The following is a 57,671-nucleotide window of genomic DNA, read 5'->3' on the forward strand; positions in this document are numbered from 1 at the left end:
TTTTCTGAACTACCAAACTTTTTCGAGAAAAAAAATGCAGATTGCATGAAACTTTTTTGCAGAGATTGATTTCTGTCAAGCCGCAAAACGGGAACTCCTTATTTATTATATATAAAGGACGTGTGGATGCGCACAAATCTTTTTCTTCATTTCCGATGGCTGAAAAAGCACCCGAAACGCACCAATGCCGCTATTCCTGAATTCCGTTTTTAGAGGGAAGCTTTGCGGAAATGTGCAATGAACGGGGCGGGGCTTTGCGGAAATCGCTACGCGATGGAAGTTGTGTTTTTGGGGAAAATTATTGGTATTGCGGTGAAAAAAGCGTATCTTTGCGTGCTGAACAGATAACTTATCACAAAACTATGAATCAAACTATTCTGAAAAGATACATTGCCATTTTCCTTTTCATCGCAACGGCTGCGGTGAACGGATGGGCAGCGACGCTAACAAACCGCTCTTTTACATCGCCAAACGGTTGCATCATCTGGAACACCATCACAACAGGCGATTCAATCACAGCCTTCGACATCAGTTACCGACAGGATAAAAACAGTAAGACACATCACGTGACAACCATCACAGAGTTTGGAGTAGAGACGAAAGACGGAGCTGGACACCACTTGAGACTGGTGGATACGAGTGATCCACACCCTGTGTTTGAAACCTACGCGATGATCGTGGGAAAGAAATCTATCTGCACCAATCACGGACGCGAAGTGGTCTATACGTTTGAGGATGATGTCAAACGCCAACAACGACTGGTAGTCAGACTCTATAACGACGGTGTGGCCCTGCGCTATGAGATGGATAACCTGTTGCACACACGTGTCACAACAGAACATACGACCTTCCGGATTGATGAGGGCACCAAGCGCTGGATGCAGAAATGGAACGAACCCTATGAGGATTTCTATCCACTCGCCACTACTGGCAACGACAACAACCACCGATGGGCTTTCCCTGCCTTGGTGGAAGCCGCTCCAAAGACATGGATGTTGCTGACGGAGGCAGGAATAGACGGTGGGCATAGTGCTGCATCGTTGTACAACGACAAACAAGCAACCGACTATCGTGTGGTGGCTGACGAACAACGACAGAACACCTCAGGAAGATGGGTTTCTCCTTGGCGTCTTGCCCTGATTGGCGGACTGGAAGATCTCGTAGCCTCAACACTCGTAACGGATGTCAGTGCGCCCTGCCGACTGAAAGACACGGCATGGATTCAACCGGGTGGTGTGTCGTGGATCTACTGGGCCCACAACCACGGCAGTCGTGACTTCAAAATTGTGTGTCAATATATCGACATGGCGGTTGCCCTTGGCCTGCCCTACGTGCTGATAGATGCAGAATGGGACGAGATGGGCAACGGCGGAACGATAGAAGACGCACTGGATTATGCGCAAAAGCAAGGTGTAAAAGTGCTGATCTGGTATAATTCCTCTACTGCATGGTTGGGGAAAGACGGAGCGCCAGGTCCCCACTTCCGCCTCAATGCGCCAGAGCGCAGAGAGCGCGAATTTGCATGGTTAGAACAACAAGGAGTGGCTGGCGTGAAGATAGATTTCTTTGCCGGCGACAAACAAGAGACTATGCAATACTGCATCGACCTGTTGGAGGCAGCAGCCCGCCACCATCTGATGGTAAATTTCCATGGTGCAACACTGCCACGCGGTTGGCAACGCACCTACCCCAACCTGCTATCGACGGAAGCTGTCTATGGTGCTGAATGGTACAACAACAGCCCTGTGCTGACGGACAAAGCAGCAGCACACAACGCCACACTACCCTTCACACGCGGTATTGTGGGATCGATGGACTATACACCCTGTACCTTCTCCGACTCGCAACACCCTCATATCACCACCCATGCGCACGAGCTCGCCCTTGCCGTACTCTTCGAATCGGGACTGCTCCACTGGGCAGACCGTCCTGAGAGTTATCTGACGCAACCGAAACAGGTGAAGCAGTTGATCGGTTCGCTACCCACCACCTGGGATGAGACACGCCTGTTGGCAGGTTACCCCGGAGAACAAGTAGTGATGGCACGGAGGAAAGGACGCGACTGGTATGTGGCAGGAATCAACGGAACCAACGAGCGGGTGACGCTGGAATTTAACATCGACTTTATCGGTAGTAAGAAAACCACGACAACCGTCTTTACCGATTCAGGGAATGCTTCGTCACCGTGGCACATCAACAGCAAAAGAAAAGGCCGTATAGTCTGTGAGCCACGTGGCGGTTTTGTTATGGTAATCAAGAGTAAATAGACCCTATCAACAAACAATACTACAAAAAACAACTACAAAACGATGAACATCAAAACGACAATGAAACGAATGATGATGATCGCCCTAATGGCGGTTGTCACACTGATGGCTGGAGCAGAAAACTATCCGTACCGCAGCGACTACCTATGGGTAACCGTGCCCGACCATGCCGACTGGTTGTACAAGACCGGCGAGAAGGCAAACATAGAAATACAATTCTATAAATACGGAATACCCCGAAACGGCGAGGTGACCTATACCGTGGGCAACGACCTGTTGGGAACAGATACAAAAGGCACCGTCACGCTGAAGAACGGACGTGCCAAAATCAATATCGGAACGAAGAAAACGCCAGGATTCCGTGATGTCGTGCTGACCATGAAACTGGATGGACAAAGCTACACCCACCATGTGAAGGTAGGATTCTCACCTGAGAAGATACAACCCTTCACACAAGAGCCCAAAGACTTCAACACCTTCTGGCAAGGCAACCTCGACGAACTGGCAAAGATTCCGCTCAGCTACACCAAGGAGATTGCCAAGGAATACTGCACCGATAAGGTGGATTGCTATTTGGTGAAAATTCCCGTGAGCCGTCGCAAACAATGCGTCTATGGCTACCTCTTCTACCCCAAAAACGCGCAGCCAGGCAAGCATCCCGTAGTGCTCTGTCCTCCGGGAGCCGGCATCAAGACCATCAAAGAGCCATTGCGACATAAATACTACGCAGAGAACGGTTTCATCCGACTGGAGATAGAAATTCACGGACTGGATCCCCGACTGCCCAAGGAGACTTTCGATGACATCAGCCGCGCCTTCAACAGCGACGCGACAGGATATTTGGAAAACGGTATAGACAACCGCGACCGATACTATATGAAGCACGTCTATCTCGCCTTGGTGCGCTGCATTGACCTGCTCACCTCACTACCCGAATGGGATGGACGGAATGTTGCGGTACAAGGCGGCAGTCAGGGCGGAGCCCTCGCCCTCGTGGCAGCAGGTCTCGACAAACGCGTGAACCTCTGTGTGGTGAACCATCCAGCACTCAGCGATATGGCAGGCTATACGGAGAAGGGACGCACCGGCGGTTATCCCCACTTCAATCGCATGACAGGACTCTACACCCCTTCCAATATCTCTACCATGGCGTATTACGATGTGGTGAACTTTGCCCGTAAGGTGAAAGCCACCACCTATATGACATGGGGATATAATGATAATACATGTCCGCCAACCACCAGTTATGCAGTATGGAATACGCTGAACTGCGAGAAAGAGTCGCTCATCACCCCCATCAACGAACATTGGACGAGCGATGCTACGGAATACGGACAGATGGTCTGGATAAAGAAACACCTACAATAATGAAACAAGAATCACACCTCCTGTCGTGGAAGCCACGACACACCGTAGTAGCCGTTGCCTGTTGCCTGGGAGCCCTACTCTCCGGATGCACCAACGATGCTTACGACAAGGGCGATGGCCCTTATTCCGATATGCAAGCCGAACTGGTTGATGTAAGTATCGGAGAAGAAAAGAAAGCCCTCGACTTCGTGACCGACAAGGGTCAGCACTATATGTTTGAAACTCCTGTCCTCGCTACATGGGCTTCAAAAACTGATTCCACATACCGTGCCATCGTATATTTCGATGATTTGGGCAACGGAGTTGCCAAATGCAGGGCATTGGGAGGTGTACCCACCCTCCGTGCGAAAGAGCATAGGAAACTGCAGAATATGGCAGATGACCCTGTGGGTTACGAGAGTGTGTGGGTGTCAGACAACCACCGCTATGTGAACATGGCATTGCTGCTGAAGTCGGGAGTCTCTGATTCTAATTCAGCACTCCATAAGATTGCCCTTGCACAAGATACGCTGATCTGTCATTCAAACGGACGCAACACCGTGCACTACAGACTGTTGCACGATCAGAACAATATTCCACAATACTATACAGACCGGAGCTACGTGAGCATCCTGTTGCCCGAAACAACACCTCTCGACACCGTAGTGCTGCAGATGAACACTACAGATGGCGTGGTAAGCAAGGTCTTGACGATAAGATAAGGGCTTTGCTGAAATACGCAAAAAACGGAGGCTATAGAGAACGATATTAGCAATACGAGGCGGATTCATGATGGATCCGCCTCGCTGCATTAATTATAATAAGGTGTTAGAATCACATGCTTTCTAACATACGTTTAATCACAACCGAACATGAAATTTCTCTGTTGGCAGCTTCAGGAATAACGATGCTATCCGAACTCTCAATAACATTGTCAGTAACGATAAGACCACGGCGCACAGGTAGGCAGTGCATGAACTTAGCATGGTCGGTCCATGCCATGTGTTGTTCATCGACCGTCCAACTCATATCCTTCGATGTAATCTTACCATAGTCAGCAGGATTGGTCACGCCCGGATTACTCCAGTTTTTAGCATAGATAAAGTCCGCACCTTCGAACGCTTTACGCTGGTCGTACTCCACGCGAGCATTACCTACAAACTTCGGATCGAGTTCATAGCCCTCAGGATGAGTCACCACGAAATCCACATCGGCAGCATTCATCCACTCCGCAAATGAATTAGGCACAGCCTGCGGCAAAGCACGGCAGTGAGGTGCCCATGTGAGAACCACCTTAGGCCGTTGCTTCTTCTTATACTCCTCAATAGTGATGAGGTCTGCGAAAGCCTGTAGGGGATGCACGGTAGCCGTTTCCATGGCGAAGACCGGTTTTCCGCTATACTTGATAAACTGGTTGAGAACCGTCTCAGCATAGTCGTAGTCGCGATCAGACAATCCAGCAAATGAGCGCACACCGATAAGGTCGCAATAGCACCCCATCACCGGAATAGCCTCCAACAAGTGTTCACTCTTATCGCCATCCATGATGACTCCACGCTCTGTTTCAAGTTTCCATGCACCCGCATTGACATCGAGCACGATGACATTCATGCCCAGGTTCATAGCAGCTTTCTGTGTAGAAAGACGCGTGCGCAGTGAATTATTGAAGAAAATCATCAGCAGTGTCTTGTTCTTGCCCAGATGCTGATATTTGAAACGATCGTTCTTAATCTCTTTAGCCTCGGCCAGTGCTTTCTCCAGCGGACCGATATCTTGTACGTTGATAAAACTTTTCATACAGGTTATGATAATTGATGATAAAAAGAAATGTCTTAGTTTCGAGTCTGTCCCTCACCCTCTATAATCCATTTATAGGTGCAAATCTCATCGAGTCCCATAGGTCCACGCGGTCCGAGTTTCTGCGTAGAGATTCCTATCTCAGCACCCAATCCGAACTGTGCCCCATCGGTAAACGAGGTTGGTGCGTTCCAATAGACGCAAGCTGCATCCACCTTTTGTTGAAAGAGCCGTGCGGCAGCCTCATCCTCGGTAATGATAGACTCGCTGTGTCCAGAGCCATACAGGTCGATATGAGCAAGTGCCTCATCAATAGATGCTACGGTGCGAATAGCGAGTTTATAGTCCATAAACTCCGTACCAAAGGAATCGTCAGTGGCAGGCATCAGGAGCGTATCGGGATAATGCCCTTTGATTTGGTTGTAAGCCATACTATCTGCAATGAGAGTCACTTGTTTCTCCGCCATCGGAGCCACCAGTTGTGGGAGGTCAGCAAGTCGTTTCTGATGGATGATCAGGCAGTCGAGCGCATTGCAAACCGATACCCGTCGCGTCTTAGCATTAAGGATGATAGCCTGTCCTTTCTGCAAGTCACCACCTTTATCGAAATAGGTATTGACCACGCCAGCCCCCGTCTCAATGACAGGAATACGAGCATTATCGCGCACGAAATCGATGAGTTTTCTTCCGCCTCGTGGAATGCAGAGGTCAATATATCCCACGGCATTAAGCATTTCGGCAGTAGCCTCATGAGTGGCAGGCAGCAGCGATACGGTATTTTCATCGATATTGTGACGCTTCAACACCTCATGGATGAGTGCAACGGCAGCACGGTTGGAGTCGTCAGCATCGCGTCCACCCTTGAGAACGCAGGCATTGCCACTCTTGAAACAAAGGGCAAAGACATCAAACGTCACATTGGGCCGCGCCTCATAGATGATACCAATCACTCCGAAAGGCACAGTCACGCGATGAAGTCTCAACCCATTGGGGAGCGTTCGCTGATGACTGTTATGCCCCAGAGGCGACGGCAGTTTCGTCACATTGCGCATATCAGCCGCAATACCTTCCAGTCGTTGTGGCGTCAGTTGGAGTCGGTCGTAGAGCGGATTCTTCACATCCATGCGCTCCAAGTCCTTAGCATTAGCCGCCAACAGCGTATTCTGCTGCGCCACGATAGCCTCCGCCACATCCAATAGGATGGAGTTGCGTTGCTCATCAGTCAGAGCCGATAGTGTTTTGCTGGCCCTCTTTACATCTTGAAACAGTTTTTCCATAGTTTTCTTCAAACAACAGATTGTTATGCTTTCACCAGTGGTACGAACTCCGTGTGTGGCACTTCCTCCTTGTTGTTGACCAAGTCAACGAGGATATTATCGCGCTCACCATTGGCAATAATCACCCTGATACCCGCTTGCGACACTTTCGTTGCCGTGGTGTATTTCGAGTGCATTCCTCCACGACCGAATGCACTCTTTTCAGGTTGAATATATTCAGAGAGGTCCCGTCCCGGCGCCACTTCACGTATGAGTTGGGCGGCAGGGTCGTCGGGATGAGTAGTGAAGATACCATCGATATTAGAGAGCAGGATCAGCGTCTCCGCATTCATCATCTGCGCGATGAGTCCCGACAGTTCATCGTTATCGGTAAACATCAGTTCGGTGACACTCACCGTGTCGTTCTCATTGACGATAGGCAACACATCGTTTTCGAGCATCACCTTCATGCATGCCTGCTGGTTTTGGTATTGCTCTCCCGGTTCAAAGTTTTCCTTCATGGTCAGCACCTGTCCGATATGGATATCAAACTCCCGAAAGAGGTCGTAATAGAGTCCGACGAGTTTGACCTGTCCCACAGCAGAAAACAGTTGTCGCTGTTCTACAGAGTCGAGCAGATGATCCACCTTGATTTCTCCGCGTCCACTCGCCATAGCACCCGACGACACGAGAATAACCTCATGGTCGTGTTGTCGTAGCCATGCAATCTGATCGACTAATGCCGACATACGCGTGACATCGAGTTTACCATCCTTACGGGTCAGCACGTTGCTACCCACCTTCACTACAATTCTTTTCATTTCTATAAGGTGTTCAACGGATTTATCCCTTTTGTTCCGAGTCTTTCTTACGTATTTCCACGCGGCGAATCTTTCCGCTGATGGTCTTAGGCAACTCATCAACGAACTCAACGATACGCGGATACTTATACGGAGCAGTTTCCTTCTTCACATGCTGTTGCAGTTCTTTGACGAGCTCATCGCCCGCTTTGTCCTTCCATTCCTTTCCTAATACGACTGTAGCCTTAACCACCATACCACGGATATCGTCAGGAACACCCGTAATGGCACATTCCACAACAGCAGGGTGAGTCATCAGTGCCGACTCCACCTCAAACGGACCGATGCGGTAACCACTCGACTTGATCACGTCGTCAATACGTCCTTCAAACCAATAGTAGCCATCTTCATCGCGCCACGCCATGTCGCCCGTGTGATAAACACCATCGTGCCATGCTTCGCGAGTCAGTTCCGGGTCGCGGTAGTATTCTTTGAAAAGACCGATAGGTTTGCGGTCTCCCACACGTACGACAATCTCTCCCTTCTCACCATCCTCACACGGTGTACCGTCAGGTTTAATCAGATCGATGTCATACTGTGCGTTAGGCATTCCCATAGAACCCGGTTTCGGAGTCATCCAAGGCATAGTTCCCAGTGTCATAGTCGTTTCAGTCTGTCCGAATCCCTCCATCATCTGAATACCAGTTTTTTCTTTAAACTTATCGAATACTGCCGGATTAAGCGCTTCACCAGCCGTGGTGCAGTACTCCAGCGATGAGAGATCGTATTTAGAGAGGTCTTCACGAATCATGAAGCGATAGATGGTAGGAGGCGCACAGAACGAAGTGACGTGGTATTTCTCTATTTGTCTGAGCAGCGTATCAGCATTGAATTTCTCATGATCGAACACAAACACGGTAGCTCCGGCAAACCACTGTCCGTAGAATTTGCCCCATACCGCCTTACCCCATCCCGTATCAGCAACAGTCAGATGGAGTGAGTTTTCGTGCAGATTATGCCAGAACACACCCGTTGTAAGATGTCCCATTGCATAGAGATAGTCGTGTGCCACCATCTTCGGTTCACCACTTGTACCACTGGTGAAATACATCAGCATCGTGTCCTCGTTGGTATTGACGAAAGCAGGACGCACGAAGTGTGGTGCCTTTTTCCATTCCGACTGCCAGTCGCGGAAACCTTCAGGAATGGGTTTACCATGGTCAGTAACGGTGATGAGTAGCTTAACGGTAGGACTCTCCGGCATTGCCAATTTAATCTGTTCGGTCACATAGGCATCATCCACACAGATAATCGCCTTGACACTTGCACGCGTATTGCGATAAACGATATCGTGCTTGGTCAGCATGTGAGTAGCCGGAATAACGATGGCTCCAATCTTATGCAAAGCAAGCATGATGACCCACCATTCATAGCGTCTCTTCAGTATCAGCATGACAGGATCATTCTTCCCGATGCCCAATGTCAATAGGTATGAAGCCGCCTGGTCAGTCTGCTCTTTGAGTTCTCCGTATGTTGTACGAATCTCGTCTCCTTGGTCGTTAGTCCAGAGGATGGCGAGTTTTTCAGGAGCCTCTTCCGCCCACACATCCATCACATCGTAGGCGAAGTTGAAGTTTTCGGGAATGATAAATTCCAGATATTTGTTATAGTCTTCCACAGACTCGAAGTGTGTCTGCTTTAAAAATCTTTCAATCATGTTTGTTGTGTTTTTACTGCGTAAAGGGAAACTCCAAGCACTTCGTGTGTTGTAAGTCCCCAGTGTGTTGTTTGTAGCCTCCTTATTTCTCAACCACGAAGGCGAGGAATTTTACTGCTTTGTTGCCTACAGCGAGCATGCCGTGAGGTTTTCCTGAATCGAAATAAATGCTGTCTCCCTCTTCCAGGCGTATGGTTTTATCGCCGATGAAGAGATCCATTGACCCTTCGAGTACGAGGTTAAACTCCTGTCCGAGGTGAGTATTCTTATAGATTTTGTGTGCTTCAGGCTTGGGTTCTACGGTCACGATAAACACCTCCGCATCGTGGTTAACAAATCCACTGACCAGACTTTGGTATTTATAGGCCTTTGTGCGCTCCACGCTCATGCCCTGTCCTTTTCTCACTACGAAATATGATTTCATGCGTGGTGCCTCAGCAAACATCAGTTCTTCCGCCGACACACCATATTTTCGTGCAATCTTCATGAGTTTAGAGATGGTAATATCCACCTCACCGCGTTCTATCTTTTCATATACATCCACATCGATGCCGCAGGTTTCAGCCACTTCCTCAGCCGTAAGATCGAGCACGTCGCGCAATCCTCTGAGTCGTTCACCGATTTGTTTTAATTGTTCGTCCATTGTTTTTGTGTATAATCGTGTTATTATTTACTTTTAGCGTATTTCAATCTTGTCAGACGGTTTCACTATTTCAGTCCGGCTTTCAGTCCGCGGATGACAGCAGAGGTAAAGCCAGCATGTTCCATCTCGTTGAGTCCCTTGATGGTCACTCCACCCGGTGTAGTCACCAAGTCGATGGCCTGTTCGGGATGCATTCCGCTTGCTTGCAGCAGTTTGACAGCACCCAAAACAGTCTGCATCACGATGTCTTTAGCAACATCCGCTTTAAAACCAAGTTCCACGCCGCCTTCAGAAGCAGCGCGGATGTAACGCATGGCATAAGCAATGCCACAAGAGGCAAGCGTAGTTCCAGCTGCCAGATGTTGAAAGTCAGTGATGAGTGTACTACCCATCTCATCGAATATTCCTTTGACGGTTGCGGTCTGTGCATCGTCAGCCCCTACGGGCACCATGAAGGTCATTGATGCCAATTGGGCAATGGCGATATTGGGGATTACGAGGAAGAATGGCGGTGTTTCGGGCAGTGCCTCACGCACCCGTTCCGGCGTTACTCCTGCTGCAATAACCACCAGGAGTTGGTCTTTTGGACGTATGCTTGCTCTGATACCAGCCAATACAGTATCAACGAGCCAAGGTTTCACACACACGCAAACGATATCAGCCGTTTTGGCTGCGTCAGCATTGTTTGTCGTGGTATTGACTCCCATTGCCTTGAATTTCTCCAATACTTCAGCCGTTGGGTCGGCCACTGTAATCTCTTCCTGCTTGAAGGATTTAGCCTTAAGCAATCCTTCTACGGTGGCGCCCCCCATGGCTCCAGCACCTATCATGGTAATTTTCATAATGCTGCGAAAACTTTATTGAGTTTATCGATAAACAGGTCTGCTTCTGCTTTGGTGAGGCAGAGTGGTGGCAAGAGACGCAGTACGTTGGTTCCTGCACAACCTGTGAAGCAGTGTTCTTGATAGATGAGCGGTTGTCTGACATCCTTATGTGGCACATCGAGATCTACGCCAATCATCATTCCTCTACCGCGCACATCGAGGATATGTGGGTTGTTGATTGCTCGAAGACGACCGATGAGATACTCTCCCACCTCGTTGGCATTCTCGACAAGATGCTCCTCTTCAAACACATCAAGTACGGCGAGTGCTGCTGCGCAAGCCAGATGGTTACCTCCGAAAGTCGTTCCGAGTTGTCCATATACGGGTTTAAACTCTGGCGAAATCAGTACGCCACCCATCGGGAATCCGTTGGCAATACCCTTTGCCACGGTGATGATGTCGGGTCTGATGCCCAACCACTGGTGTGCAAAGAACTTACCGCTTCTTCCGTATCCACATTGTATTTCATCGCAGATGAGTATGGCGCCGTGCGCTTTACAGAGTTTCTGCAGTCCTTGCGCAAATTCGGCAGTGGCGAGTTTGATGCCTCCCACACCTTGTATGCACTCAAGAATGACAGCGCAGACATCTCCCTTAGCGAGTTCGTGTTCCCATGCTGCGAGGTCGTTGAGTGGCAGATAGGTCACGTGACCGTTATTGTTGATGGGCGCAATAATCTTCGGATTGTTGGTAACCTCTACTGCGAGCGATGTACGTCCATGGAATGCTTTCTCAGCCGAAAGCACTCTTGTGCGTCCATTGGTGAATGATGCGAGTTTCAAGGCATTTTCGTTAGCCTCAGCACCCGAATTGATCAGGAACAACTGATAGTCGTCGTAGCCCGAAATGCGACCGATTCTTTCCGCCAATTCCACTTGCAGTTTATTGATTACCGAATTGGAATAGAATCCCAGTTTGTTCAGTTGTTCGTTTACCTTATTGATATAGTGTGGATGTGAATGGCCGATAGAGATGACCGCATGGCCTCCGTAGAGGTCAAGATACTCTTGTCCTTTATCGTCCCAAACGTGGCATCCTTTACCTTTGACGATATTTACATCGAACAATGGATAGACATCAAAGAGCTTCATATATGTTTTATTTATTTTATTGTTAGAAGGCAGAGGGTTTAAGTCTCAAGCCTGCGTGTTCATCGATACCAAACATGATGTTCATATTCTGCACCGCTTGTCCCACAGCACCCTTCAGAAGATTGTCGATGGCAGAGGTGATGAGGAGTTTGTTGCCATATTTCTCCACATGAACCAGTGCCTTGTTGGTATTGACCACCTGTTTGAGGTCGATGGGATTGTCGCTGACATGCGTGAAAGCCGCATGGCGGTAGAAGTCTTTATACGCTTCTTTCACATCCTCCAGCGGAGCTGGTGTACGCACCACAGCGGTGCAGAAGATGCCTCTGGCAAAGTTTCCGCGGTAGGGGATAAAGTCTATATCGGCATCAAGATAGCCCTGCACCTGTTTCAGCGACTGTCTGATTTCGGCAATATGCTGATGTTGGAAAGGTTTGTAGATGCTGAGGTTGTCGGCACGCCATGAGAAATGGGTGGTGGCTCCGGGTTTCTGTCCGGCTCCAGTACTGCCCGTGATGGCATTGACGCTCACATCTTCTTTCAGCAGATTGAGATAGGCAGCAGGCAGAAGTGCCAGTTGAATAGCTGTGGCAAAGCATCCCGGATTAGCCAAATGTTGTGCGGTGGCAATCTCGTCGTGGTTGATTTCGGGCAATCCATATACGTAGTCGTGACTGCCTTTGATGCGGAAATCCTGTGCCAGGTCGATGATTTTCACGTTGGCGGGTATGGTATGTTCCTTGAGGAACGCCTCGCTCTTTCCGTGACCGAAGCAGAAGAACACCACGTCAACCTCGTCGAACGGCATCTGGTCGGTAAACTTCAGTTCGGTATCGCCTATGAGTCCTTCATGAACATCACTTACAAGGTTGCCTGCATTGCTTTCTGAATTGGCGAACACGATGTTTGCCTCAGGGTGATTGAGCAGCACACGGATGAGTTCTCCACCCGTGTAACCTGCTGCGCCAAGTATTCCTATCTTAATCATAATTGTCTGTCTGGTATAACGATCCAGCAGATGATATAGAATATCACCCCACTAAAACAAGTGAAGACAGTAGCCGCCAGCCATGCCAATCTTACGAGTGTTGGGTCGAAATCGAAGTATTCGGCAATTCCTGCACATACGCCCGCAATCTTTTTGTCGGGCGACAAAGTGAGTTTTCGTTCCATATCCTTGCTGTTAGAATCTATTGTATTGTTATGCTGTGATTATTTGCGCTCATCGGGATGAGTACCGTAATAGACGCGAAGTGGTGTAGAGAGCACCTTGATAAAGCCCTTGGCTTCGTCGGCAGTCCATCCGTTTTGTGTCTCTCCATATTCGCCGAGTTTCGACTTGGTGAGGTCGTTGTCAGAATCTACGCCGATAGTCTCAAAACCGTAAGGACGCAGTTTCAGAATAGCTGTTCCGGTCACATTGCGCTGACTTGAAGTAAGCATGGCTTCCATATCAGGCATGACGGGTTCGAGATACTGACTCTCGTGGAGGAACATGCCATACCAGTTGGCAACTTGGTCTTTCCAGTATTGCTGCCATTTAGAGAGTGTTGATTTCTCCAGCAGTCTGTGTGCTTCGATGATGAGTTTAGGTGCAGCAGCCTCAAAACCTACTCTTCCCTTGATACCGATGATGGTGTCTCCCACGTTGGCGTCGCGTCCGATGGCGTAGCTTGCACCTATTTCTTCAATTTTCTGAATGGCTTTCACTTTGTCGTCAAACTTCTCGTCGTTGACAGCAACGATTTCACCCTTGTCGAAAGTGATTTTCAGCGTAGCCTCAGCATCCTTTGCTGTGACGTGTTTGAGATATGCTTCTTCGGGCAATCCCTGTGTTGGATCGAGGAGTTCGCCACCGCAAATACTGGTACCCCATATTCCTACGTTATAAGAGTACTTCAGTTTGGTGAAGTCTGCAAAGAATCCATGTTCGTTGAGGAAGTCAACTTCCTCCTTACGGGTCAGTTTCTTATCGCGTGTCAGGGTGATGATTTCCACTCCGGGAGCCATCACGAGGAAAGTCATGTCAAATCTGATCTGGTCGTTTCCAGCACCTGTAGAACCGTGGGCAATGGCGTCAGCACCTATCTCCTTGGCATAGCGTGCAATGGCAATGGCTTGGAAGATGCGCTCAGAACTAACCGAAATGGGGTAGCAGTTGTTGCGGAGCACGTTTCCGAATATCATATACTTGAGCGATTTCTCATAGTATTCATGTGTCACATCGAGTGTTGCGTAGGCTTTAGCACCCAGTTTGAAGGCGTTTTCTTCGTTGGTTTTCAACTGTTCTGGGCTGAAACCGCCAGTATTGGCACATGCGGCATAGACGTCCCAACCGTCCTGTGCCAGTTTCATCACGGTGTAAGAGGTGTCAAGACCTCCTGAAAAAGCTACTACTACTTTCTTGTTTGCCATATCTTTCTTCGTTTTTTTGTTTTTATTTCCATGTTTCTCCCCTGCCTTTCCTTAGGGTTTGTGGCGCTTGGCGTTGTCGGTAGGAAGGGCTGAGGGCGTTGTTTCCTATTTTACTCCGTCCATTGCTTTAATACGTTCGAGCACTGCCTCAGGGATTTTCACGGGCAGGTGTTCTTCGGGATCGTATAGCATGGCGGTGCAGATGCAGTATTTTCGTCCGGTGCGGTGAAGCACATCTACATTGACACAACCCTCGCAACCGCGCCAAAACGATTCATCGTCGGTGAGGTCGGCAAAGGTCACGGGCTGGTAGCCCAAGTGTGTGTTCATCGCCATAACGGCAGCTCCGCTGGTGAGCGAGAATATCTTAGCATGTGGCCAGCGCACTCTTGCGAGCGAGAAGGTGAGGTCTTTGATGCGTTTTGCCACTCCGAGGCCTCTGAAATCGGGGTGTACGATGAGTCCTGAGGTTGTCACATAAGTTTTGTTTCCCCATGTCTCAATGTAGCTGAATCCTGCAAAACGTCCGTTTGACAAGGCTATTACAGCCTTTGCCTCTTTCATCTTCGTGGCAAGATATTCGTGTGTACGCTTTGCAATACCGGTGCCGCGCACCTTTGCAGCATCGGCGATGGTCTGCAGGATGGTATCTACATAGACCTCATGCTCCGGACTTGCCACAATCACTTCTATTTCCTTATTGTCTGTCTGTTCCATTTATTTCGTTCAACTGACTATTTCGGTCTGTATTAATCTTTCGTCATTTCATGTTAGGCACTACTTCGCTCAGCGCGTCAATCACCTGCTGTGTATGCACGCCCTGCTTGATAACAATCAGAATGGTATCGTCGCCGGCTATCGTTCCGAGGATGTCGTCAATATTGCTGTTATCGATATTATAGGCTATACTGCTGGCGTAGCCCGGACGGGTTTTGATCACACCAATGTTACCTGAGAAGTTGATGCTCAAAAAACCAGGCACCTGCAACATCTCGCGCACGCTGTGCGGAGTGCTGACGCGCTTGTACATGGTGTCGTTGGGCAACACATAGACATAGTTGCCGCGCATGGAAGCGGCTTTTGCCACCTTCAGTTGTTTCAAGTCTCTACTCAGAGTTGCCTGTGTCAGCGTGAAGCCTTCTTGCTTTAAGGCGGTCAGCAATTCTTCCTGACTACCGAGTTCCTGACTGGAAATTATCATGCGGAGGGCCTCTAAACGGTCGTTTTTGACTTTCATAGTGCTAAGTATATTTATACGAATGTGGTGCAAAATTATACAATTCCATGCATATAACCAAACATTCTACTATCTTTTTTCAAAAAAAAAGTGGATTACATGATTCAGACACTGTTCACTTAAGAATGAAGACAACCGTCCACGTATTTTGTTGGGTATCATAGAAGAAGTGAAATGCAACATGCTACGCACGCGCACGCACGTCCATTATTATTATTATATTGATGCTCTACAGACTAAAAGCATCGTTTTCAGCAATCTTTTCAAACTTACATAATTTACTGGTAAACAATACTTTGCGGCATCACAGAAGCCACTTTTCTCAGCAAATTCATTGAAATTGGTCAGCAAATTCATTGAAATTGCTGAGGAAATTCATTGAGTTTGCTGAGGAAATTCATTGAATTTGCTTTGCTATGAACATCACATGCACATAGAGGGAACGTCACGAACACAACGAGAAAACGTCAGTTGCAAGGTGGAAGCGATATTGTTTCAGACTGCAACTGACGTCTTTGACTGTTTGATAAAGGGAAATGTTGTCTTATGGTTACCGTATGCGGAAGCGCAAACGGTGGGTTGTCGATTTGTCGATGGCGTAGCGTTTCAGCACACCGGGACCACACGAACTATTGCCAAGTCCTAACACGGCACAATCAATAGACAGGTAGGTATGACCGTCGGGACGCAGTTCGTAGTGGTGGTTTTTTGTGGCCAACTCGCGCGCGGAATAGGGTAAGGCACTAAACGCAAAGGGTTCGCCTATGGCTTCAACGCGTATTGTCTTGCCAGCACCGTTGCGCAACACCACATAGGCACATGATCCGTGACTACCAGAATCCTGCGGACGCGCATAAGGGGTGTATTGTTCTGCCACGGTGGAAGTCCACTTGCCTATGGTGCAGGCAGCCTGTCGGTCGGGATAGTTGTCCCATGGTCCGAGTCCGTACCATTCCACTCGGTTGTAATCATCGGGCAGAGCCATGACAATGCCCAGTCGGGGCAGTTCGGGCAGCGTTCCCTGACAGGTGAAGGTCAGTTCGTATTCATCGTCTTGCTGTTCGGCTGTCATCGTGATGGTGCCTTCGGGCAGTCGTATCTCCTGTCGTCTGCCTCCGTCAGTCACTACCACTTGTGCGGTATCAAGGCCCTGTCGCTTCCAATCCTTTGCCAACCAGTTGCCAAAACTCTTATCGTTGTCGGTCGGTGCACGGAATGCTTGCAGGCGTATGTCTGCCAGCGAGACGATGGGCGACTGACGCTTATTTGCGGAGGATGCCATTGCCAAGAGATGATCGGCAAGTGGGAACTGTTCGTGGGTCACTTCCATACCGTTGCGATGGGCGGCGACAGTGAGTCGGATGTCGTGATCGGCATGGCGATTGATCAGTCGGGCGAAGCCATCGAGCGAGAGCGTTTCGGCGAATGTGCCCTGTGCAGCGAGTCGTCCATTGTCAGTTACAGTATATGTAAAGCGGTATTCTGAGAGTGGAATCTCGCTGTATCGCACAGCAGCCCGAATGGTGTTACCCTCGCGACGGAAGCATACTGGCGCATAAACTTTCTTCACTTCATAGTATTTCGGAGTGAGTTCGCGCTGACTGCGTACCACACCATTGAGGCAGAAAGCGTGCAGATTGGGTTTATCACCAAAGTCGCCACCATAGCAAACACTATCGCCACGGAGTATTCCCTGATCTACCCAGTCCCAGATAAAACCGCCTAACAGTTGACGATGACTGTAGATTTCGTCCCAATAGTCTTGAAAATTGCCCATCGCATTGCCCATCGCATGAGCGTATTCGCTGGTCAATATGGGGCGGGTATCGCCTGCATCGGCAATATCGAGCAGTCGCTCCCACCGTGCATTCTCAGCACGTTCGCGGTCGGAGCCCTCAGGTATGCCGGGATTGAGATATTCCTGGCGCACCCGTGGATAGAAGCGACTGATGACATCAACGGTCTTAGGGTCGTAAAGGTCGGGGTAATGGCCCTGCGCTCCTTCGTAGTGAACGGGGCGTGTGGGGTCGAACTCATGGAGCCAAGCTGCCATGGCAGCATGGTTGGGACCATAGCCACTCTCGTTGCCCAAGCTCCAAAAGATAATCGAAGGACGGTTTTTATCGCGCTCCGCCATGCGGATGCAACGGTCGAGAAAGGCGGGTGCCCAGTCGGGAGTACTTGCCAGGGTGCCTCGCAATCCGTGACTCTCACAGTCAGCCTCGTCCATCACAAACATGCCGATAGAGTCGCACAACTCATACCAACGCGGACAATTGGGATAATGCGACAGGCGCACGGCATTGATGTTGGCTTGCTTCATCAGCAAGAGGTCTTTGACCATCAGCTCTTCACTCATCACACGAGCTGTATGGGGGTCGTGTTCGTGGCGATTCACACCACGCAGTTTTACCACATGACCGTTGATAAACATCTCGCAGCCCTTGATTTCTATCTTTCGGAAACCCACACGCTCCTTCACTTGCTCTGCCACACTTCCGTCGGGGCGCAACAATACCAGGTGAAGGTCATAGAGATGGGGATAGTCGGCACTCCACAATCGTGGACGGGAAACCGTCATCGTCATGCGTCCCAACTTGCGATGCCCACGCTGTGGATACCATTCGTTCATGCGGACTGCCTTGTGTGAGAGGTCGAGCACCGTTGCCACATCTGCAGTATCGCTACCTACAGTCTGTCCGCCATCGGTCAATACGGCTGCCAAACGGTAGCCTTCGCCATCCTCGCCACGATAGACCGAGAACTGCGGGTCTATCTGCAACGTCCATTGGGCATCGGAAAGATTGTTGCAACAAGTTCGAATGGCAACATCGCGAAGTCGCACATCGGGAGTGTGGTAGAGCAATACATCGCGATGGATACCGCCAAAGCGCCAGAAGTCCTGATCTTCGAGATAGGAACCGTCGCTGTATCTATACACCTCGACAGCCACTTGGTTCTCACCGCAATGAAGATAAGGGGTCACGTTGAACTCCGAGGGTTCCATCGATCCCTGCGAATAGCCCACGCGCTCGCCGTTGACCCATACGTAGAACGCACTCATCACGCCTTCAAAGCGCAGGAAGGTCTGACCCTGCTGCCACTTTTCAGGCAACTGGAAGGTGCGCTTATACTGGCCTGTGGGGTTACGTTCCTCATAAGTGGTCCAGTCTTTTTTCGGCTCATCAGTAACGTAAGGGGGATTGATACGGAAGGGAAAACCTGCCGACACATAGATGGGGGTGCCGTATCCATTAACCTCCCAGTTGGCAGGCACGTTCAACCGTTGCCATGACGATGCATCGAAGTCGGTGCGATAGAAGTCGGCTATGCGCTCCTGAGGGGTCCTGGTCCATCGGAAGTGCCATGCACCGTTGAGCGACAAACGGCTGTCGCCGGGCTTTTCGGCAAAGGGTATGAAATAGGCACGAGGTGCTTCGCGGTTGATCTGCAACACATGGTGGTCTTCCCAATCGTGGTGTTCACGTGTGGGTAAGGATGATACGGATTGTGCCACTATCGGTGTGGCAGTCTGCAGCGCCATGCCACAACAGAACGTGGCGGTCAGCACGAGGCGCAGGATAGGATTCTTCATCGTTGACATGAGTATAGTGTATGGGAAACGAATCATCGTTTATTGTATTTCAAGTTCGCGAAACGATACGTCTGCCGACTCTACCGTGACGGTATAGGTGCCGGCATTGATCTGTGTTCCGGTGGTGGTGGAGAGCATCTTAAACTTGTTGGGCGTGGCAGGGAAGGTGATCTTGCGATCCACCAGCGTAATCTGCTTGGCATCAACAATGGTCAGGCGTGCCACAACAGGTGCGCCCGTCGTGTTCTTATAGCGGAAACGCAGCGCATATTCCTGTCCGAGACCCGGTTGAATGACAAACTGCGTGGCGGCAACCTGACCTTCGGCAGGGGTTGTCAACGGTTTGTAAGCCACGGCAGGACGAGTCTCTGTGTCCTTGGGCAAGAGGTCTTGGGGCAGTCGAGCTATGGTGTCGGTATCGAGCGCTTGCCATGTTGGACGACAATCGTGGGGAGTTTCAACCACTGGCTGCAGTGAAGCGATGGCAATGCCGCTGATAACAGCCTGTCCGGCTTTAACCTCTGGGAACGAAATGCGCAGATGACCGCCTTCCACATGAACATTCGCCACACGTTTGGTGGCGGCACAATAGCCTGCCTCTGCCCACAGGTCGAGATCGTCGATAACAACCGAATCGTTGACTGCCACATCAAAGATGCGCAATCCCTCATAGTCATCGTGTTCTCCCCCATCCTTTCCGTGCCATGGTTCTGCGAAGTATAGCTCTACTCGATAATCGCCATCGGCAACAGGGAAATCGTACCAAAGACGGTGACGACCGAAGCGGAAATACTGGAAGAGGCTTGCTGACTGTGTTCCGCGTATGCTATCAGTGATGTGGCGTTGGCTGGCTTGACGCGGATCGATGTTCTTGAAGTCCTGTGCCCACGAGTGCCAGTAGCGCTGATCATCGGCGTGCCACTGCTGTCCATATTCATCTGTCATACAATCGCCACCGCAGTTGATACGATAGAGATAGTGGTAGCCCTCGGCAGCACGCAGGCAATCGGTCTGATGGTCGGCGGCTGTGAGTCGGAGCGACGGGGTGTTGCTCTTTCCTCTTTGGGCTATGGTGGTATAGGCGAGCGATGGTTCTTCCCAGATGGTGAGCAGGCCTTTGTAGTTGATGGGGCCCACACGGTCGATACGGCGGTAGGCACCATCGGGTTGCACGCGTCCGGGATTGTCGTGAGAAACGAAGATCCACTGGAAATGACCGCAGACGCTGTCGGCAACCTGCTCGGCTAAGCGCATCTTGGTAGTAAGCAGTTGGGTGCTCTTTTCCTCACTGTATTTTGCTTCGCCATGCAGATCAAGGGTGCGCCAAGCACCGTATTCACCATTGAGCAACTGGTCGGGACGACACAACTCCTGATGATAGTTGTCGGCAGAACCGCCATAGGTGCCGCTCCAGTTCTGTACCACATTCCAATCGGTACCTTCACCGCCATTGCAAGTGGTAATGGCACGCTGGTCATGACAGGTGGGGTCGAGTGAACGGATAATGGCAGAACACTCTTCGGCAAAGTCTTTGGGCAACACACTTTCGTTTTGCAGTCCCCAAAGGATTACGCTCGGCGAGTTGCGACGCTCTTTTATCCATCTCACCAATAAGCGTTTGAAGTTCTGTCGGAATGCCGGTGTGTCGTACCAGATATGGGCTGAGAACTGACTCCAGAAGAGCATTCCCTGTTCGTCGGCAAGTTGCTGATAAAGCGAATTATGGGGCTGATGGGCTTCGCGCAAGGCATTGTATCCGGCGTGGTGTATCATTTTCATGCGTGAACGTATCTGTTCGTTGGAAAACGCATGGCTCTGACCTAAAAGATGTTCGTACTCACAGGTGCCATTGATAAAGGTTGGCTGACCGTTGAGATAGAATCGGGGATCGTTATCATGGCGCAGTACGGGCCAAGATATGCTTCTTATGCCGAAAGGCGTGCGTACCTCATCGGTAGTCTTGCCTTGCCGCTTGATCATAGATACCAAGGTGTAGAGATAAGGATCTGTCAAACTCCATCGATGTGCATCTGCCACAGCCTCAGCACAGGCTATCATGCGGGTCTCGCCGGGCTGCAAAGTCAAGGTATCGCTCTGTCGGAAAAGTTGCTTGCCACTGGCTAACGTGAACTTATTGACGAGTTCGAAGGTGGCTGGCAAACTGCCGTAGTTCTTCACCTCGGTTTCGATATATACCGAATCACAGGTGTTGTTGTTCCAAATGTGTACACCAAACGGTTCGATACGCACCTCGTCGGTCTCGATGAGCGATACGGGGCGGAAGATGCCCAATGGTTGACTGCCCTCAGAGAAGCCCCATTCCGACGAGCAACCACCACACACCCAGGGTGACTCGGTCTGCATAGATGGGTGCTCCACATGGATGGACAATTGGTTGGTGCCCGTTTTCAAACGATCGGTCACATCGAGCGTATAGACCGTACGGCCTACCAGTTCTCGCGGATATGCATGACCATTGATGCTGACTGTGGCATAGGTGCCCACGCCTTCCAACTGAAGGAAGTAGCGGCGACCTGCTTGTTTCTTACATTCGATGTTTTTGGTATAGTCGGCATTGCCGTGCAGATTGCCATGGCGCAACTGTCGGTAGCCGTAATAGTCATCGAAATTGTGGGGCAGATTGACTTTTATAGCCTCCTTCTTGCCCTTACCCGACAGGCGTGCCTGCCATCCTTCGTTGAGGTTGGTCACTTGGCGGCAACCTTTCCTCTCGGCTTTTGGAAAGTGGACAGAAGACCGTCCCATCGGCCGACTGGTAGCCACAGCAATGCCACGTTGCTGGTCGTTGTTGACAGCACAGTAGAAATGATAGACTACACCATCATGTTTCACCACATAACTCTTATGCGCAAACAGATTGTCGTAGGGCTTTGAGGGGATAATCAAGTCTTCACCATCCCAGTCGGTCCAATGGATAAGGTCGCGACTGACGGCAAAGGTATTGTAGGCACTATAGCGACGAGACGGATTGTAAGCAGAGAAATAGAACATGACAAAAAGATTGCCCATCTTCACAATCTGTGCATCGCCCGTGATAATGCCGGGTGCTTCATGGCTATAAACGGGATTGCCCTTGTAGCGCTGCCAGTGTTTCATGTCGTTGCTAAGGGCTATACCGATGCGCTCAGCTTTCAGTTGGTTGGATGGATTGATGCCGCCGGCATTGTAGAACATCACAAAACGCTTGCCCAGCGTGCGCTTGGGGTCGTCATATACCGTACTTTTATATTGTACCAACTTCTCCCACCATTGCGCATCCTTATCGTTGATGGACATCACCGGGCGCGACAGCGACTCCCATTCGTGGGCTTTGCTGACATCGCCTGCAGTCCATGCCAATCCAATATGTAAAGGTTCGCGTACTGCTTCATAACCAGTGCCGTGCCCGCCAATATAGGTCATCCAGTGATGGCCCTTATAGGTGTTTATGCGGTAACTGCCATTCCATGTCCAGTCTATAAGTGCAGGGAATCCACCACGCTGATTCATGTCCCATCCGGCATCGCGATAACTCAGCAATCGACCTTCCACTTGCCAGTGTAAGAGGTCGTCGCTCGATGCCAGCCATGTCTCATAGCCACGTCCATCAAGTCCGCCTTTACCATTATACACCACATAGGTCATCAGCCAACGATTGCCTTCGCGGAACACCGTAGGACAGTCAATCTTATGACCATTATCGGCGGGAGCCACCACCATACCATATTTATAAGGTGTGCGTACTTCGTCATAGACGCGCTTCATGTCCTCGCGAGTGACAGCCACCTTTTGCTTATGGCGTGCAGCAAAGGATATTTGACTCAACAGCAACAAGGCTGACAGCAACAGAAACATCCGGTGGGTAAATGTAGTAGTATGCATCATTGTCGTATCTGATTCGTTTTATTTCTGAAACAGCCAATCAACCTCGTTGCCGGCACCGTTGAGTCCTGCATCGCGGGGCTGAATTTCACTGGATGTAAAACCAGCCACCATGATGATGCCCTTTGGCAAACGCAACAAATGATTACCAGCAGGAAGACAATACTGATGGATATTGACCTTCGGCATTTGTAGCATACTGATGGCATTGGTCAATACGGGCTCTGCCTGACCATATTCATTGCCCGTGGCATCAATCTCCAATTTTGGAGGATTCGCCCATTTATGGTCATCATCCTGAAAGAATCCAACCAGCACTTTAACAGGCTTGGGCGATGAAAAACTAATGGTGGTACCCTTGATGCGAGTAGTATCGCGATTGAGGACAAGGGCTTGAAGACCTTCCAGTTCGGGGGCTACGGCATCAACCTTAGTATCGGGACGACCTTCGAAAAGTATGGCATCCTTGGTTAGTGTCACGGTCTGCTGTCCGTCGGACAGTTTCACTGGGGCTGGAGTGACTGCCGCAATATGGGCTGTGGCTGTGGAATCAGCAGGATGACGCAATCGGTAGATGTTCTGTCGAAGTGCTTCCAACTCTTCTTCATAGATGGGCAGCATCTCTGTCCAAGTCTTATACTTGCCATTGTCGCCACCTACAGGGATGCGACGCTGTGCGGTCTGCATGGAATTGGCATAGAGATAGGTGTCGGCGGTGAGTTGGCAGAGCTTGCGCCATTCCTCAATAGACTGCTCCAACAACGGAACGGCAGCATCAAGGTGGCTGATATCCTTGCTCCATTTGTAGTTGAGAGCCTGCTGGGCAGCCAACACTTTCAGACGGAAAGCCTTGGCAAAATGGTAATAGCAACGCATATCGTTCTGCAAACGAAGGAACTCGTCTCTGTGGTTGCCCAGCGTTTCGGATTGAATGGAAGTGATGGCGGCAAGAGCTGCAGCACCATGATCCACACATTGGTCTATGATATCAAGAGGCAACTCGCCTTCATGCGACTGATGGTTCCATTCCTTTTCCACGTATTCTATGAGTTTTTCACCCTTGGGACCACAACTTTCATAGAATCCAGGATAGATGGTATATTTGTAAGGATTGACCAGTTGTCCCATTTTCATGCCCAACAGGAGTGTTTGGCGATTGCCCTCGGTAATTCCGAAACGGCGCAACAACTTGGGCGCAATCTCTCCAGACTCATCATAGGCATTGAGTATGCGACCTGCCGTAAGTGTATCTGTCTGGTAATAATCTGCCAAAATCTGCTTCCAATAGTCATTATCGTTGTTGCGATGACAGTCCCAAGCATAACGGCCCCATGCCTTATACCACATCCAATCGCGGTCCAACTGTTTCAATCTACGTCCATCTGGCAATTTATCTGCTGCATAGGGCCAGTCCCAATAACTGGCTTGGGGATAGAGATGCAATCCTTTTGAATGGTGTACACGGTGCATAGCCTCTACCGTCTTACTGATAAACGCCGGTGACGACCATCGCCAAGGTTCCAGATTGGCAAGGATATGCACATTGTCGATATGGACAGGGGCGGCGGCAGCCAGTTGTCTATGGGTTTCACCCCACGGTCCACCCGGCTCGTAAGTAGTAAGCGACTCACCTGTATATTTCGACATCGTATAGATATTGGGATATAGTGGTAATGACTCACGGAGTACCAATGGACCATCGGTATCGTGGGAACGCAACACAACAGGAGGTATGTCGGTACGGCCAGATGCTTTCAGTCCGTCTTTGATACCGGGTATGATGGTCTCCTTCATCCATTTCACATCATCGTCAATAGATGCCATGGCCTCACCCAAACATACCAGCAATCCCACGTTGGGATATTTCTCGATAAAAGCCGCAACAGACTTACGGGTATAATCGCTTATGAGTGGTGTGATGGGGCGATGACGGTCCTGGGTCTTCAGTCCATAGTGGTCTGCAAAGGGCTTGCTAAGAATAATGTTATAAAACATCTGTATAACGAAGATGCCGCGACGGTCGGCTTCATGCGTAAGAAAGGAGAATATCTCTTCATTCTTACGGAACGTAGCCTCGTCAACCTCTAAGGCAAAGGGATAGTCTTTCAGTTTTACTAAGGAGGCAAAAGGATGTCCATTCCATAAATAGAGCGAGTTCATACGGTTCTCAACCATCATATCGAGATATTTCACCCACTCTGCTTTATCGTAGAACCAAGGGAAGTTTTCGGGAGTATAAGGATACTCATAGACTCCATGCCCCGGTAGATAGACGGTTTTCTGCAGACCGATACAAGTGCCACGCATCACCATTTCGGGGTGTTGCATGGTAGGCGAAACCATCAACATGTGGTTTTTCTTCACCTGTTCCACCAGTTCGTTGCATCCATAGATGACTCCCGTGGCATCGCCACCTTCTATCGTGATGGTGCGTTTGCGCTGTGAAAGACGAAAGCCTTCTTGCTTCAAAACGGTGCTGTCTTTCGACATTATCAGAGAGATGCGATAGTCTGCTTTACCCTTGACAAAGGAATAACCCAACGCAGAGAGCTTGCGCGACAGATATTCGGCTGCAAACTTTTCGCGGTTGGAAGCCTCTCGGCGAGTGGTGATGCTGAATGTCTGAGCATAGGATACTATGCTGACAGCCAGCAAAATCATAGTGAGTAGTTTTTTCATTTGTCTTGTTTCAGTTTCTTCAGATTGATTTGTTTGTAGGCCATCCGCTGTCGGCGCCAGGTATAGAGACAATGCAACGTGCCATCTTTACCCTGTATAATAGCGGGATAGGAATATTGGTCGATGGGCGAATCTTCTAAGGTCAACACCTTTTGCCAATGAGAGCCATCGGTGCTCAACGCTAACGACAAAGGTGTGCGCGGACCTTTCTTCGTATCGGGCAGCGTCTCAAAATCGTTATAAATCAATGCATGGCGACCATCACGCAGAGTCACAGCATCGGTGCCACTCTGGTTGTTGGGAACGTCTGTCAACACCACTTTCGACCAAGAATCTCCATGATCATTGGAGAAAGAGGTGGCAAGACGACCATTGCGCGTGCGCATCAACACCTGCAAGCGTCCATCAGACAGACGAAGAATGGAGGGTTGTATGCTATAGATGGGCAATGCCGATTTGCCTTCATGATATATGGGATGGGCAAGATCTTTAGTATCGGCAGTCAGGTCAATGGTGGCTGGTTCGTTGGCTGCCTCTATCGGTCCCACGTATTTCCAAGTCTTGGTAGCTATGTCGTAAATCTCCACATGGAAGCGCCAACCCTTTCCTTCGGTAGAAGAACCGCATATCAGACGACCGTCAATCAGTTCGGGCTTGTTCTTAATAGGGCCGAGAAAACCTTTCGGCAACGGTTCCTTGTCACTCCAAGTACGGCCGCCATCCTTCGATTTTGTAAGCCATCCGGTCCAATCCCCTACCGTTGATCCTATTTTGAAAAACAGCCAAAGTTCGCCATCAGGCATCTCAAAGAGTACAGGATTCCAACATGCCTTGCGTTTGAGACCTTTCGGAAGCGTGACAAGCGTCTTCTTAGTGAGATAATCATAGGTCAATGCGCCACGTTGATCACTGAGCGTCTTCACCGGCCCGGCTTCTGCAGAGGTTGTTTCTGCGTTGATGCCCGACAGTCCTGCTAATGCTGCCTGTGGAGTTCCTATTTGGAACACACCGTCTGCAGCAAGTATAGGGGTTGACCAGTGGTTCTCGCCCTTGCGTTTGATATTGACATAGATGCAAACATCAGGGTCGCGTTCATGCGTTCCACCGAAGTATGCGGTGATAAGATCACCTTTCTTGGTCTCTACAATAGTTCCGGCATGTGCCTCAGGGAAAAGTGTATGTTCATAAAGGAACTCATCTTTCATTATAGCGGCATGTGCTGTGGGAATCTCAACACGAAACTGGTAATGTCCAGAACCTACAGTTTTGACTGTACCATCAGGCAGATAAACCTCTGCTGTAGTATTACAAGGCACTTCCACCTCCCAGTCCAAATGTTGTAAGGTCTTTCTCCAATGACTGCTAATGCGACCGTAAGGCGACTCGTAATCTACGTTTGCCCATTCACAGTCCTGTATATCGAATGAAGGACGAAGTGTGAAATGGCGGAAAGCATCATTAGTACGGATTCCACCAATATACTGGTAACACCAAGGCAATAGGTCGCCCAAGAGCATCACATGATTACCTGAGTTCATTCGGGGGTTGGCAGTATTACCATTCCATAGTTCCCAAATGGTAGTAGCCCCATTGTTTGCCATATATCCCCATGAGGGATAACTCTTCTGAGTGGCGAGAAGATATGCCACGTCAGCAAATCCATTGTCGGAAAGTGTGCGCAATAGCCATGATATGCCTATGACACCACACGACACATGACCTTTGTTCTTGACACAAATATTCTCCACCACCTGACGAACAATGTCACTCTTGCAGCTATCGGGTACTATGCCCAATGCCAAAGGCAGGATATTTGCTGTCACGGTATTATTACCATAATAGGTAGAATCAGGGAAGAGCACATGTCCCGGACGTAGCGAAGTACCTTTACGAACCGTCAGAAAATTGCGGTTGAAGGCCTCTGTCATTGTCTTTCGGATAGGATTCCAGCGCTCTGGCTCACAATTCCATTGTTCCAACAACTGTAGCACACGAATCATATAAGCCGTGGCTATCAGTTTTCCATCAGTAATGCGATTGGGATCTTGAGCGTGGATTAAGTCAAGTTTTTCAGGTGGCGGACACCAGTCACCATATTTATCTTTGGTGATAATACCATTTTGGCAGTATTCCTCTATCATGTGCAATACCCATTTGCGAATAGTAGGATAAGAATCGTCAATGGGTTGCCGATTGCCAAACTGTCGCCACAACATATCACAAGTGAAAGGCAGAGCAGCAGGCCATGTCACGTTATCACTATAGTAATTCCAGAATGCAGGTGCCACATCAGGAATACATCCATCAGATCGCTGTGCCTCACAGATGTCACGCATCCACTTTGCATAAAGGTGTTCGTTATCAAACAAAAAGCTCTCACCAAGCGACCCCATTGTGCGATCGCCCAACCACGGCTGTCGTTCGTCGCGTTGGGGACAATCCACAGGCATCCCCTTGTAATTGCTGGCAATACCCCAGAAGGCATTATGCATGACTTTGTTTAATATCGTATCGCTACACTCGAAATGTCCAAGTACCGTCATCTCATCGCCTACAGTTTCTGCCTTACAGTCTGCAAGCGTAAGATTTTTCAATCCTTGTATCTCTACATAACGGAAGCCATGATATACGAATGTGGGTGTCCACCATCTTCCGTTTTTACCTTCCTTTCCGTTACAAACATAGATATCTGTAGATTGTGCATTGCGAAAATTATCGCGATAGAGCGTACCATCGGCATTTAATCGCTCTGCATAGATGATGCGAATGGTGTCGCCTTGATGACCACGTACTCTGACTTTCAGCCATCCAGCCATATTCTGACCCACATCAACAATCCGTCCGTTGAGTTGACGGATATCGACAGTACCGTTGACTTTCATGCCTTTTCCCTGTGGGCGAAGCACTCCGGTGGGTATATCAGTCCGTTCAGCTTTCATCCATTGCGAGTCATCAAAACCTACAGAAGCCCATCCCGTCAGTTCCTTACGGGCGTCATACTCCTCACCGTCATATTCATTGTTAGCGCGTATTGGTCCTTCAGCAGTTACCTTCCACCCCTTATCGTCAGTCTGTAGAAGTTGTGTGGTACCATCTGTATATTCCACCTTGACATTGATACGACACTTAGGGAAGCCGAACACAGGAATCTTATACGGCTTGTGTTGCTGCATAGGGAACAGTCGTCCGTTGCCCAATACAATAGCCAGACAGATGCGTTTGCCCGCTGTAGTTTGCGACGTTACATCGTAGGTGTTATAGTAAATAGTCTTACGATAGTCTGATGGGATAGGGTTCAAAACTCCATCGCCCATACGTTGTCCGTTCACATAAAACTCATGCAAACCTATACCGGCAACGTATGCTGTAGCGCGTCGCACCGTTTTGTTTTTCAGTTCAAACTCCTTACGCAGATAGCGAGCAGCCATGCGTGTATGGATTGTGCGTTGCTCTCCAGGCATCATACGCTCCAATCCTATCCAATAACCACGCCATTTGGCTTCGCTAAGCAGACCTATAGCAAAGGGAGTTGCATCCGTCCATGCACTCTCGCCAGCAGTAGTCCATACCTTCACTTGCCAAGTATAATCGACAGCTCCAGAGAGTGGGGCTCCTTGATATTCCACCCATAGCTGGCGGTCTGAAATGACTTTGCCAGAATTCCAAGCCTCCCCTTGTGCATCTGCCACAACAATCTGATAGGCCGTTTGTCGCACATTATTCTTATCGGAAACTATCTGCCATGAGAAGCGTGGCTGCGATGTTGCTATGACAGCAGGCTGATCCATATTCTCCACGCGAAGCTTTGTCAGTCCGACTTTCGCCTCTGCGCCCAAAGCGAAAAAAGCCATGGCAAGAACGAGAAGTATTTTCATATTTTTATTGCGTATAGTAGTGGTATGATTCATGATCGCGTCATCTTATTCGTTCAGGTCGCGTGCTTTCGGCTGATAGCCATCGTCAGAGAGTTGTTGTTGGTCTTCTTTAAGATAGTCTTTGGAGGCATCCACAGCAATAAGGACACCGTCTTCTATGCCAGTAGTCTGTGGGTGATATCTGAATGTCATGACTTTGTTTTCATATTCACCCAAATAGCGCAATTGTCCATTTGCAGCACTCATCCACCACACCTTCTTCTTATCTCCGGAAATCTTTGTCAGATTCAGACGCATGGCATTACTATTGTAGTTATATACCAACAAATAGTCATTGCCTCGTGTAGCAATAAGGCGATTGTATTTCTCTCCGTTGTCTTCAATGACACTTTGGTCAGCCACCCGTTCGAAATAAGGGAAGGAAAGAATCAGACGCTTCAGATATTGCATCTGATTGAAGCCAGGATCGTTGAGTGCCTGATACCATGTTTTCACATCACCAGCATCACCATAGGATGTGGGATAACCCGGTTTGAGCATCTGCATGATAGCATTATGTCCATAAGTGTGACCACAACTACCGGCAAAAACGCTCCAATAGGCATAACGTCTGACATCATAATCTTTCCATCGAGCCTCATTGGCATCATGCAATCCTACAGGAATGTCCTCGTAGGAGGGTTCTGCATCAAGCACAGGCTTTATGGGTTTGTGTGCCCATGTAGAATCTACATACATCCAATTGTCCTCTTCTGTGTTATCAGGAATAGGATAGTCAGCATTGCCCATACGCTGTCCGTAACGTCGGTGCCCACTTTGGAACATGTGAAAATCGAGCCATGCAGCCTTGCTCCACCATCGTGCAGAAGTGTATCGTCCACGTGGATGATAGGTCATCAGGTGGTTCTTATCGATTGCTTTAATCGTTGTGGCGAGAGTCTCCCATACCTCTGGTCGGATATTTCCCTGTATATCTCCACCCATGATCCAGATAATGTTTGGCTTGTTTTTATAACGGTTGGCAAGAAATGTACCATACCGTTTAGCATCTTCCACCGATAGTTTACCGGCCTTAACCAGTCCGCCCCAGATACATACCATACCGATATATATACCCTTATCTGCAGCTTGGTCTATGATATAATCCATGTGATCCCAATAGCCATAAACCCCTTTACGGTCAATGTGTTGGAAGTTCCATCCATCGATATTGGAGGGTTGTCCATAGATATTATAGGCAGGCACACCATCAATAGTCTGCACCTGAATCACATTATATCCCGCTTTAGCACAGCGTTGCAGATAATATTCCGCCTCACTGCGGTCGAGACGTTCGGGTAAAAGCCATCCTGTGTCAGCAAGCCAGAAGAACGGAGTTCCATCGGCAAATTGCAGATAGCGTTGGTTGTCTGCCACTTTCAATACGCCATGGCTCCATGGTTTGGCAGCCTGCATGCCGATAGCAAGCAGCAGCAGTCCGAGAATGGATGTGAGTCTTTTCATATCGTTTATTGTTTTTGTATCGATGATTATTTCAGTATATATTCACCTCCTGCCACAGTGGTCAGTTGGTAGAGTTGTGTCGGTGCGATACCGTCAGCGCCCTTCTGGGTGTCCTTGATGCGCTTCAGATTCTTATGATGGAGTGCCACTTTACTACGGATCAGACATTTACCGCCATGTCGCGAATGGATAACAGCCTTAGTGATACGACCGTTTTGCCAATCCATATCGACCTCAAAACCGCCTCGCGCTACCAGTCCTTTCACGCTGCCGTTTGGCCATACTGAAGGTAGTGCGGGCAGGAGATAAAGGAATCCATCGTGGCTTTGCAACAGCATTTCGGCTATACCAGCCGTACATCCGAAGTTGCCATCAATCTGGAATGGGGGATGTGCGTCAAAGAGATTGGGATAGGTTCCGCCACGCTGTTTGACGGTGCCGAATATCAAGAAGGTGTCGGCAGTCAGTGTGAGTTGGTCTTTGATGAGTTTGTAAGCATGGTCACCATCCAACAATCGTGCCCATGAGCATACTTTCCATCCCATCGACCAACCGGTAGAAACATCGCCTCTATGCGTCAGCGACACCTTTGCAGCATCAAACAGACGAGGTGTGCGGTATGGAGAAATCTGATTGCTGGGATAGAGTCCAAAGAGGTGTGAGAAATGTCGGTGGTTGTCGTTAGGATCATCTACATCGTCGAGCCACTCCTGTAATTGTCCCCATCGTCCCACTTGCATCGGAGGCATCTGCGAGAGTTGTTGCTTGATCAGATCAAGTGTATCGTTGTGCTCGCCCAGTAGTTTTGCAGCAGCCAACACATTGGTATAGAGTTCGCTGACAATTTGATTGTCCATCGTTACACCGGCATCGAGTGGTGATGGGCGCCCTTTGCCACCATGTTCAGGCGATTCGCCAGGACACACCACCAACCAATTATGATGGCGTGGGTCAGGTATCATAGTCTGGGTATAGAATAGCGCTGCCTGCAACATGACAGGATAGGATTTCTTGAGGAAATCCTTATCGGCAGTATATAGATAGTGTTCCCATAAGTGGCGGCAAAGCCATGCCGACCCTACGGGCCATAATCCTGTCTGCGCCCGATCCACAGGTCCTGTGATGCGCCATTGGTCGGTGTTATGGTGGAGCACCCATCCATCTACACCATACATCTCGCGTGCTGTCTGTCGTCCAGTGTTGCTCACTTCCTCTATCAATCGGAACAATGGTGCATTCATCTCGGTGAGATTGGTAGGTTCGGCAGGCCAGTAGTTCATCTCAAGATTGATATTGGTCGTGTATTTCGAGTCCCATGAAGGCAACATCTTCTCGTTCCAGATGCCTTGCAGATTGGCGGGATTGATATTATCAGGCTGTGACGATGAGATAAGCAGATAGCGGCCAAACTGGAAATAGGTAGCCACGAGATAGTTGTCGGTACGTTCACCGAAGTGTTCCACGCGTCGGCTGGTACTCTCTTTGGCAAAGGCATCGGCACCAAGATTCAGCGACACGCGGTCGTAGTAGTGGCGATAACGAGCTGTATGCTGTTCGCGCAGAGCCTCACATCCCGTTGTAATGGCTTGCTGGAGGCGTTGTTTCGACAGCATCGCCTCATCGCCTGTGATGTCTTTATAGTTTTTCACGTTGGTAGCAATAGCCACATATAGCGTAGCCTCATCGGCGCCAACGACACTGAGATTGCCGTCGCTACAATGAATGTGTCCGCCACGTGTGACAGCCGTGAGGCGTCCCATGAATCGCACTTTACCTTTGAGTCCTTCGTGTTTGGCCGATACGCCGTGGAGAATGACTTGTTGTCCTTCGCTGGCAGTCAACACATTATCATGTGGTGAGGTCATGTGTGCGGTAAACGTCAGTTGTCCCGGTTTGCTGGCAGTCAAGTGTACTGCCACTACTGCGGGGCCACCAATGGGAGTAAACACTTCACGCTGATAGCGCACACCACCCGATGTATAGCTGACCATAGACCGTGCGGTGCTGAGATCGAGCCATCGTTCATAGTCCTGATAGTCTGCATGTCCAGCCATTGATATATAGAGATCGCCGAAGGGCTGATAGGGCATTCCCATGTTTTGTCCCGCAGCATTGGGCATAACCTTCGCATTGGCCAAGTCTTGTGCTTCGCGATATTTACCTTCAAGGATAAGCTGCTGCACCTGTGGCAAATATTTTTTTGCCTCAGGATTGACCACATTGTTGGGCTGTCCAGCCCAGATTGTCTCTTCATTGAGTTGGATATGCTCCACGGCAGGTTGTCCAAACACCATGCCACCCACTACGCCATTACCTACGGGTAATGCCTGTGTCCATGTCATGGCCGGTTTGTCGTACCACAGCCGATAGTCTTGGGCTTTCATGGTGACGCATCCTACAAACAGCAGGAGTAATAGCAGATTACGTTTCATCATAGTTTGAAAGGGTATTGTGTGTATTATTTTAATTTTGTTTTCAGAGCTTCATCAGGCAAGATGGCCACTTTACTCTCGTCGAGCTTAGAGCGGTCGAGATGGAACACATCGATAAAGAAGTCATATACCGCCTTGCGTTTATTGGGTCCGAAGTCGTGTCGCTCATTGGGAAGATGCACATTGCGTACTTGTTCTTTCGCACCATAGAATCCATAGATGCGTTGTAGATAAGGCATTTCTACGGTAGGTACCGATGCTGTCCAGTCGCCACCGTCGCTAACAATAAGCATGGGGCGCGGTGCCATAACGGCAGCCAGTTCGGGTTCGCACGTTCCTCCTGCGCTCAACTGCACAGGCATTCCGCTTTCACAGGGGCATCCGCCATCGAAATGGGAGGCGAGATGCACAACAGGTGCCGATGCAGTCACCCGATTATCCAATAGCGACAGCAGTACGGTGTGGGTTCCGCCGCCACTTCCACCCATCACGCCTACGCGCTGATGGTCGATGTCTTTCCGGTTGGTCAGCATATAGTCGAGCAATACATAGCCACAAGCTGCCTGATAGACATGGGCACGACTGGTGTGATGGGCTGCCTCGCCCACTTCTTCAGCCGACTGTCCCCATCCATAGAGATCAAAATCCACACATACGGCTCCCATGCGTGCCAGTGTTCCGAGGCGTTGTTGCTCGTCTTTTCGATAGCGCATGGGCCAGTGTCCGTCTGGACAAATGATGAGTGCATGCTTTCCCTTTGCTGTCGAAGCATATATGGTGCCGAAGAGATGCTGACCCGGAGTCAGTTCGATACAGATATTCTGGGTAGTATATCCATCGTGTCGGGTGATTTTGGAAAGTATGGGTTTGCCCAATACGCATGAATCGAGAAAGGCGTCGAGGCCTAACCTTTGTCTCACTTCGCGACGAAGTGTGTCGCGACGCGCCTCCCATTGTTCCTTGTTCTGATAGAGCGTTGAGAGGTAGTTGAGCATCTGCTGTCCCTCTTCCACATGTCGGCGTGGATACTCGTAGGGCTTTATTTTATAGAGTTTGTCACTTTGTTTCCACCAGTTCCAATCGAAGTATTTGCAGATATTGTCGAGTGTTTCCTCTATGGAATAAGGGCGTACACGGAAGTCGGCATAGGGCAATTGTCGCCCTACGGTATCTACATTATATTTGAATCGCACGCCGAAACGCTGAGCCACATCGTTCATCAAATCGCCCACTGGGCGTTCGTAGTTTGTTTCGAAAGTCTGTGCCATGACCATGGTGCATAGTATGGTAGCAAAGACTGTTGTCCATATTCTTTTCATTGTTTTCTATTAGATAGTATATATACCTTATTATATAGACGCACAAAGGGTCTGTTTGTCATCGGTGGAAAGTGAATGAAAGAAAAAGAAATGATGAAACGTTTCCTTGAATGTATATTTTCTCTATTTATTGCCGTATGAAAAGCATAGAGGGCAACCATCCATCTGAACGGTTGCCCTCCTACGCTATATTTCTTGATCGTATTATTCTTCAGGAGCCTGTCCTATCAACTCCATGAATTCGTCGAGTTTCGGAGTGATAATAATCTGTGTGCGACGGTTGCGCTGCTTGCCCAATTCGGTGGTGTTGGGCTGGAGTGGGTTATACTCACCACGACCACCGGCGGTCAGACGCTTAGGATCTACACCATACTGGTTTTGAAGTGCCTGTACCACGCTTGACGCACGGAGGCAAGAGAGGTCCCAGTTGTTGCGAATGTTTTCACGATTGATGGGTACATTGTCAGTATTTCCTTCGATCAGCACATCATAGTCTTTGTAGTCTTTGATGATTTTTGCAATCTTCGAAAGTGTCTCTGCTGCGCGGTCGTTGATTTCATACGATCCAGACTTGTAGAGCATGTTGTCTGCCAATGAGATATAGACAACACCCTTGAGCACCTGCACGTCCACTTCTTTGAGTTCTTCTTTCGAGAGCGAACGAGTCAGATTGTTGGTCAAAACCACATTGAGCGAGTCGCTTTTCGACTTGATTTCCACCAGATGGCGAATATACTTATTGGACTCATTGATCTGATCTACAAGTTTGTCGATGCTTACGTTATTCTGATTGGCATTGCTCAAACTCTTGTCGAGCGACTGCTGTAATGCACTAACAGCCTGCTCCTGACGCTTGAGTTGTTCTTCCAAACTGGCTACGCGAACATTGGCAGCGGCCAATTTCTCTTTGGTATCCACATAGTTAGTCTGCAACGCTTTATTCTCCTCCTGACATGCAGCCAGGTCTTTTTTCATAGCACAACTGGACAACAGCAATGCTATTGCGAATGTCGTTACAATGTTAATCTTCTTCATTTCATTCTATAGTTTTTAGTGAGTACTTCGTATATTGATGTTGCAAAGATAGTGCAAACCGAGCGAAATACAAAGAGAAACGGAGTTTTTCTTTTATTTCCGAGGTGCAGCCTATCTAAGAGACGCAGTCTCAAAGATAGTGCAAACCGAGAGGAATACAAAATAAATTAGGATTTATTTATATTTCCGAGGTGCAGCCTATCTAAGAGACGCAGTCTCAAAGATAGTGCAAACCGAGCGAAATACAAAGAGAAACGGAGTTTTTCTTTTATTTCCGAGGTGCAGCCTATCGTCATGCCCATCATGTTTAGTTGTTTTTGTTATGTGACAAACAGAAACGCAGAAAGTCAAAAAACATTTTGTTATTTTAACTAAACCATCGTCAAAGGAGAACTACAAACACAACCTCACACGACTGAATATCAATCATTTAGCATGCAATAACCTATATTTCCTTCTCAACAAAAATTATATTATCGTTCTCACCAATATTACATAGAAATATTGCCATACGTTGGACAAAAGTATTGTCAACGTTGGATAAGAGTATTATCAACGTTGGATAAGAGTATTGTCAACGTTGGACAAAAGTATTATCAAACGTTGGATAAGAGTATTATCAAACGTTGGATAAAAGTATTATCAAACGTTGGATAAAAGTATTATCAAACGTTGGATAAAAGTATTATCAGACGTTGGATAAAGAAAGAAAAATATATTGTTCATATAAAAATTGATGGTCGATGGGTGGTCGATGGTGGTCGAACACAAAACCATCGACCACCACATAACAATCATTCCAACAACACATTACACACATTGGTGGTCGAGTGGTCGATTTTTAAGACATCGCGTGTGCGTGCGCGAGAGAGAATTCAGAGAATCGCTCCCCTATTCCGTGCGACTCCTCTCGATACCATCCCGACCACATCCCGTCAATTTACCAACAATATCACGTTTACTGAGAACACTAAAAGGAGATAATTCACACCAAGTTTCGGAAACATACGGATAAATTTGGTTATTCGCCCAAAAATTAGTAATTTCGCAACCAAAATTCTAATTATAAAGGAACAAAGTACATGATTCTCTTTTTTAAGACTCCACAGACGAGTGTGATTGCCACTCAGGCAGATCATCAACTCGCAGAAAACGAAGTAAAGGAACTGTGTTGGCTCTATGGCAATGCTGAGCTATTGAGTGACCAAACACTGACAGGCTACTATGTAGGACCGCGTCGTGAAATGGTGACTCCTTGGTCAACGAATGCCGTTGAGATAACTCAGAACATGGGACTCAGCGGCATTCTGCGTATAGAAGAATACTTCCCAGTAGCGGGTGAGGATGCTGAGCACGACCCCATGCTGCAACGTATGTATCACGGACTGGACCAAGACATCTTCACCGTGAACATCCAGCCCGAACCCATCAAGTATGTTGATAACTTGGAGGAATACAACGAACAGGAAGGTCTGGCCCTTTCACCTGAGGAAATCGAGTATCTCCATAAGATTGAGAAAGAGAACGGCCGTCCGCTGACCGATTCAGAGATTTTCGGTTTTGCACAAATCAACTCTGAGCACTGCCGCCATAAGATTTTCGGTGGCACATTTATCATCGACGGCAAGGAGATGGAGTCGAGTCTTTTTGCCATGATCAAAAAGACCACACAGGAGAATCCCAACAAGATTCTGTCGGCCTACAAAGACAATGTGGCTTTTGCACAAGGTCCAGTAGTGGAGCAGTTTGCACCTGCCGACCAATCTACCAGCGACTATTTCCAGGTTAAAGACATCGAGAGCGTCATCTCGCTGAAGGCTGAAACCCACAACTTCCCCACTACCGTAGAGCCTTTCAACGGTGCTGCCACAGGTACTGGCGGTGAGATTCGCGACCGTATGGGTGGCGGTGTTGGTTCATGGCCTATTGCCGGAACTGCCGTATATATGACCGCCTATCCTCGTATCGAGGGTGAAGGCCGCGATTGGGAAACACTCATGCCCGTTCGCAAATGGTTGTATCAGACTCCTGAGCAGATTCTCATCAAGGCTTCAAACGGTGCCAGCGACTTCGGAAACAAGTTTGGACAACCGCTGATTACCGGTTCTGTGCTGACTTTCGAACATCAGGAGGGTCAGGAGAAATATGCCTACGACAAAGTCATCATGCTGGCTGGCGGTGTAGGCTACGGCACCAAGCGCGACTGTCTGAAGAAAGAACCACAGCCAGGCAACAAGGTTGTTGTGGTTGGTGGCGACAACTATCGCATCGGACTGGGTGGCGGTTCGGTATCGTCAGTAGATACTGGTCGTTATAGCAACGGCATCGAGCTGAACGCTATTCAGCGTGCCAACCCGGAAATGCAGAAGCGTGCCTACAACTTGGTTCGCGCACTCTGTGAAGAAGAAACCAATCCAGTAGTGTCAATCCACGACCACGGAAGCGCAGGCCACTTGAACTGTCTGTCGGAACTCGTTGAGGAATGTGGCGGTGAGATAGACATGGCTAAGTTGCCCATTGGCGACAAGACCCTGTCGAGCAAGGAAATCATTGCCAACGAAAGTCAGGAGCGCATGGGTCTGCTCATCGACGAAAAGCATATCGACCACGTACAGAAGATTGCTGAACGCGAACGTGCCCCAATGTATGTAGTAGGTGAAACCACAGGCGATGCCCACTTCTCATTCAAGCAAGCCGATGGCGTGAAACCTTTCGACCTTGACGTGGCACAAATGTTTGGCCACTCACCCAAGACCATCATGCGCGACAATACCGTAGAGCGCAAATATGAAAACGTAACCTATACTCAAGACAAGATAGACGAATACCTGCAGCGCGTGCTCCAGTTGGAGGCTGTGGCTTGTAAAGACTGGCTGACCAATAAGGTTGACCGTAGCGTGACGGGTAAGATTGCACGTCAGCAGTGTCAAGGCGAAATTCAGTTGCCACTGAGCGACTGTGGTGTTGTAGCCCTCGACTATCGTGGCCGTAAGGGTATTGCCACCGCCATTGGTCATGCACCACAGGCTGGCCTGGCATCTCCAGAGGCTGGCAGCGTATTGTCGGTAGCAGAAGCACTTACCAACATCGTATGGGCACCACTTGCCGACGGCATGGATTCGCTGTCGCTGAGTGCCAACTGGATGTGGCCCTGCCGCTCACAAGAGGGTGAGGATGCACGTCTCTACAGTGCTGTAAAGGCGCTGAGCGACTTCTGCTGCGACCTTCACATCAATGTTCCTACGGGTAAAGACTCGCTGTCGCTGACACAGCAGTATCCCAACGGCGAGAAGATTATCTCTCCAGGAACCGTCATTGTAAGCGCTGGAGGCGAGGTTTCCGACATCCGCAAGGTGGTAAGCCCAGTTCTCGTCAACGACAAGAACGCTTCTCTCTATCATATCGACTTCTCATTCGATGAGCAGCATCTCGGTGGTTCTGCCTTCGCACAGAGCCTCGGCAAGGTAGGCAGCGACGTGCCAACAGTGAAAAACGCCGAATACTTCGCCGATGCTTTCATGGCAGTACAGGGCCTTATAGAGAAAGGATGGGTTATGGCTGGTCACGATATCTCTGCCGGCGGTCTTATCACCACATTATTGGAAATGTGTTTCGCCAACCAGAAGGGCGGTCTCCACATCAATCTGCACGACCTCTGTGCCGATGGCGACGTGGTAAAGACACTCTTCGCAGAGAACCCCGGTGTAGTTGTGGAAATCAGCGATGCCCACAAACAGGAATTTATCGACTATATGGAAGAACAAGGCGTGGCATTTGCCAAGATTGGCTATGCCGTTCCTGAGAGCCGCACCATCGTTGTTAAAGCTGGCGACAGCGAGCATACCTTCGACATTGACGCATTGCGCGACACTTGGTACAAGACTTCTTACCTGCTCGATCGTCAGCAGAGCCACAACGGCAAGGCTGCCGAGCGCTATGAAAACTATAAGAAGCAACCGTTGGAGATGAAATTCAACGACTCTTTCACCGGCACACTTGCTCAGTATGGACTATCGGCAGATCGCCGCACTCCATCAGGCATAAAGGCTGCCATCATCCGTGAAAAGGGTACTAACGGTGATCGCGAGATGGCCTACTCACTCTATCTGGCAGGTTTCGACGTGAAAGACGTGACCATGACCGACCTTGTAAGTGGTCGCGAGACACTGGAAGACATCAACATGATCGTATTCTGCGGTGGATTCTCAAACTCCGACGTACTTGGTTCTGCTAAGGGTTGGGCTGGTGCATTCCTCTTCAATGCCAAGGCAAAAGAGGCACTCGACAAGTTCTATGCTCGCAAAGACACTCTTTCACTCGGTATCTGCAACGGCTGTCAGCTGATGGTAGAACTGGGATTGACCGGTGCTAAGGGAGCTAAGATGCTGCACAACGACTCTCATAAGTTTGAAAGTGAATTCATCTCATTGGCTATCCCCGAGAACAACAGTGTCATGTTTGGATCGCTGAGCGGCAATAAACTCGGCTTGTGGGTTGCCCACGGAGAAGGCAAGTTTGCTCTGACCGAACCAGAGAGCGCCTACAATGTCATTGCTAAGTATAATTACCACGGCTATCCGGCCAACCCCAACGGATCAGCCTTCGATATTGCAGGAATCTGTTCAGAGGACGGACGTCATCTCTGCATGATGCCACACTTGGAGCGCGCCATCTTCCCTTGGCAGTGCGCTTGGTATCCTGAGGCTCGTCGCATGGATGAGGTAACACCGTGGATTGAGGCATTTGTCAATGCCCGCAAGTGGATTGAAAAACAATGAGTAACATATACTGGAGCACATTCAGTACCTTCTTTAAGATTGGCATGTTCACCCTTGGGGGTGGATATGCCATGATTCCAATTATAGAGGAAGAGGTTGTCAACAAGCACCAATGGGTGTCAAAGGAGGACATGCTCGACTTGATTGCTATCGCCCAAAGCTGTCCGGGCGTCTTTGCCATCAATATTTCGATATTCATCGGATATAAGTTGCGCAAGACACGGGGAGCGCTGGTCACGGCATTAGGTACGGCTCTGCCTTCGTTTCTCATCATTCTTGCCATAGCCATCTTCTTCCATCAGTTTGAAGACAATAAGGTTGTGGCTGCTATGTTTCGTGGCATACGTCCTGCCGTTGTGGCTCTGATTGCCGTTCCAACTTTCAATCTTGCTAAGAGTGCCCATCTCAATCGCTACACACTATGGATTCCCATCGTGTCGGCACTGGCAATATGGCTATTGGGAGTATCGCCTATCTGGATTATCATTCTTGCGGGTGTGGGCGGCTATCTCTATGGTTTGACACAAAAGAATAAGAAAGCATGATATTCCTATACCTCTTCATCACATTCTTCGAAATTGGCCTCTTCGGATTTGGCGGTGGCTACGGCATGCTGTCACTTATCCAACATGAGACGGTGGAACACTGGCATTGGCTGTCGTCATCGGAATTTACCGATATCGTTGCCGTCTCACAGATGACACCGGGACCTATCGGCATCAATTCTGCCACCTATTGCGGCTATACTGCTGTAAGCAATGCAGGCTATAGTAGCAGTATGGCAGTCTTTGGATCAGCGGTTGCCACGCTTGCTTTGGTATTGCCGTCGCTCATACTGATGATTCTCATCAGTCGTATGTTCATGCGCTACATGAACACCCATACGGTGCAGTCTGTCTTCAATGGCTTGCGTCCCGCTGTCGTTGGTCTTTTGGGTGCAGCAACACTCCTTCTCATGACTCCCGAGAATTTCAGTCTGCCCACTGTCAATCCCTGGCAGTTCTTCATCAGTTGCGGTCTCTTTGCCGCCACCTTCTACGGCACTTATTTCCTAAAGATCAATCCCATCCGTATGACTATCTATGCTGCCTTGGCAGGATTAGTCTTGTTGTATTGATAGGAAGACAGAGAATCTACTGCCTTTGCCGAGTTGTGACTTCACCTTTATGCTGCCGCCAAGACGACTGACGATGAGCTTACATATACTGAGTCCAAGACCTGTGCCCTGCTTAAACTCGTCCTTCTTGAAGAAACGACTGAACACCATTTTCCTGTCCTCTTCCGAAAGACCGATACCCGTGTCCTCCACATACAGTTCAACCTTGTTTGTGTCATCATTCACTTCCCATCCCATAATGATGCCGCCTTCGGGAGTAAAACTTCACAGCATTGGTGATGAAGTTGGTAATCACCTGGCGCAATCGTCCCTCATCCACATTCACCATCACATCATAATCGCTTGCATAGCGGAACTCCAGATGACGCGGTATCTGCACGAGGAAAGTCTGGTAAATCTTGTCCATCATCTCCTTGACAGAATACGGTTTGATGACAAACTCCATGTGTCCCGACTCAATTCGCGACACGTCGAGGATGTCATTCACCAGTTTGAGCAGCAACTCGTTGTTGGTATGTATGGTGTCAATAAACAGTTTCTTGTCATCCTCGGTATAGTCATTTCCTGGCATGGCAAGCAAGTCGGAGAATCCCACGATAGCATTGAGCGGAGTGCGTATCTCGTGGCTCATATTGGCGAGGAACGACTCTTTGAGCGTTGCCTCCTCTGCAAGTTTTCGCGCTTCCTGCAGTTCTTGCTCACGTTCCTTGAAATTGTCGATATTCATAATCAATCCATACGACTTATCGAAATTGCCATGACAGCCCACGACAGCAGTATTACCAACGAGTTGAAAACAGCAGGATTTGACGATTGCCTCTTCAAACCATTCCATACCGAAGCACTCCAAGCGGTAATCGGCATCAACGGCAATACATCAGAAAAACCGTCTGACAAAAAAACAACACAGTCATTCCCGAACAATTCCGACGACTCACAGCCTTTGCAGATGATGATGAAGAGGCTGCGCTGGAAATCATCAAGAATGTAAAACTTGCACTCAACGAACACCTGCAAACCATCATGACCGACCTGCACAACATCCTTCAGGACAAATAACTGAACTTTCGCATGTGGGGGAAGTTAAGGGGAAGTTAGAGAAGTTAGAGAGAAGTTAAGGGACAAATGTCCTACGTCTTACGGCAAAAGGCTATTGTCTCTTAACTTCCCGAACGACCGTAGGGAGTGATAACTCCTTTAACTTCCATCAATTCCTAACACTTGAAAATGCAAAACAAAAGAAAACGAGATTTTCTTTTGCTTTTCTCTCGCTTATTCCTACCTTTGACCTGTCGGTCCAAGGTACTCTCGCTCGGAAAAACTCAAATATATTTGGTTTTTCACTCACTTAATCGTACCTTTGCAAGATGTAATCCTAAACTTTTTACTACAATGAAACAAATACTACTCTTGACAATGGCTACAATCGCTATAGTCAGCACACAAGCCAAAAACATCACCACACCAAAAGCCAATGGCTACCCCATTACCCAAGTGCCCTTTACTGCGGTGAAGGTTAATGCACAGACTTTTTGGGGTCAACGCATCAAGGCGGCACGCGAAGTAACCATCCCTTTGGCCTTCGAAAAATGCGAAGCAACCCATCGCTACGACAACTTCAAAATGGCTGCCTATACGTTGCAACACCCTGGTCACAACGGTCTGCAAACTCCCCAATGGGACGTCAGCAAGCTGGAGTGTTTACCCTTCGACGATACCGATGTCTATAAAACCATCGAAGGAGCAAGCTATATACTCCAAACCTATCCCGACAACCGCCTCAAACAATATATCGACAGCATCCTCGATATTGTAGCTGCCGCACAAGAACCCGACGGTTACCTCTACACCGCACGCACCATCAATCCTGCGCATCCACACCAATGGTCCGGAGCGAAACGATGGGTCGAGGAAGAAGCGCTCAGTCATGAACTCTACAACTTAGGTCACATGGTCGATGCCGCCTGCGCACACTATCAAGCCACAGGTAGCAATAAGTTTCTCAACATAGCTCGCCGCTATGCTGACTGCGTCATCCGCGAAGTCGGACCACGTCCCGGGCAGGTCTGTGTCACTCCAGGTCATCAGATTGCCGAGATGGCATTGACCCGGCTCTACCTGCTCACCGGCGACAAACGCTATCTCGACGAGGCTAAATTCCTGCTCGACTATCGTGGAAAGACTTCCACCCACACCATCTATTCCCAAAGCCACAAACCTGTCATCGAGCAGACCGAAGCATGGGGACATGCTGTCCGTGCCGGATATATGTATGCAGGAATGGCTGACGTGGCAGCCCTTACGGGCGACACCGCCTATATCAATGCCCTCAACGCCATCTGCAATAATATCGTCAGCCGCAAATACTATATCACCGGAGGTGTTGGCGCACGCCATGAAGGCGAAGCCTTTGGTGCCGACTATGAGTTGCCCAACCTTACTGCCTATAATGAGACATGTGCCGCCATTGCCATGGTTTATCTCTTCCATCGCATGTTCCTCATGCAGGGCGATGCCAAATATATCGACTGCATGGAGCGCACTCTCTATAACGGTGTCATCAGCGGCATGTCGGTTGACGGCGGTCGCTTCTTCTATCCCAACCCCCTGTCGAGCGATGGCAACACCGAGCGCCAACCATGGTTTGGATGTGCCTGCTGTCCGAGCAATATATGCCGTTTCATCCCGTCATTCCCAGGTTATGTCTATGCTGTCAAAGACCGCACACTCTATGTCAATCTCTTCACCGGCAATACGGCGCATGTAGAAATAGAAGGTAAAGCCGTCGTATTGGAACAACAGACCGACTATCCATGGAATGGCGACATCAACCTTCGCATTCAGAAGAATCAAGCCAAAGCATTTGCCATGGCTATCCGTATTCCAGGTTGGGCTGTCAACACACCAGTACCCAGCGACCTCTACCGTTATACCGATTGTCAGACACGCAACTATCAGATTACCGTCAACGGAAAACCTGTCGATGGGGTGAAGACCGACAAAGGATATCTCATCATTAACCGCGTTTGGAAGAAAGGCGATGTTGTTTCGCTCCATCTCGATATGCCGGTACGTACCGTAGTTGCCAATCCACAGGTGACCGACGACCGTGGCCGAGTGGCTGTAGAACGCGGTCCTTTGGTCTATTGTGCCGAAGCTGCCGACAACACCTCCCACAGCATCTTCCGTTTCCTCATGCCCACCAATCCACAGTTCAACGTGGTTGACCGCACCATCAACGGTCAACATCAGGTGTCGTTTGGTGTGAAAGCCATCGAAGTAGATGGTCAGACCGTTGATACCGATGCCGACGGCAGGGTGAAAGTCTCCGACACGCGCCTCACACTCATACCCTATTACGCATGGAACCACCGTGGTGCAGATGACATGGAAGTATGGTTGCCACAGAGTATCGAGGCATTGGGCAACTATCGCTAAGTAGCAGATCGTGCCATATCAGTATGATAAATAACTATTCCGCAACTGAGGGAATTGATTGAAGTTAAACTTCCCCACATGCGCAACTGAGGGGAATTGATTGAAGTTAAAGAAGTTATCACTCCCTACGGTCGTTCGGGAAGTTAAGAGACAATAGCCTTTTGCCGTAAGACGTAGAACATTTGTCCCTTAACTTCTCTCTAACTTCCCTAACTTCCATTAACTTCCCCACATGCGCAACTGAGGGAATTGATTGAAGTTAAAGAAGTTATCACTCCCTACGGTCGTTCGGGAAGTTAAGAGACAATAGTTTTTGCCGTAAGACGTAGGACATTTGTCCCTTAACTTCTCTCTAACTTCCCTCTAACTTCTCTCTAACTTCCCTCTAACTTCCCTCTAACTTCCCTCTAACTTCTCTCTAACTTCCCCACATGTATAACAAACACGGGGTAGCATGACTGCGCAAACGCTTCGCGAGTGGTTTACCACTTTCAACGCCCAGTATTTCGGCAATACTCTGCCGGAACCCCACTTTGTGGTCAATCATGCCAAGCGCACCTTGGGACAGTTCAGCTGCCACAAGGTGCGGCGTGGCCTGTTGCCTGGCCGGTGGAAAACCACAGGCTATACCATCAAGGTGAGCGAGTTCTACCATACGAGCGACCACGACAGACAATCTGTTTTGCTCCACGAGATGATCCACTTCTATATTGCCTACACCCAGACTCGCGATACTTCTGCCCACGGGAAGGTATTCCGCCAATGGATGCAACGGCTCAATGCCGATGGATGGAACATCACCATCACCTCTCGCAATGCCATGCTTGCCACTGTTCCCACTACCGACAAGCAACAATATCTCTTGCTTGCCATCCGGCTGTCGAACGGCAAATGTTACCTCTCGGTGGTCAATCCTGCCTATCGCCACCACCTTGAGCAGATGATCCACAACCATTGTCAAGCCGACGAGTTCCATTGGTTGCGTACCAACGACAGCCGCTATGCCGGGTGGTCTGCTGTCAGGACGCTACGGGGCAAGCACATCACCCAGGATGAATGGGAACGACTCATGAGCGAAACTGTGATTCTCTGACCTTTGGCATTACAAAATGCCACTTGATGCGTCTATATTATAAAGTATTCAAGTTCGCAACTGAGGGAATTGATTGAAGTAAAATGGAAGTTATCACTTCCTACGGTCGTTCGGGAAGTTAAGAGACAATAGCCTTTTGCCGTAAGACGTAGGACATTTGTCCCTTAACTTCTCTCTAACTTCCCTAACTTCCCTTAACTTCCCCACATGCGATAGTTCAGTAAAGTATAAGCAAATCATGAAACGGACACTACTCGCTCTAATCTCCTTGTGCTGCCTCTCTACCATGGCAGTAGAGGCACAACACGACCTCTATGTATCCACCTCTTTCCACGAACCAGCCACCGACGGACTGCGCTTCATCTACAGTCGCGATGGATGGCATTGGGACTCTATCCCTGGCATCTGGCTTAAACCTGAGGTAGGTAAACAACGTGTCATGCGCGATCCATCAATCATCCGCACTCCTGATGGCATGTTCCATCTCGTATGGACATCAAGTTGGAAGGGCGACAGAGGCTTCGGCTATGCTTGTTCGAAAGACTTAAAGCACTGGAGCAAGCAACGTTTCATCGAGGTCATGACCGACACCACCACCGTCAACGTATGGGCTCCCGAACTCTTCTGGGACGACGACCGCCAACAGGCTGTCATCGTATGGGCATCGTGTGTGCCGGGCAAATTTCCACGAGGAATAGAGGATGAGAACAACAACCATCGTCTTTACTATACCACCACCAAGGATTTCCGCACCTTCACCCCTGCTCGCTTGATGATAGACCCTGGCTTCAGTTGTATTGATGCCACCCTCGTCAAACGGGGCAAGCGCGATTATGTGATGGTGCTCAAAGACAATACACGTCCTGAACGCGATATCAAGGTGGCTTATGCCAAGTCACCTTACGGTCCATGGTCGAAAGCATCCGAACCTTTCACCGGCAAACTGATGGAAGGTCCTACTACCGCTAAGGTCGATGGTGGATGGCTGATCTACTATGATCGCTATCGGTTGAAGGATTTCGGTGCACATTTCACCACCGATTTCAAAACCTTTGAAGATGTTTCCAACAAGGTCAGCGTGCCTGTTCTCCATAAGCACGGCACCATTTTCCGTGCTTCCGAAGCCATTGTGCGCAACTTGCTCAACGCTTCAGATGCCATCCACTACACCGGAAGCACCCTGAGCACCCCCTACCGCCACGATGGCGGTTTGTCGCCCGTGGTTGGTGTACACAACATCCAAGTGATGCAAGCCAACCGCGAATATCCTGCTAAAGCCAACAACGATGGTTGGACCTACAACCACCAACCCATGCTGGCATATTGGAACAATCGGTTCCATCTCAACTTCCTTTGCGATCCGAGCGACGAACACATACCACCTTCACGCACCATGTATCAGACGTCTGCCGATGGTTATACATGGAGCGAACCTGAGATTCTCTTTCCTGAAATACAGGTTCCCGAAGGATTCCAGAAGCCAGGACGCTCTGAACGTGCCCACAATCTGGTAGCCATCATGCATCAACGTGTAGGTTGGTATGTCAGCAAAGACCGTCGCCTCTATGCCTTAGGCAACTACGGTGTGGCTTTCGACCGCAAAGACGATCCTAACGATGGCAACGGCATCGGCCGTGTCATTCGCGAAGTCAAAGCCGATGGTTCGTTGGGCCCCATCTGTTTCATCTATCTCAACCATGGTTGCAAACCATTGGCAAACAAGAAAGGTGCCCTGCCGTTTCCTTATTACACCCAAGCCGACAAAAACTTACGTAAGGTGTGCCGAGAGATTCTCGACAATCCACGATACCGCATGCAATGGGTGGAAGAGGCTGACCGCAACGATCCGCTCATCCCACTCAACAAAGGTTACAAGGCATACTGCGACTACACTTTGCCCGACGGACGCTTAGCGGCTTTATGGAAACATGCGCTGACCAGTATCAGCGACGATGGCGGTCTGACGTGGTCACAACCCGTGGCACGTGCTCGCGGTTTTGTCAACAGCAATGCTAAGATATGGGGACAACGCCTTTCCGACGGGTCCTATGCCACCATCTACAACCCATCGGAATACCGTTGGCCGTTGGGCATTTCTCTCTCCAACGACGGACTGGAATATACTACGCTCAATCTCGTGGTGGGCGAAGTGCCGCCCATGCGCTACGGTGGCAACTATAAGAGCTATGGTCCACAGTATGTCAGAGGAATTCTCGAAGGCAACGGAGTGCCCAAAGATGGTGACCTCTGGCTGACCTACTCTATGAATAAGGAGGATATCTGGGTGAGCCACATCCCCGTGCCAGTACAGACCAAAGCATCAGCGCACGCCCACGATGGGGAATTCAACGTGGGACAACTCGCCCAACTCCGCCAGTGGAACATCTATTCGCCTAAGCGTGCCGAGGTTTCGTTGGTCAACGGATGGCTCACCATGGCAGACAGCAATCCCTTCGACTATGCCTGCATAGAACGTAAGATTCCGGCATCGAAGAGTCTGCGTGTGGCTTTCGACATCGAAGCACTGCAAAACGACCATGGTCTCCTACAGATAGAATTTCTCGACGAACAGGGTACCGCCTGCTCGCGTATCGAACTGACACCACAAGGAGAGATGCGTTGTAAAGGTGGTGCACGCTACGGCAATTTGGGAAAATACGAAGCTGGCAAGACCTATCATATCGAAGCCGTACTCTCTACCGACAACCGGATGATACAGGTTTATGTCAACGGCAAGAAGGCAGGACAGCGCATGTTCTTTTCACCCGTAGCACATATCGAGCGTATTCTCTTCCGCACCGGTGCACGCCGCACCTTCCCTGATATCGACACCGATGCCGACTGGTATGGCACACTCGACCATGCAGGCGACGATGAACCGCTTGCCACCTATCGCATCAGTCATTTCCAGACTTCATCCGACGATGCTGATGCCCATGCCGTGGCATTACGCTATGCCGACTACAAGCACTATGTGGATGATTTCAACAGCATGGAGGATGAAAATATCATTCAGGCAATACCCAACAGCAAGGCATGGCAGTGGATGACCGATAACGTACCGCTGTTCGACTGCCCGCAGAAACAATTCGAAGAGATGTGGTATTACCGTTGGTGGACACTCCGCAAGCACATCCGACTGACTCCCGTGGGCTATGCCATGACCGAGTTTCTTGTGCCTCGATCCTATGCCGATCAGTACAATCTGATTGCCTCTGGCGTAGGTCATCATATCATGGAGAGTCGTTGGTTGCGCCAAACCGACTACCTCGACCAAATCATGAACACCTGGTACAAAGGCAACAATGGCGAACCGATGAAGAAGATTGCCAACTATTCCTCGTGGATGCCACATGCCCTATGGCAACGCTATGCCGTAGATGGACGCAAAGACTGGATATGCAACATGTTGCCGTCACTCGAATGGGAATACAACCATTGGGAATCTACCCACACCCGAAAGGTCAAAGGACAGCAACTCTACTGGCAGGCTGACGTGCAGGATGCCATGGAAGAGACCATCAGCGGCGGACGTAGGAAGAAATATCTGCGTCCCAGCATCAATGCCTATATGTTTGGCAATGCCCAAGCTATCGGCAATATTGCAGCACTCAGCGGTGACCCAGCCAAAGCCGAGCGCTATTATGCCAAAGCCGATTCACTACAAGAGGCTGCACATACCCTGCTGTGGAACACCGACCAACAGTTTTTTGAAACCCACCGCGTCGATTCTTCGGCATGTGTTCGGGAGGCTATCGGCTTCCTGCCTTGGTACACACACATGGCGAAAGATGACAATCGCTATGGTGTGGCATGGCTGCAGGCTGCTGACACCAAGGGATTCTCTGCTCCCTACGGACTGACTACTGCCGAGCGCCGCCATCCTTTGTTCCGTACTCACGGTGTGGGCAAATGTGAATGGGACGGTGCCGTGTGGCCCTTTGCCACCAGTCAGACGCTTACTGCCATGGCAAACTATATCAACGACTATACCGACCCTGTAGTGGGCGACTCGCTCTACTTCCGTGAAATGGAGAAATATGTAGAAAGTCAACACATGCGCGGACGCCCTTACATCGGCGAATATCTCGACGAGACTACGGGTTACTGGCTTAAAGGCGATCAAGAGCGCAGCCGCTATTACAACCATTCCACCTTCTGCGACTTGGTCATCACGGGAATCTGCGGTCTGCGTCCACGCACCGACGGAACATTAGAGGTGCGCCCCTTGTTGCCTGAAGGAAAATGGAACTACTTCTGTCTCGACAACGTAGCCTATCACGGTCGCTGGATCACCATCGTTTGGGACCACGACGGATCTCGCTACCACTTAGGCAAAGGACTGCGCGTCTATATCGACGGACAGTTGGCAGGACAACGTGACACCATCGGCAAACTCACCATCAACAACGCATTATGACTAAGCGCGGCATACTCTTCCTACTGTTCGCCATCACCCTCCGAGTGGCTGCCCAGTCGCCAACTTGCTTCGGCGAGGCACAATGGATTGGTGCCATCACCCGACAGCAGGCAAACATTCCAGAAGGCAGACACTACACGGGAGGCATATTGAAACAAACTCGCGCACTATGGAACGCTGCCGACACGTTGTCGCGCCGTAGCATCTATATCGCACGCAACTTCCAGCTCAAGAAACGGGTTGCCCATGCCACCGTGCAGATTGCCGGACTGGGATGCTACAAGTTGTCCATAAACCGCCGCACAGTAGGCGATGCTGAGTTTTCACCAGCATGGAGCGACTACGACAAGACGGTGTTCTACAATACCTATGAAGTGGATACCTGTCTGCAACGTGGCATGAATACCGTTCACGTGCTATTGGGCAACGGATTCTACAACGAGCAGGGCGGACGCTATCACAAACTAAAGGTTTCGTTTGGACCACCCACACTACTGCTGGCACTACACATCACCTATCACGATGGCAGTAAAGAGACGATTGTCAGCGATGCCGCATGGCAGTGGAGTCTATCGCCCATCACCTTCAACAGTCTGTATGGTGGCGAAGACTACGATGCACGCATCTCCTCCACCGCATGGCATCCTGTTGTGGTGCAACAGGCACCCAAAGGAATCCTGCGTCCTCAGTTGGCATATCCTGTCAAAGTGATGGAACACTATGAAGTGGCGCAAACTTTGCGTCGCGACTCTATATTGGTGTTCGATATGGGACAGAACCTTGCGGGATTTCCTGAGATTACCGTCAAGGGAAAGCGTGGTCAACACATCAAGATTACACCGGCAGAAACACTCACCGACGACCTGCGCTGCAATCAGAAGCAAACCGGTCGCCCACATTATTATACTTACACGCTTAGTGGAAAGGGCACAGAGACATGGCATCCTGTCTTCTCCTATTATGGATTCCGATACCTCCAAGTGGAGGGCGACATCGAGACTTTACGCCATATCCGATCTTGCTTTGTCTATAATGCAGCACCACGCACCAGCAGTTTTGAGTGTAGCAACCTACGCATCAATGCCACCCACCGCATCATCGACCGTGCCATACGCAGCAACTGGCAGGCGGTATGGACCGATTGCCCGCACCGTGAGAAACTGGGATGGCTCGAACAAGACTGGCTCAACGGCGAGGCATTGCTCTACAACTACGACTGCAGAACGATGATACAACAGACCATGCAGAACATGGCAGATGCCCAACACCCCAATGGAGCTATGCCTGAGACAGCTCCAGAATATACCGTGTTTACCGGTGACTGGGCAAAACCCTTCCTCGAATCGCCAGAATGGGGCGGTGCACTTGTCGCGCTGCCGTTTCTCTATCAGCAATACTATGGTGACGATAGTCTCATCCGACAGTACTACAAGCCGATGAAGCGCTATGTCGATTATCTGGCGTCGCAAGACTCGTGTTACATACTGCGCATGGGACTTGGCGATTGGTATGACTATGGTCCCTGGCGTGCTGGTTTTGCGCGCAACACTCCCATGCCTTTGGTATCTACCGCACATTATTACTGGTGGAACCATCTGATGGGAGAAGCACGTGCCGATAGCATCCGAGAGGCTTTCAACCGCGAATTCTACAATCCGCAAACCCATCGTTATGCCTCTGGCAGCCAGTGTGCCCAAGCCATCGCACTCTGTATGAATCTCGTTCCCGATGGCGACCGTCAGGCGGTGTTAGATCAACTCGTGGCTGATATCCATCAGCATGGTGACCGATTGACCACGGGCGATGTAGGCAACCGCTATCTCTTCAAAGCACTCATCGACGGTGGACAACGGGAGTTGCTCTACCGCATGCTCAACCACGACGAGGTACCAGGCTATGGCTATCAGATCAAGCAAGGCATGACAACACTCACCGAACAGTGGAATCCGAAGCATGGTGCATCGATGAATCACTTCATGATGGCTCATATTGAAAATTTCCTCATACCCGACCTGCTGGGCATACAGCGACGGGGCAACGACCTGCTGATAGCGCCTCACCCCGTGGGCGACATCCACTGGTGTAAAGGTTCTACGGCATCGGCACACGGCACCGTAAGCGTAGATTGGCGAATTGAGGGACACACTTTCTATATCGACATCATGATTCCGCAGGGTGACCATGCCACGCTGCAACTGCCCTACGGAGGTAGCGAACAGTTGGAAGGCGGCAGTCACCATCGTTCACAACAGATTCTACAACACTAACTATACCCTATGCATATTATCGACTTCATCGTATTTCTGCTATTCACCATCGGCATCGTGGTCTTCGGCTGTACCTTTTTCCGTCGAGGAAGTTCTGCCGATGAATTTACTTCTGCCGGCAAATCGCTGCCCGGATGGGTAGTGGGCATGTCTATCTTTGCCACCTATGTATCGAGCATCAGCTATATCGGCTATCCCGGTAAAGCCTATGCCAGCAACTGGAACGCTTTCGTTTTCTCGTTATCCATACCGATAGCCAGTTGGATTGCAGCTCGCTATTTCGTACCTTTCTACCGCAAGAGCGGTTCGGTATCTGCCTACAGTTTCCTTGAAGAGAAGTTTGGTCCATGGGCTCGCCTCTATGCTTCGGCATGCTATCTGTTCACGCAAATAGCCCGTATGGGCAGCATCCTCTATCTGTTGGCAGTACCCATGTATATTCTGATGGGGTGGAATCTCCATGTGGTCATCATCGCCACCACCGTTGCCATCGTCATCTATTCGATGCTGGGCGGTTTGCGTGCGGTGATATGGGCAGATGCCATACAGGGCTTCATTCTCATCGGTGGTGCACTATTGTGTTTGCTGATACTGATATTCTCGTTGCCTGAGGGTCCTATGCAGATTATCGACATTGCCACCCATTCTCCCGAAGGCAACAAACTGTCGTTGGGATCGTTCGGTGCAAGTCTCACCGAGAGCACCTTCTGGGTATGTCTCATCTATGGCATCTTCACCAATCTGCAGAATTATGGCATCGATCAAAACTACGTGCAGCGTTATCATGCTGCCAAGAGCGACAGCGATGCACGCTTCTCTGCCCTATTCGGTGGCTATCTCTTCATACCGGTCTCTGCACTATTTTTCATGATCGGCACATCGCTCTATGCTTTCTACGAGTCGGGCACAGGTTATCTGCCCGACGATATTGCTGCCAAACCCGACTATGTATTCCCTTATTTCATAGTGGATAGTTTGCCCTTGGGACTGCGCGGGCTGCTCATTGCCAGTATCTTTGCTGCGGGCATGAGTACCGTATCGACCAGTGTCACGTCGGCAGCCACCATCATTCTGACCGACTATTTCCGTCCCTTATTGCCCCATTGGCGCCGTTGCAAGGGCAACACCAGCACTGCGTCGGGTCCCGAACTCGTTGTATTGCGCATCGCTTCAGTTGTCGTGGGCGTCTTGGGTGCCCTGGTAGCGCTTGCCATGTTGCAGGTAGAGAGTATCATCGATGCTTGGTGGACGTTGAGTAGCATTTTCTCTGGTGGCATGTTAGGATTGTTTTTCTTGGCTTGCACGCGACACATCGGTCGTCGTGCCGCCTTCATCGGTTGTCTTTCGGGCATCCTCGTCATCGGTTGGATATCGTTGGCTGGACCACTCAATCTGCCTGGACCACATCTCCATCCCTATCTCTCTATCGTGCTCGGCACATGTGTCATCTTCATTGTTGGTTTCGTCATCACCCTGTTGTGCAGCAAATCGTGAAGTACCACACTTCGCTCATATCATGATTTATCGGTAAATCGTTTCTGCCATCATGTTGAGTTCCAGACATTGTTCGCGTGTCATCTTTCAGCGTTTGAGTATCATGTTTGATAGTGCGAGACAATGGTAATGATAATCTGGCATATAGGCAAGAAAAAAGGGTGACCCCATATAGGAGTCACACCTTTATTCATTTATAGACTTAAAGAGAATTTCTCTTATTCGCCTGCATCGTAGAAATCCAGACCGGGGAATACATCCATCCATTCACCTGGAGCATTAGCATCGGTGCGAGTCAAGCGGATGTATGATGGGTTCTTAGGATTGTCGGTACTCAATTCGAATGTTCCACGGAGGATACCATTGGTGATGTAATTATAACCTTTTTTATAATAGTACTGACCATTTCCATCGTAACCCTTCATAGCCAATGAGAGGTGAGTGCCATCAATCGGAGTTACTGTTGGAAGAAGCGTTCCTATATAGTTACCACTGCGGAAGAATACACCCCATCCAAGATTAGCGGCATTAGGATTCACACCGAATGCGATAAATATAACGTCCTCACCTTCTGCAGCACTGGCTTCCTCAGCTTTTGCAAAGTAAGCAGCGGCTTTTTTGCTCATCTTGCCCTTCTTGAACGACCAGAATGTGTTAGGATCAGTGAGCTGCTCTACGAGAGTAGGCAATACATAGTTCACGGTCCAACCCTTGCCGTCAGTCTTCCAAGTTTCATCAGCACCTGGAGTCAGCATGGTGATAGAGTCAGTACCAATCACAATTGGTTTCTTGAATTTCAAGCCCTGATCGGTAACGATGTATGGGATAAGCACATCTTTATCGGTTTCAGCATCGTGATAGGTGAAGGTACGATTGCTTCTTGCGATGGTCAGCGGAGCCTCGCCGCCAAACTCGATGGCATAGGTCTTGTAGCTCAACAGCTTTTCCATGTCTTCTACAGCCTTGAAGTAGTTGTCCCAGTTGAGGTCTTCTGCCACACGGGTCATCACAATCTTCTGACCGTGCTTCTTGCCCTGAAGTTCGAAGCGGTCTGCCTCTGCCTTGATGACACGGAACTCAAAGTCACCTTCAAATCCCTTACCATTGTCACCTACCTGCAATATGTTGGCAGGATCAGAGAAGATGTGGAAGATTTCATTATACTCGTCGAATGAGAGCAGTACACCCTGACTCTGCTCAAGTTTGAAGTGAGAGGTAGCACGAGTGCCCTCTTCAAAGAACTCGTTGGCAGCTGTTACGGTGTTGTCAGCATTGAACTTGACGAACATATTGTAACCACCATACTTGCTGGCGCCATAATACTCCATCAGCCAACCATTAGGTGCATCAACCAGCAGTTTCATGTCGGCATTGATAGCCTCCTGGATTCTGTCGGCAGACGACTTATCGAATACGTCATCCACTTCGTTGGAACATGCCACGAACGACAGACCAGCGAGAAGGACGAACAGAATGTTATAGATCTTTTTCATAGTCGGATTGCTTAATTAAGAGTTGTTAAATCCATATTCATAACCTCTGCCGAACGGCGGAGCACGATAGCGCGGAGCTTCTCAAGGTCGATACCCCAAGAGTCTTGCAGATAGCTGCGCACGATTTCAAGTTTGGCATTGATGATATTGGCACCTTCACGTGATGTAATCTTGGCACCTTTGATACTCGCAAAACCTGCACCTGCCAACTGAGCATTAGTAGGTTTGCCCCAGAATGCAACTTGGATAGTCTCACCCTTGGCATTGAGACCTGTTACAGTATATTCAATACCTTTGTCAAGACGTGCTTTCCAAGATTCATCGCTTGAAGTGACGTAGTTGGCATAAACCTCAGCAAAGTCCTCATTGTATTCACCACTGGCATAACCGGTAACAAATCCTTCTTTAACAGCATCTTCGTCATCCACGTTGATCCAGTCGGTAGAGTGATACTTACCGGCAGAGATGGTCTGGAAGTCGGTGCTGTAGTACTTCTTCTGTGTCAAGATGTGACAGAACTCATGGTGCATGGTGTGGAAGTACCAGTAGTTGAGGTCCAGAGGCAGTTTGGCATGCGCACGGAACGGCTCGTCCTGATTCACATAGATATGGTCGAGGTCAAGCTCATTGAGTCGGAACAGGGTTACCTGAACACCACCTTCAGCAGTACCGAGCACGATTTCACCCTTACCGTTGTATTCTGGTGAACCGATAAACTGGAACACACGGAAAGCATTTGCCTTCAAGAAGTCTGCACCGCAAGCCTCTACATAAGCGTCGAGCCATACGTGTTTGATCATCTTGGCCATAGCCTTCGAGTTGGTGATGGTGGCAGGCACTACGTTGTAGTAGTTGTCTGTCAGCTTGTCGTTATACAGATAGTAGAGTTTGATGTTGTATGGCTCCACGAAGTTGGTGTTGAGCCACTTGTCGAACTCGGTCTCGTTCTTCGTTTCGGTCTTGAAGATCGATTCGCTATTGGGATCGTCGTTGTCACACGACACGAATGCAACACTCATGAGCAGTGCAACGAGCGACATTGTAATATGTTTCATCATATCTTTATTCCTTTCGTTCGTTATAATTAATTCTGGGTTGCTGTCTCTCTGGGGTTAGGCTCAAGTCCAGCTTCTATGACGTCGTAAGGCAACTGGATAGCACCGCGAAGGTCACCTGCCTTGAAGACGAGATTGTCTTCGCCGTCAAGATGGTGGGTGAACTCAATACCCCAACGCTTGATGTCAAGCCAACGCTGACCCTGATACATGGTGGTGATACGACGCATCTGGAGCACTGTATAGATCATATTGGTCTGTGTGCCTTCCTCAACGGTGAAGCCCTGTGGGTTGAGCGGCTTCTTGATGCTCTCTTCGCTCACTGCACGTGAGGGAACCTCGGTCATGCGGATGGCATTGAGCGCTGTATTAACATTATCAACTGTGAGCGTCAAGAACTTGGGTGAAGTCACATCGCTGTGAGCGGTGAGCCATGTATTCATGTCGGCAAGAGCCTTGTCATAGTCTTTCTTCATGATGTAAGCCTCTGCACGTGTCAAGATAGTCTCGTCACCGGTGAAGACGGGGTCAACCACGTGGGCATAACCAGTCTGGTTGATCTTATCTTTGATTTCGAAGTCCTCGATCAAGCTGGGTATATACACTGCTTGGTTACTACCATACATGAGACGAGCTTCCTGAAGGGCATTCTTTTCTGCACTACTGGCTGATTCAGACCAAGGAGTTTTAGCCCACATAGTCTGTGATGTGATCACATCCCTGTTGTGGCAGAAACGCTTGT

The 57,671-nt window shown here is 49.4% G+C and carries 37 protein-coding genes and 1 pseudogene (1 of these 38 running past the window's edge); 13 read left to right on the forward strand and 25 right to left on the reverse strand.

Features of this window, described 5'->3' with window-relative positions; all coding sequences use genetic code 11:
• Positions 1–362: 362 nt before the first annotated feature.
• The 3 genes from CIK90_RS03235 to CIK90_RS03245 are packed head-to-tail and all read left to right on the forward strand — an operon-like array spanning position 363 to position 4,336.
• Positions 363–2,267, forward strand: coding sequence for a glycoside hydrolase family 97 protein (locus CIK90_RS03235; RefSeq protein WP_094464337.1), 1,905 nt, complete (start codon positions 363–365; stop codon positions 2,265–2,267).
• Positions 2,268–2,327: 60 nt separating this feature from the next.
• Positions 2,328–3,635 (forward strand): acetylxylan esterase, encoded by a 1,308-nt coding sequence (locus CIK90_RS03240; RefSeq protein ID WP_094446267.1) that lies wholly within the window; start codon positions 2,328–2,330, stop codon positions 3,633–3,635.
• The gene (locus CIK90_RS03245) at positions 3,635–4,336 is read left to right on the forward strand and encodes a NigD-like C-terminal domain-containing protein (RefSeq protein ID WP_158216022.1); all 702 of its coding nucleotides are present in this window, start codon (positions 3,635–3,637) and stop codon (positions 4,334–4,336) included. Before CIK90_RS03240 ends, CIK90_RS03245 begins: the two co-directional genes overlap by 1 nt.
• A gap of 112 nt (positions 4,337–4,448) precedes the next feature.
• Here the strand turns inward: CIK90_RS03245 and CIK90_RS03250 are convergent, their stop codons facing one another.
• From CIK90_RS03250 to CIK90_RS03345, 20 genes are all read right to left on the reverse strand, one after another.
• A complete protein-coding gene (locus CIK90_RS03250; protein WP_094464339.1) occupies positions 4,449–5,411 on the reverse strand; it encodes an acetylornithine carbamoyltransferase in 963 nt (320 codons plus the stop codon).
• Positions 5,412–5,446: 35 nt separating this feature from the next.
• The gene (locus CIK90_RS03255) at positions 5,447–6,688 is read right to left on the reverse strand and encodes a glutamate-5-semialdehyde dehydrogenase (protein ID WP_094464340.1); all 1,242 of its coding nucleotides are present in this window, start codon (positions 6,686–6,688) and stop codon (positions 5,447–5,449) included.
• A gap of 23 nt (positions 6,689–6,711) precedes the next feature.
• Positions 6,712–7,488: a glutamate 5-kinase gene (gene proB, locus CIK90_RS03260; protein WP_094389729.1), complete on the reverse strand. Its 777-nt coding sequence runs from the start codon at positions 7,486–7,488 to the stop codon at positions 6,712–6,714.
• Positions 7,489–7,510: 22 nt separating this feature from the next.
• A complete protein-coding gene (locus tag CIK90_RS03265) occupies positions 7,511–9,184 on the reverse strand; it encodes an AMP-binding protein (RefSeq protein WP_094464341.1) in 1,674 nt (557 codons plus the stop codon).
• A gap of 82 nt (positions 9,185–9,266) precedes the next feature.
• Positions 9,267–9,827 (reverse strand): helix-turn-helix domain-containing protein, encoded by a 561-nt coding sequence (locus CIK90_RS03270; protein WP_094389727.1) that lies wholly within the window; start codon positions 9,825–9,827, stop codon positions 9,267–9,269.
• Positions 9,828–9,892: 65 nt separating this feature from the next.
• A complete protein-coding gene (locus tag CIK90_RS03275; protein WP_094389726.1) occupies positions 9,893–10,669 on the reverse strand; it encodes a pyrroline-5-carboxylate reductase in 777 nt (258 codons plus the stop codon).
• Positions 10,666–11,802 (reverse strand): aspartate aminotransferase family protein, encoded by a 1,137-nt coding sequence (locus tag CIK90_RS03280; RefSeq protein ID WP_094446254.1) that lies wholly within the window; start codon positions 11,800–11,802, stop codon positions 10,666–10,668. Before CIK90_RS03280 ends, CIK90_RS03275 begins: the two co-directional genes overlap by 4 nt.
• 22 nt (positions 11,803–11,824) lie before the next feature.
• Positions 11,825–12,790, reverse strand: a complete 966-nt coding sequence (gene argC / locus CIK90_RS03285; protein WP_094389724.1) for an N-acetyl-gamma-glutamyl-phosphate reductase — start codon at positions 12,788–12,790, stop codon at positions 11,825–11,827.
• A complete protein-coding gene (locus CIK90_RS03290) occupies positions 12,787–12,975 on the reverse strand; it encodes a PspC domain-containing protein (RefSeq protein ID WP_094389723.1) in 189 nt (62 codons plus the stop codon). The genes argC and CIK90_RS03290 overlap by 4 nt, the downstream gene beginning before the upstream one ends.
• A gap of 39 nt (positions 12,976–13,014) precedes the next feature.
• On the reverse strand, positions 13,015–14,217 hold the full coding sequence (locus CIK90_RS03295) for an argininosuccinate synthase (RefSeq protein WP_094389742.1): 1,203 nt from the start codon (positions 14,215–14,217) through the stop codon (positions 13,015–13,017).
• Between the two features lie 105 nt (positions 14,218–14,322).
• Entirely contained in the window at positions 14,323–14,934 is a 612-nt protein-coding gene (locus CIK90_RS03300) for a GNAT family N-acetyltransferase (RefSeq protein WP_094464342.1), read from the reverse strand.
• A 43-nt stretch (positions 14,935–14,977) separates the two neighbouring features.
• Positions 14,978–15,454: an arginine repressor gene (argR, locus tag CIK90_RS03305; RefSeq protein ID WP_094389721.1), complete on the reverse strand. Its 477-nt coding sequence runs from the start codon at positions 15,452–15,454 to the stop codon at positions 14,978–14,980.
• A 550-nt stretch (positions 15,455–16,004) separates the two neighbouring features.
• The gene (locus CIK90_RS03310; RefSeq protein WP_094464360.1) at positions 16,005–18,998 is read right to left on the reverse strand and encodes a glycoside hydrolase family 2 TIM barrel-domain containing protein; all 2,994 of its coding nucleotides are present in this window, start codon (positions 18,996–18,998) and stop codon (positions 16,005–16,007) included.
• A gap of 90 nt (positions 18,999–19,088) precedes the next feature.
• Complete coding sequence (locus CIK90_RS03315) at positions 19,089–22,931, reverse strand: malectin domain-containing carbohydrate-binding protein (RefSeq protein WP_371595912.1); 3,843 nt, start codon at positions 22,929–22,931, stop codon at positions 19,089–19,091.
• 21 nt (positions 22,932–22,952) lie between these two features.
• Positions 22,953–25,610, reverse strand: a complete 2,658-nt coding sequence (locus CIK90_RS03320) for a glycoside hydrolase family 20 zincin-like fold domain-containing protein (protein WP_094464344.1) — start codon at positions 25,608–25,610, stop codon at positions 22,953–22,955.
• Positions 25,607–29,485 (reverse strand): family 78 glycoside hydrolase catalytic domain, encoded by a 3,879-nt coding sequence (locus tag CIK90_RS03325; protein WP_173849306.1) that lies wholly within the window; start codon positions 29,483–29,485, stop codon positions 25,607–25,609. Before CIK90_RS03325 ends, CIK90_RS03320 begins: the two co-directional genes overlap by 4 nt.
• Positions 29,486–29,530: 45 nt before the next feature.
• The gene (locus CIK90_RS03330) at positions 29,531–30,988 is read right to left on the reverse strand and encodes a glycoside hydrolase family 140 protein (protein WP_094464346.1); all 1,458 of its coding nucleotides are present in this window, start codon (positions 30,986–30,988) and stop codon (positions 29,531–29,533) included.
• A 26-nt stretch (positions 30,989–31,014) separates the two neighbouring features.
• The gene (locus CIK90_RS03335; protein ID WP_094439373.1) at positions 31,015–33,423 is read right to left on the reverse strand and encodes a glycoside hydrolase N-terminal domain-containing protein; all 2,409 of its coding nucleotides are present in this window, start codon (positions 33,421–33,423) and stop codon (positions 31,015–31,017) included.
• A 23-nt stretch (positions 33,424–33,446) separates the two neighbouring features.
• Positions 33,447–34,739 (reverse strand): hypothetical protein, encoded by a 1,293-nt coding sequence (locus CIK90_RS03340; protein ID WP_254046262.1) that lies wholly within the window; start codon positions 34,737–34,739, stop codon positions 33,447–33,449.
• Positions 34,740–34,943: 204 nt separating this feature from the next.
• The gene (locus CIK90_RS03345) at positions 34,944–35,774 is read right to left on the reverse strand and encodes an OmpA family protein (protein ID WP_094389716.1); all 831 of its coding nucleotides are present in this window, start codon (positions 35,772–35,774) and stop codon (positions 34,944–34,946) included.
• A gap of 1,082 nt (positions 35,775–36,856) precedes the next feature.
• Here CIK90_RS03345 and purL point away from each other — a divergent pair.
• Genes purL through CIK90_RS03360 form a run of 3 tightly spaced genes read left to right on the forward strand, consistent with a single transcriptional unit; the run spans position 36,857 to position 41,669 of the window.
• Complete coding sequence (gene purL, locus CIK90_RS03350) at positions 36,857–40,552, forward strand: phosphoribosylformylglycinamidine synthase (protein WP_094439371.1); 3,696 nt, start codon at positions 36,857–36,859, stop codon at positions 40,550–40,552.
• Positions 40,549–41,097 (forward strand): chromate transporter, encoded by a 549-nt coding sequence (locus CIK90_RS03355; protein WP_094389714.1) that lies wholly within the window; start codon positions 40,549–40,551, stop codon positions 41,095–41,097. The genes purL and CIK90_RS03355 overlap by 4 nt, the downstream gene beginning before the upstream one ends.
• Positions 41,094–41,669 carry a chromate transporter gene (locus tag CIK90_RS03360; protein WP_094464347.1) on the forward strand — a complete coding sequence of 192 codons (576 nt, stop codon included), beginning with the start codon at positions 41,094–41,096 and terminating at the stop codon, positions 41,667–41,669. Before CIK90_RS03355 ends, CIK90_RS03360 begins: the two co-directional genes overlap by 4 nt.
• Here CIK90_RS03360 and CIK90_RS03365 read toward each other — a convergent pair.
• Positions 41,652–41,906, reverse strand: coding sequence for a HAMP domain-containing sensor histidine kinase (locus tag CIK90_RS03365; protein ID WP_094464348.1), 255 nt, complete (start codon positions 41,904–41,906; stop codon positions 41,652–41,654). The two genes, CIK90_RS03360 and CIK90_RS03365, sit on opposite strands and share 18 nt — an antisense overlap.
• Entirely contained in the window at positions 41,887–42,396 is a 510-nt protein-coding gene (locus tag CIK90_RS03370; protein ID WP_158216023.1) for a sensor histidine kinase KdpD, read from the reverse strand. The genes CIK90_RS03365 and CIK90_RS03370 overlap by 20 nt, the downstream gene beginning before the upstream one ends.
• A 30-nt stretch (positions 42,397–42,426) precedes the next feature.
• Between CIK90_RS03370 and CIK90_RS14130 the strand changes: the two genes are divergently transcribed.
• The 7 genes and pseudogenes from CIK90_RS14130 to CIK90_RS03395 all read left to right on the forward strand — a co-directional run bounded on the left by CIK90_RS14130 (position 42,427) and on the right by CIK90_RS03395 (position 54,381).
• Positions 42,427–42,660: a hypothetical protein gene (locus CIK90_RS14130; RefSeq protein WP_158216024.1), complete on the forward strand. Its 234-nt coding sequence runs from the start codon at positions 42,427–42,429 to the stop codon at positions 42,658–42,660.
• Between the two features lie 401 nt (positions 42,661–43,061).
• Positions 43,062–45,107 carry a glycoside hydrolase family 127 protein gene (locus tag CIK90_RS03375; protein WP_094464350.1) on the forward strand — a complete coding sequence of 682 codons (2,046 nt, stop codon included), beginning with the start codon at positions 43,062–43,064 and terminating at the stop codon, positions 45,105–45,107.
• A gap of 454 nt (positions 45,108–45,561) precedes the next feature.
• Entirely contained in the window at positions 45,562–46,200 is a 639-nt protein-coding gene (locus tag CIK90_RS03380) for a SprT-like domain-containing protein (RefSeq protein ID WP_094464351.1), read from the forward strand.
• Positions 46,201–46,486: 286 nt separating this feature from the next.
• A pseudogene (locus CIK90_RS14620) lies at positions 46,487–46,798 on the forward strand (arabinosidase); the annotation flags it as partial.
• A 507-nt stretch (positions 46,799–47,305) separates the two neighbouring features.
• On the forward strand, positions 47,306–50,620 hold the full coding sequence (locus tag CIK90_RS03385; protein WP_094464361.1) for a glycosyl hydrolase family 65 protein: 3,315 nt from the start codon (positions 47,306–47,308) through the stop codon (positions 50,618–50,620).
• Positions 50,617–52,887: an alpha-L-rhamnosidase gene (locus CIK90_RS03390; RefSeq protein ID WP_094464352.1), complete on the forward strand. Its 2,271-nt coding sequence runs from the start codon at positions 50,617–50,619 to the stop codon at positions 52,885–52,887. Before CIK90_RS03385 ends, CIK90_RS03390 begins: the two co-directional genes overlap by 4 nt.
• Before the next feature lie 9 nt (positions 52,888–52,896).
• A complete protein-coding gene (locus CIK90_RS03395) occupies positions 52,897–54,381 on the forward strand; it encodes a sodium:solute symporter (protein WP_094464353.1) in 1,485 nt (494 codons plus the stop codon).
• A gap of 218 nt (positions 54,382–54,599) precedes the next feature.
• Here CIK90_RS03395 and CIK90_RS03400 read toward each other — a convergent pair whose 3' ends face one another.
• The 3 genes in view from CIK90_RS03400 to CIK90_RS03410 are tightly spaced (at most 29 nt apart) and all read right to left on the reverse strand, a layout consistent with a single transcriptional unit that may run on beyond the window.
• Positions 54,600–55,874 carry a DUF4302 domain-containing protein gene (locus tag CIK90_RS03400; protein WP_094435191.1) on the reverse strand — a complete coding sequence of 425 codons (1,275 nt, stop codon included), beginning with the start codon at positions 55,872–55,874 and terminating at the stop codon, positions 54,600–54,602.
• Between the two features lie 11 nt (positions 55,875–55,885).
• Positions 55,886–56,929: a putative zinc-binding metallopeptidase gene (locus tag CIK90_RS03405; protein WP_094464362.1), complete on the reverse strand. Its 1,044-nt coding sequence runs from the start codon at positions 56,927–56,929 to the stop codon at positions 55,886–55,888.
• A 29-nt stretch (positions 56,930–56,958) separates the two neighbouring features.
• A protein-coding gene (locus CIK90_RS03410) for a RagB/SusD family nutrient uptake outer membrane protein (RefSeq protein ID WP_094464354.1) crosses the window boundary here: on the reverse strand, positions 56,959–57,671 show its 3' portion. It continues 868 nt past the right edge of the window; only the last 713 of its 1,581 coding nucleotides appear in the window; the start codon falls outside the window, past its right edge; it ends in the stop codon at positions 56,959–56,961.

Origin of the sequence: Prevotella sp. P5-126, from assembly GCF_002251185.1 — a bacterium.
Classification (GTDB): domain Bacteria; phylum Bacteroidota; class Bacteroidia; order Bacteroidales; family Bacteroidaceae; genus Prevotella.

Excerpts from the sequence above, each read along its gene's own strand:
- CIK90_RS03240 (WP_094446267.1), top strand. The coding sequence starts at position 2,328 with ATGAAACGAATGATGATGATCGCCCTAATGGCGGTTGTCACACTGATG.
- CIK90_RS03265 (WP_094464341.1), bottom strand. The coding sequence starts at position 9,184 with ATGATTGAAAGATTTTTAAAGCAGACACACTTCGAGTCTGTGGAAGAC.
- CIK90_RS03405 (WP_094464362.1), bottom strand. The coding sequence starts at position 56,929 with ATGAAACATATTACAATGTCGCTCGTTGCACTGCTCATGAGTGTTGCA.
- CIK90_RS03340 (WP_254046262.1), bottom strand. The coding sequence starts at position 34,739 with ATGAAAAGAATATGGACAACAGTCTTTGCTACCATACTATGCACCATG.
- CIK90_RS03365 (WP_094464348.1), bottom strand. The coding sequence starts at position 41,906 with ATGGGATGGGAAGTGAATGATGACACAAACAAGGTTGAACTGTATGTG.
- CIK90_RS03235 (WP_094464337.1), top strand. The coding sequence starts at position 363 with ATGAATCAAACTATTCTGAAAAGATACATTGCCATTTTCCTTTTCATC.
- CIK90_RS03345 (WP_094389716.1), bottom strand. The coding sequence starts at position 35,774 with ATGAAGAAGATTAACATTGTAACGACATTCGCAATAGCATTGCTGTTG.
- CIK90_RS03400 (WP_094435191.1), bottom strand. The coding sequence starts at position 55,874 with ATGAAAAAGATCTATAACATTCTGTTCGTCCTTCTCGCTGGTCTGTCG.
- CIK90_RS03390 (WP_094464352.1), top strand. The coding sequence starts at position 50,617 with ATGACTAAGCGCGGCATACTCTTCCTACTGTTCGCCATCACCCTCCGA.
- CIK90_RS03310 (WP_094464360.1), bottom strand. The coding sequence starts at position 18,998 with ATGGCGCTGCAGACTGCCACACCGATAGTGGCACAATCCGTATCATCC.
- CIK90_RS03330 (WP_094464346.1), bottom strand. The coding sequence starts at position 30,988 with ATGAAAAGACTCACATCCATTCTCGGACTGCTGCTGCTTGCTATCGGC.
- CIK90_RS03245 (WP_158216022.1), top strand. The coding sequence starts at position 3,635 with ATGAAACAAGAATCACACCTCCTGTCGTGGAAGCCACGACACACCGTA.
- argR (WP_094389721.1), bottom strand. The coding sequence starts at position 15,454 with ATGAAAGTCAAAAACGACCGTTTAGAGGCCCTCCGCATGATAATTTCC.
- CIK90_RS03370 (WP_158216023.1), bottom strand. The coding sequence starts at position 42,396 with ATGAATATCGACAATTTCAAGGAACGTGAGCAAGAACTGCAGGAAGCG.
- purL (WP_094439371.1), top strand. The coding sequence starts at position 36,857 with ATGATTCTCTTTTTTAAGACTCCACAGACGAGTGTGATTGCCACTCAG.
- CIK90_RS03280 (WP_094446254.1), bottom strand. The coding sequence starts at position 11,802 with ATGAAGCTCTTTGATGTCTATCCATTGTTCGATGTAAATATCGTCAAA.
- CIK90_RS03395 (WP_094464353.1), top strand. The coding sequence starts at position 52,897 with ATGCATATTATCGACTTCATCGTATTTCTGCTATTCACCATCGGCATC.
- CIK90_RS03355 (WP_094389714.1), top strand. The coding sequence starts at position 40,549 with ATGAGTAACATATACTGGAGCACATTCAGTACCTTCTTTAAGATTGGC.
- CIK90_RS03380 (WP_094464351.1), top strand. The coding sequence starts at position 45,562 with ATGACTGCGCAAACGCTTCGCGAGTGGTTTACCACTTTCAACGCCCAG.
- CIK90_RS03275 (WP_094389726.1), bottom strand. The coding sequence starts at position 10,669 with ATGAAAATTACCATGATAGGTGCTGGAGCCATGGGGGGCGCCACCGTA.
- proB (WP_094389729.1), bottom strand. The coding sequence starts at position 7,488 with ATGAAAAGAATTGTAGTGAAGGTGGGTAGCAACGTGCTGACCCGTAAG.
- CIK90_RS03375 (WP_094464350.1), top strand. The coding sequence starts at position 43,062 with ATGAAACAAATACTACTCTTGACAATGGCTACAATCGCTATAGTCAGC.
- CIK90_RS03255 (WP_094464340.1), bottom strand. The coding sequence starts at position 6,688 with ATGGAAAAACTGTTTCAAGATGTAAAGAGGGCCAGCAAAACACTATCG.
- CIK90_RS03335 (WP_094439373.1), bottom strand. The coding sequence starts at position 33,423 with ATGATGAAACGTAATCTGCTATTACTCCTGCTGTTTGTAGGATGCGTC.
- CIK90_RS03360 (WP_094464347.1), top strand. The coding sequence starts at position 41,094 with ATGATATTCCTATACCTCTTCATCACATTCTTCGAAATTGGCCTCTTC.
- argC (WP_094389724.1), bottom strand. The coding sequence starts at position 12,790 with ATGATTAAGATAGGAATACTTGGCGCAGCAGGTTACACGGGTGGAGAA.
- CIK90_RS03270 (WP_094389727.1), bottom strand. The coding sequence starts at position 9,827 with ATGGACGAACAATTAAAACAAATCGGTGAACGACTCAGAGGATTGCGC.
- CIK90_RS03250 (WP_094464339.1), bottom strand. The coding sequence starts at position 5,411 with ATGAAAAGTTTTATCAACGTACAAGATATCGGTCCGCTGGAGAAAGCA.
- CIK90_RS03325 (WP_173849306.1), bottom strand. The coding sequence starts at position 29,485 with ATGAAAATACTTCTCGTTCTTGCCATGGCTTTTTTCGCTTTGGGCGCA.
- CIK90_RS03295 (WP_094389742.1), bottom strand. The coding sequence starts at position 14,217 with ATGGCAAACAAGAAAGTAGTAGTAGCTTTTTCAGGAGGTCTTGACACC.
- CIK90_RS03320 (WP_094464344.1), bottom strand. The coding sequence starts at position 25,610 with ATGAAAAAACTACTCACTATGATTTTGCTGGCTGTCAGCATAGTATCC.
- CIK90_RS03315 (WP_371595912.1), bottom strand. The coding sequence starts at position 22,931 with ATGCATACTACTACATTTACCCACCGGATGTTTCTGTTGCTGTCAGCC.
- CIK90_RS14130 (WP_158216024.1), top strand. The coding sequence starts at position 42,427 with ATGACAGCCCACGACAGCAGTATTACCAACGAGTTGAAAACAGCAGGA.
- CIK90_RS03300 (WP_094464342.1), bottom strand. The coding sequence starts at position 14,934 with ATGGAACAGACAGACAATAAGGAAATAGAAGTGATTGTGGCAAGTCCG.
- CIK90_RS03290 (WP_094389723.1), bottom strand. The coding sequence starts at position 12,975 with ATGGAACGAAAACTCACTTTGTCGCCCGACAAAAAGATTGCGGGCGTA.